At 59.7% G+C, this 57,671-nt stretch carries 48 protein-coding genes, 1 tRNA gene and 1 pseudogene (2 of these 50 only partly in view); 34 read left to right on the top strand and 16 right to left on the bottom strand.

The window, feature by feature from the left end; translation table 11 throughout:
- The 6 genes from FQ668_RS01300 to FQ668_RS01275 all read left to right on the top strand — a co-directional run.
- Positions 1-712 carry the 3' portion of a symmetrical bis(5'-nucleosyl)-tetraphosphatase gene (locus FQ668_RS01300; RefSeq protein ID WP_014589444.1) on the top strand. The gene continues 155 nt to the left of window position 1, outside the view, so 712 of the gene's 867 nt are visible here — the last part of the coding sequence; its start codon lies off the left edge, out of view; its stop codon occupies positions 710-712.
- A gap of 14 nt (positions 713-726) precedes the next feature.
- The gene (gene glpE / locus FQ668_RS01295) at positions 727-1,059 is read left to right on the top strand and encodes a thiosulfate sulfurtransferase GlpE (protein WP_010951742.1); all 333 of its coding nucleotides are present in this window, start codon (positions 727-729) and stop codon (positions 1,057-1,059) included.
- Between the two features lie 282 nt (positions 1,060-1,341).
- On the top strand, positions 1,342-3,264 hold the full coding sequence (locus tag FQ668_RS01290; RefSeq protein WP_003255563.1) for a PrkA family serine protein kinase: 1,923 nt from the start codon (positions 1,342-1,344) through the stop codon (positions 3,262-3,264).
- A gap of 155 nt (positions 3,265-3,419) precedes the next feature.
- The gene (locus tag FQ668_RS01285) at positions 3,420-4,691 is read left to right on the top strand and encodes a YeaH/YhbH family protein (RefSeq protein ID WP_003255564.1); all 1,272 of its coding nucleotides are present in this window, start codon (positions 3,420-3,422) and stop codon (positions 4,689-4,691) included.
- Positions 4,688-6,256 carry a SpoVR family protein gene (locus tag FQ668_RS01280; protein ID WP_010951740.1) on the top strand — a complete coding sequence of 523 codons (1,569 nt, stop codon included), beginning with the start codon at positions 4,688-4,690 and terminating at the stop codon, positions 6,254-6,256. Before FQ668_RS01285 ends, FQ668_RS01280 begins: the two co-directional genes overlap by 4 nt.
- A gap of 55 nt (positions 6,257-6,311) precedes the next feature.
- The gene (locus FQ668_RS01275; protein WP_053868169.1) at positions 6,312-7,418 is read left to right on the top strand and encodes a multifunctional CCA addition/repair protein; all 1,107 of its coding nucleotides are present in this window, start codon (positions 6,312-6,314) and stop codon (positions 7,416-7,418) included.
- 248 nt (positions 7,419-7,666) lie between these two features.
- Here FQ668_RS01275 and folK read toward each other — a convergent pair whose 3' ends face one another.
- A complete protein-coding gene (gene folK, locus FQ668_RS01270) occupies positions 7,667-8,176 on the bottom strand; it encodes a 2-amino-4-hydroxy-6-hydroxymethyldihydropteridine diphosphokinase (RefSeq protein WP_003255569.1) in 510 nt (169 codons plus the stop codon).
- Positions 8,167-8,523, bottom strand: coding sequence for a dihydroneopterin aldolase (folB, locus tag FQ668_RS01265; protein WP_004576188.1), 357 nt, complete (start codon positions 8,521-8,523; stop codon positions 8,167-8,169). Before folB ends, folK begins: the two co-directional genes overlap by 10 nt.
- Before the next feature lie 74 nt (positions 8,524-8,597).
- On the opposite strand from folB, the gene plsY reads away from it, so the two are divergent.
- Positions 8,598-9,167 carry a glycerol-3-phosphate 1-O-acyltransferase PlsY gene (gene plsY, locus FQ668_RS01260; RefSeq protein ID WP_014589441.1) on the top strand — a complete coding sequence of 190 codons (570 nt, stop codon included), beginning with the start codon at positions 8,598-8,600 and terminating at the stop codon, positions 9,165-9,167.
- Between the two features lie 17 nt (positions 9,168-9,184).
- Here the strand turns inward: plsY and tsaD are convergent, their stop codons facing one another.
- Positions 9,185-10,210 (bottom strand): tRNA (adenosine(37)-N6)-threonylcarbamoyltransferase complex transferase subunit TsaD, encoded by a 1,026-nt coding sequence (gene tsaD, locus FQ668_RS01255; protein ID WP_014589440.1) that lies wholly within the window; start codon positions 10,208-10,210, stop codon positions 9,185-9,187.
- 204 nt (positions 10,211-10,414) lie between these two features.
- Between tsaD and rpsU the strand changes: the two genes are divergently transcribed.
- The 10 genes from rpsU to FQ668_RS01210 all read left to right on the top strand — a co-directional run bounded on the left by rpsU (position 10,415) and on the right by FQ668_RS01210 (position 26,360).
- A complete protein-coding gene (gene rpsU, locus FQ668_RS01250) occupies positions 10,415-10,630 on the top strand; it encodes a 30S ribosomal protein S21 (RefSeq protein WP_003255575.1) in 216 nt (71 codons plus the stop codon).
- A 305-nt stretch (positions 10,631-10,935) separates the two neighbouring features.
- The gene (gene dnaG / locus FQ668_RS01245; protein WP_010951735.1) at positions 10,936-12,918 is read left to right on the top strand and encodes a DNA primase; all 1,983 of its coding nucleotides are present in this window, start codon (positions 10,936-10,938) and stop codon (positions 12,916-12,918) included.
- A gap of 67 nt (positions 12,919-12,985) precedes the next feature.
- On the top strand, positions 12,986-14,836 hold the full coding sequence (gene rpoD, locus FQ668_RS01240; RefSeq protein WP_003255578.1) for an RNA polymerase sigma factor RpoD: 1,851 nt from the start codon (positions 12,986-12,988) through the stop codon (positions 14,834-14,836).
- Positions 14,837-14,963: 127 nt separating this feature from the next.
- On the top strand, positions 14,964-18,707 hold the full coding sequence (locus FQ668_RS01235) for a bifunctional diguanylate cyclase/phosphodiesterase (RefSeq protein WP_014589437.1): 3,744 nt from the start codon (positions 14,964-14,966) through the stop codon (positions 18,705-18,707).
- Between the two features lie 16 nt (positions 18,708-18,723).
- A tRNA-Ile gene (locus tag FQ668_RS01230) sits at positions 18,724-18,800 on the top strand.
- A 126-nt stretch (positions 18,801-18,926) separates the two neighbouring features.
- A complete protein-coding gene (locus FQ668_RS01225) occupies positions 18,927-19,994 on the top strand; it encodes a site-specific integrase (protein WP_144179850.1) in 1,068 nt (355 codons plus the stop codon).
- Between the two features lie 227 nt (positions 19,995-20,221).
- Positions 20,222-20,440, top strand: a complete 219-nt coding sequence (locus FQ668_RS01220) for a hypothetical protein (RefSeq protein ID WP_028633554.1) — start codon at positions 20,222-20,224, stop codon at positions 20,438-20,440.
- A 916-nt stretch (positions 20,441-21,356) separates the two neighbouring features.
- Positions 21,357-21,599 (top strand): TraK family protein, encoded by a 243-nt coding sequence (locus tag FQ668_RS29175; RefSeq protein ID WP_369333824.1) that lies wholly within the window; start codon positions 21,357-21,359, stop codon positions 21,597-21,599.
- Between the two features lie 1,160 nt (positions 21,600-22,759).
- Entirely contained in the window at positions 22,760-24,946 is a 2,187-nt protein-coding gene (locus FQ668_RS01215) for a sensor histidine kinase (protein WP_144179849.1), read from the top strand.
- A gap of 1 nt (position 24,947) precedes the next feature.
- Entirely contained in the window at positions 24,948-26,360 is a 1,413-nt protein-coding gene (locus FQ668_RS01210) for a hypothetical protein (RefSeq protein ID WP_110745864.1), read from the top strand.
- A gap of 27 nt (positions 26,361-26,387) precedes the next feature.
- On the opposite strand, the gene FQ668_RS01205 is transcribed toward FQ668_RS01210, so the two are convergent.
- The gene (locus FQ668_RS01205) at positions 26,388-27,362 is read right to left on the bottom strand and encodes a DNA cytosine methyltransferase (protein ID WP_144179847.1); all 975 of its coding nucleotides are present in this window, start codon (positions 27,360-27,362) and stop codon (positions 26,388-26,390) included.
- 87 nt (positions 27,363-27,449) lie between these two features.
- On the opposite strand from FQ668_RS01205, the gene FQ668_RS01200 reads away from it, so the two are divergent.
- From FQ668_RS01200 to FQ668_RS28475, 3 genes and pseudogenes are all read left to right on the top strand, one after another.
- Positions 27,450-28,640, top strand: coding sequence for a restriction endonuclease (locus FQ668_RS01200; protein ID WP_019471269.1), 1,191 nt, complete (start codon positions 27,450-27,452; stop codon positions 28,638-28,640).
- A 1-nt stretch (position 28,641) separates the two neighbouring features.
- Positions 28,642-29,052 (top strand): very short patch repair endonuclease, encoded by a 411-nt coding sequence (locus FQ668_RS01195; RefSeq protein WP_019471268.1) that lies wholly within the window; start codon positions 28,642-28,644, stop codon positions 29,050-29,052.
- Positions 29,053-29,323: 271 nt separating this feature from the next.
- Positions 29,324-29,434: pseudogene (locus FQ668_RS28475) on the top strand (site-specific integrase); the annotation flags it as partial.
- Positions 29,435-29,836: 402 nt separating this feature from the next.
- On the opposite strand, the gene FQ668_RS01190 reads toward FQ668_RS28475, so the two are convergent.
- On the bottom strand, positions 29,837-30,391 hold the full coding sequence (locus tag FQ668_RS01190; RefSeq protein WP_144179845.1) for a serine acetyltransferase: 555 nt from the start codon (positions 30,389-30,391) through the stop codon (positions 29,837-29,839).
- A 187-nt stretch (positions 30,392-30,578) separates the two neighbouring features.
- On the opposite strand from FQ668_RS01190, the gene FQ668_RS01185 reads away from it, so the two are divergent.
- The 10 genes from FQ668_RS01185 (at position 30,579) to FQ668_RS01135 (ending at position 41,578) form a co-directional block, all read left to right on the top strand.
- Positions 30,579-31,040 carry an Lrp/AsnC family transcriptional regulator gene (locus tag FQ668_RS01185; protein ID WP_011953292.1) on the top strand — a complete coding sequence of 154 codons (462 nt, stop codon included), beginning with the start codon at positions 30,579-30,581 and terminating at the stop codon, positions 31,038-31,040.
- A 273-nt stretch (positions 31,041-31,313) separates the two neighbouring features.
- A complete protein-coding gene (locus FQ668_RS01180) occupies positions 31,314-32,996 on the top strand; it encodes an NAD(P)/FAD-dependent oxidoreductase (RefSeq protein WP_144179843.1) in 1,683 nt (560 codons plus the stop codon).
- Positions 32,997-33,010: 14 nt separating this feature from the next.
- Positions 33,011-33,805 (top strand): carbon-nitrogen hydrolase family protein, encoded by a 795-nt coding sequence (locus FQ668_RS01175; protein ID WP_014589434.1) that lies wholly within the window; start codon positions 33,011-33,013, stop codon positions 33,803-33,805.
- 140 nt (positions 33,806-33,945) lie between these two features.
- A complete protein-coding gene (gene pqqF, locus FQ668_RS01170) occupies positions 33,946-36,246 on the top strand; it encodes a pyrroloquinoline quinone biosynthesis protein PqqF (RefSeq protein WP_070383373.1) in 2,301 nt (766 codons plus the stop codon).
- Between the two features lie 159 nt (positions 36,247-36,405).
- Positions 36,406-36,477, top strand: a complete 72-nt coding sequence (gene pqqA, locus FQ668_RS01165) for a pyrroloquinoline quinone precursor peptide PqqA (protein ID WP_003243383.1) — start codon at positions 36,406-36,408, stop codon at positions 36,475-36,477.
- Between the two features lie 78 nt (positions 36,478-36,555).
- Positions 36,556-37,467: a pyrroloquinoline quinone biosynthesis protein PqqB gene (gene pqqB / locus FQ668_RS01160; RefSeq protein WP_014589432.1), complete on the top strand. Its 912-nt coding sequence runs from the start codon at positions 36,556-36,558 to the stop codon at positions 37,465-37,467.
- 162 nt (positions 37,468-37,629) lie between these two features.
- Positions 37,630-38,385 carry a pyrroloquinoline-quinone synthase PqqC gene (gene pqqC / locus FQ668_RS01150; protein WP_144179841.1) on the top strand — a complete coding sequence of 252 codons (756 nt, stop codon included), beginning with the start codon at positions 37,630-37,632 and terminating at the stop codon, positions 38,383-38,385.
- A complete protein-coding gene (pqqD, locus tag FQ668_RS01145) occupies positions 38,382-38,657 on the top strand; it encodes a pyrroloquinoline quinone biosynthesis peptide chaperone PqqD (protein WP_010951728.1) in 276 nt (91 codons plus the stop codon). Before pqqC ends, pqqD begins: the two co-directional genes overlap by 4 nt.
- Positions 38,629-39,789, top strand: a complete 1,161-nt coding sequence (gene pqqE / locus FQ668_RS01140; protein WP_144179839.1) for a pyrroloquinoline quinone biosynthesis protein PqqE — start codon at positions 38,629-38,631, stop codon at positions 39,787-39,789. The genes pqqD and pqqE overlap by 29 nt, the downstream gene beginning before the upstream one ends.
- Positions 39,755-41,578, top strand: coding sequence for a S9 family peptidase (locus FQ668_RS01135; RefSeq protein ID WP_070383372.1), 1,824 nt, complete (start codon positions 39,755-39,757; stop codon positions 41,576-41,578). Before pqqE ends, FQ668_RS01135 begins: the two co-directional genes overlap by 35 nt.
- Positions 41,579-41,640: 62 nt before the next feature.
- Here FQ668_RS01135 and FQ668_RS01130 read toward each other — a convergent pair whose 3' ends face one another.
- The gene (locus FQ668_RS01130) at positions 41,641-41,799 is read right to left on the bottom strand and encodes a YqaE/Pmp3 family membrane protein (RefSeq protein WP_003177654.1); all 159 of its coding nucleotides are present in this window, start codon (positions 41,797-41,799) and stop codon (positions 41,641-41,643) included.
- Between the two features lie 147 nt (positions 41,800-41,946).
- Positions 41,947-43,227 carry an aspartate aminotransferase family protein gene (locus FQ668_RS01125; RefSeq protein ID WP_076402466.1) on the bottom strand — a complete coding sequence of 427 codons (1,281 nt, stop codon included), beginning with the start codon at positions 43,225-43,227 and terminating at the stop codon, positions 41,947-41,949.
- Positions 43,228-43,438: 211 nt separating this feature from the next.
- Here FQ668_RS01125 and FQ668_RS01120 point away from each other — a divergent pair, with 211 nt between their 5' ends.
- On the top strand, positions 43,439-44,362 hold the full coding sequence (locus FQ668_RS01120; RefSeq protein WP_003255599.1) for a LysR family transcriptional regulator: 924 nt from the start codon (positions 43,439-43,441) through the stop codon (positions 44,360-44,362).
- Between the two features lie 338 nt (positions 44,363-44,700).
- Here FQ668_RS01120 and FQ668_RS01115 read toward each other — a convergent pair whose 3' ends face one another.
- From FQ668_RS01115 to bioB, 9 genes are all read right to left on the bottom strand, one after another.
- The gene (locus FQ668_RS01115) at positions 44,701-46,479 is read right to left on the bottom strand and encodes an acyl-CoA dehydrogenase C-terminal domain-containing protein (RefSeq protein WP_144179837.1); all 1,779 of its coding nucleotides are present in this window, start codon (positions 46,477-46,479) and stop codon (positions 44,701-44,703) included.
- Positions 46,480-46,603: 124 nt separating this feature from the next.
- Positions 46,604-47,887: a diguanylate cyclase gene (locus tag FQ668_RS01110; protein WP_014589427.1), complete on the bottom strand. Its 1,284-nt coding sequence runs from the start codon at positions 47,885-47,887 to the stop codon at positions 46,604-46,606.
- A 373-nt stretch (positions 47,888-48,260) separates the two neighbouring features.
- On the bottom strand, positions 48,261-50,066 hold the full coding sequence (locus FQ668_RS01105) for a phenylacyl-CoA dehydrogenase (RefSeq protein WP_010951720.1): 1,806 nt from the start codon (positions 50,064-50,066) through the stop codon (positions 48,261-48,263).
- A 288-nt stretch (positions 50,067-50,354) separates the two neighbouring features.
- Positions 50,355-50,651 (bottom strand): hypothetical protein, encoded by a 297-nt coding sequence (locus FQ668_RS01100; RefSeq protein ID WP_014589426.1) that lies wholly within the window; start codon positions 50,649-50,651, stop codon positions 50,355-50,357.
- Between the two features lie 212 nt (positions 50,652-50,863).
- Positions 50,864-51,544: a dethiobiotin synthase gene (bioD, locus tag FQ668_RS01095; RefSeq protein ID WP_003255605.1), complete on the bottom strand. Its 681-nt coding sequence runs from the start codon at positions 51,542-51,544 to the stop codon at positions 50,864-50,866.
- Positions 51,545-51,554: 10 nt separating this feature from the next.
- Complete coding sequence (gene bioC, locus FQ668_RS01090; protein ID WP_144179835.1) at positions 51,555-52,373, bottom strand: malonyl-ACP O-methyltransferase BioC; 819 nt, start codon at positions 52,371-52,373, stop codon at positions 51,555-51,557.
- Positions 52,366-53,097 carry an alpha/beta fold hydrolase gene (locus tag FQ668_RS01085; protein WP_014589424.1) on the bottom strand — a complete coding sequence of 244 codons (732 nt, stop codon included), beginning with the start codon at positions 53,095-53,097 and terminating at the stop codon, positions 52,366-52,368. The genes bioC and FQ668_RS01085 overlap by 8 nt, the downstream gene beginning before the upstream one ends.
- On the bottom strand, positions 53,090-54,262 hold the full coding sequence (gene bioF / locus FQ668_RS01080) for an 8-amino-7-oxononanoate synthase (protein WP_004577120.1): 1,173 nt from the start codon (positions 54,260-54,262) through the stop codon (positions 53,090-53,092). The genes FQ668_RS01085 and bioF overlap by 8 nt, the downstream gene beginning before the upstream one ends.
- A gap of 1 nt (position 54,263) precedes the next feature.
- Positions 54,264-55,322, bottom strand: a complete 1,059-nt coding sequence (gene bioB, locus FQ668_RS01075) for a biotin synthase BioB (RefSeq protein ID WP_119714210.1) — start codon at positions 55,320-55,322, stop codon at positions 54,264-54,266.
- Positions 55,323-55,411: 89 nt separating this feature from the next.
- Between bioB and FQ668_RS01070 the strand changes: the two genes are divergently transcribed.
- The 3 genes from FQ668_RS01070 to FQ668_RS01060 all read left to right on the top strand — a co-directional run.
- Positions 55,412-56,143: a ComF family protein gene (locus FQ668_RS01070; protein WP_014589422.1), complete on the top strand. Its 732-nt coding sequence runs from the start codon at positions 55,412-55,414 to the stop codon at positions 56,141-56,143.
- 49 nt (positions 56,144-56,192) lie between these two features.
- Complete coding sequence (locus FQ668_RS01065; RefSeq protein ID WP_019437063.1) at positions 56,193-56,957, top strand: TOBE domain-containing protein; 765 nt, start codon at positions 56,193-56,195, stop codon at positions 56,955-56,957.
- A 101-nt stretch (positions 56,958-57,058) separates the two neighbouring features.
- Positions 57,059-57,671 carry the 5' portion of a serine/threonine protein kinase gene (locus FQ668_RS01060; RefSeq protein WP_144179833.1) on the top strand. Its footprint extends 362 nt past the window's final position, so 613 of the gene's 975 nt are visible here — the first part of the coding sequence; it begins with the start codon at positions 57,059-57,061; its stop codon lies beyond the right edge, outside the window.

The raw sequence follows: 57,671 nt of genomic DNA, 5'->3' as shown, positions 1-57,671 counted from the left end.
GTACTCGATCCGTCATTCACTGGTCTGCGTGCTGGGCAACCATGACCTGCACCTGCTGGCCGCCTGGCACAACGTCGAGCGCCTCAAGAAAAGCGACACACTGCGCGAGATCATCGAAGCGCCGGACGCCGACCAGCTGTTCGACTGGCTGCGCCAGCAAAAGCTGCTGCATTACGACGAGCCCCGCGGCATCGCCTTGGTTCACGCCGGCATACCGCCACAATGGACCCTTGGCAAAGCCCTGGAGCTCGCTGCCGAGGTCGAGGAAGTGCTGCGTGACGACACCCGCCTGCAGCTGTACCTCGACGGCATGTATGGCAACGAGCCGAACAAGTGGAGCAAGAACCTCGCCGGCGTCGAACGCCTGCGGGTCATCACCAACTACTTCACCCGCATGCGCTTCTGCACGGCCGATGGCAAACTCGACCTCAAGAGCAAGGAAGGCCTGGGTAGCGCGCCCAAAGGCTACAAAGCCTGGTACGCGCACAAGGACCGCCGCTCACGCCACGTGAAGATCATCTTTGGCCATTGGGCCGCTCTGCAGGGTGAGGTCACCGAGCCCGACGTCATCGCCCTGGACACTGGCTGCGTATGGGGCGGCGCCATGACCCTGTACAACGTCGACAGCGGCCAATACCACCGCTGCGACTGCGCCGACGACGGCACCCTGCGCCAGCCGGCACAACCCACTACACTCAACGACCACACCTGAAGGAAGTAGTACCCATGAGCGAATTCAAGCGCATCCCTCCTGAGCAGGCCTTGGAGCTTCGCAAGAAAGAAGGTGCGGTCGTCGTCGACATTCGCGACCCGCAGGCCTTTGCCGCCGGCCACATCACCGGCGCCCGGCACCTGGATAACCACTCGGTCGCTGATTTCATCCGCAACGCCGACCTCGACGCGCCAACCCTGGTGGTCTGCTATCACGGCAATTCCAGCCAAAGTGCTGCCGCCTACCTGGTAGGCCAGGGTTTCTCCGACGTGTACAGCGTGGACGGCGGCTTCGAACTGTGGCGCGCGACCTACCCGGCCGAGACCGCCCAGGGCAACGCTGAATAATTTTTTATTTTCCCCTGCAGCCCGTGCCCCGCGCGGGCTTGCGGCTTATCTGACGAACGGTCGTTCGTAACTTCTGCCTTTCTCGCCCCTTTACCTTGCAGATAACCAACTACGCTTAAGCTCAGGCCATCCAAAAAGGGGAGAGCCGGTACACCGGCGTGCGGGTCATCGGTAGCGTTACAGGGTGTTCTGGGGGGTATACAGCAATCGGCCAACCCGGTTGCATGCCAGCATCAGCTGACTGATCCGGCGTCGTCTCCACGTATCGAGCGAGGTGACGTCATGAGTATTTTTAGCCACTTCCAACAACGTTTCGAGTCTACGCGCCAGGAAGAACTCTCGCTGCAGGAGTACCTCGAGCTGTGCAAAGAGGATCGCAGTGCCTACGCATCGGCGGCCGAACGGCTGTTGCTGGCCATCGGTGAGCCAGAGCTGATCGACACCTCTACCAACTCCAGGCTGTCGCGCATCTTTTCCAACAAGGTTATCCGCCGCTATCCGGCCTTTGCCGACTTCCATGGCATGGAAGAGTGCATCGACCAGATAGTGTCGTACTTCCGCCACGCCGCCCAAGGCCTGGAAGAGAAGAAACAGATCCTCTATCTGCTGGGCCCGGTAGGCGGCGGCAAGTCCTCGCTGGCGGAAAAACTCAAGCAGCTGATGGAAAAGGTGCCCTTCTACGCGATCAAGGGCTCGCCGGTATTCGAGTCACCTCTGGGCTTGTTTAATGCCACCGAAGATGGGGCCATTCTCGAGGAAGAGTTCGGCATCCCACGGCGCTACCTCAACACCATCATGTCGCCTTGGGCCACCAAGCGCCTGCAGGAGTTTGGCGGTGACATCTCCAAGTTCAAGGTGGTGAAGCTGTACCCGTCGATTCTTAACCAGATCGCCATTGCCAAGACCGAACCCGGCGATGAAAACAACCAGGACATCTCGGCCCTGGTCGGCAAGGTCGATATCCGCAAACTTGAGGAATACCCACAGAACGACGCCGATGCCTATAGCTACTCGGGCGCGCTGTGCCGGGCCAACCAGGGCCTGATGGAATTCGTCGAAATGTTCAAGGCGCCGATCAAGGTCCTGCACCCCTTGCTCACCGCCACCCAGGAAGGCAACTACAACAGTACCGAAGGCCTTGGAGCGATCCCCTATACCGGTATTCTGCTGGCGCACTCCAACGAATCGGAGTGGCACACCTTCCGTAACAACAAGAACAACGAAGCGTTCATCGACAGGATCTATATCGTCAAGGTGCCGTACTGCCTGCGGGTCAGCGATGAAATCAAGATCTACGACAAACTGCTGGTCAACAGCTCGCTGTCCAAGGCCCACTGTGCGCCAGATACGCTCAAGATGCTGGCTCAGTTCACTGTGCTTTCGCGCCTGAAAGAGCCCGAGAACTCCAATATCTATTCCAAGATGCGCGTTTACGACGGGGAAAACCTCAAGGACACCGATCCCAAGGCCAAGTCGATTCAGGAATACCGGGACTCTGCGGGTGTCGACGAAGGCATGAACGGCCTGTCGACTCGCTTCGCCTTCAAGATTCTGTCCAAGGTGTTCAACTTCGACCCACACGAAATTGCCGCCAACCCGGTGCACCTGCTGTATGTCCTCGAACAGCAGATCGAACAGGAGCAATTCCCAGCTGAAGTGCGCGAACGCTATCTGCGCTACCTGAAGGAATACCTGGCACCGCGCTACATCGAGTTTATCGGCAAGGAAATCCAGACCGCCTACCTGGAGTCCTACAGCGAATACGGCCAGAACATCTTCGACCGCTACGTGCTGTATGCAGACTTCTGGATTCAGGATCAGGAATACCGCGACCCGGAAACTGGCGAAATTCTCAACCGAATTGCGCTCAACGAGGAATTGGAAAAGATCGAGAAACCGGCTGGCATCAGCAACCCGAAAGACTTCCGCAACGAGATCGTCAACTTCGTACTGCGCGCACGCGCCAACAACAATGGCAAGAATCCAAGCTGGCTGAGTTATGAAAAGCTGCGGGTCGTGATCGAGAAGAAAATGTTCTCCAACACCGAAGACCTGCTGCCGGTCATCAGCTTCAACGCCAAGGCCAGCAAAGAGGACCAGAAGAAACACAACGACTTCGTCACCCGGATGGTGGAGCGTGGCTATACCGACAAACAGGTACGCCTGCTGTCGGAATGGTACCTGCGGGTCAGGAAATCGCAATAAAGCGGCAAGCTACGAGCCGCAAGCTGCAAGCTGCCTGGCGTTGGCATTGCTGCCCGCGTCACAGCTTGCAGCGGCGGTGGCTGCTCTTTCTTGCAGCTTGAAGCTTGTGGCTTGCAGCTTGTGGGTTGCAGCTGCATCCAGTCACCGGAGGGACCATGAGCTACGTTATAGACCGACGCCTGAACGGCAAGAACAAGAGCACGGTCAACCGCCAGCGCTTCCTGCGGCGGTACCGCGAACATATCAAGAAGGCCGTCGAAGAGGCGGTGAGCCGCCGTTCCATCATGGATATGGAACACGGCGAGCAGATCAGTATTCCCGGGCGCGACATCGACGAACCGGTCTTGCATCATGGTCGTGGGGGCAAACAGACCATCGTGCATCCTGGCAACAAAGAATTCACTGCCGGTGAACACATCCCACGGCCGCAAGGCGGTGGAGGTGGCGGCGGTCGCGGCAAGGCCGGCAATTCCGGCGAGGGCATGGACGAGTTCGTCTTCCAGATCACCCAGGAAGAATTTCTCGAATTCATGTTCGAAGACCTTGAGCTACCCAACCTGGTCAAACGTCACCTGACGGGCGCCGACACCTTCAAGACCGTTCGCGCCGGCATCGCCAACGAAGGCAACCCGTCACGCATCAACATCGTGCGCACCCTGCGCTCGGCCCATGCCCGGCGTATCGCCCTGACCGGCAGCAGCCGCGCCCTGCTGCGCGAAGCACAAAAGGAACTCGATCGCCTGCGGGTCGAAGAACCAGACAATTTCACCGATATTCAGGAAGTCGAACAGGAAATCGAGCGCCTGAAGGCACGTATCAACCGCTTGCCCTTCCTCGACACCTTCGACCTCAAGTACAACCTGCTGGTCAAGCAACCCAACCCCAGCTCGAAGGCAGTGATGTTCTGCCTGATGGACGTATCCGGCTCGATGACCCAGGCCACCAAGGACATCGCAAAGCGCTTCTTCATCCTGCTGTACCTGTTCCTCAAGCGTAACTACGAGCGCATCGAGGTCGTGTTCATTCGCCACCACACCAGTGCCCGGGAAGTCGATGAAGAAGAGTTCTTCTACTCGCGGGAAACCGGCGGCACCATCGTCTCCAGTGCCCTCAAGCTGATGCAGGAGATCATGGCCGAGCGCTACCCGGCCAGCGACTGGAACATCTATGCCGCGCAGGCTTCTGATGGCGACAACTGGAACGACGACTCGCCCATCTGCCGCGACATCCTCTCCAAACAGATCATGCCGCATGTGCAGTACTACACTTACGTTGAGATCACCCCCCGTGAACACCAGGCGCTGTGGTATGAATACGAGCGTATCGGAGATGCTTTCCCCGACACGTTCGCCCAGCAGCAGTTGGTATCGGCCGGCGATATCTACCCGGTCTTCCGTGAACTCTTCCAGCGCAGGTTAGCCACATGACCGCCAGAGCACAGAGACGCCAACCCATTTCCACTGGGTCCGAGTGGACGTTCGAGCTGATCCAGACCTACGACCGGGAAATCAGCCGCTTGGCCGAGCGTTACGCCCTGGACACCTACCCCAACCAGATTGAGGTCATCACTGCCGAGCAGATGATGGACGCCTACGCCTCTGTCGGCATGCCGCTGGGCTACCACCACTGGTCCTACGGCAAGCAGTTCCTCAGTACGGAAAAGTCCTACAGCCGCGGCCAGATGGGCCTGGCCTACGAGATCGTGATCAACTCCGACCCTTGTATCGCCTACCTGATGGAAGAAAACACCATGTGCATGCAGGCACTGGTGATTGCGCACGCCTGCTACGGCCATAACAGTTTTTTCAAAGGCAATTACCTGTTCCGTACCTGGACTGACGCCAGTTCGATCATCGACTATCTGGTGTTCGCCAAGCAGTACATCGCCCAGTGCGAGGAGCGCCACGGTATCGATGCTGTGGAGGACTTGATCGACTCCTGCCATGCCCTGATGAACTACGGTGTCGACCGCTACAAGCGGCCTTATCCTATTTCCGCCGAAGAAGAGCGGCGCCGGCAACAGGAGCGTGAAGAGCATCTTCAGCGTCAGATCAACGACCTTTGGCGGACAATTCCGAAAAATGCCGAAAAGGGTAACGACCGGGATGAGGGGCGCTTCCCCGCCGAACCGCAGGAAAACATCCTGTATTTCATCGAGAAGAACGCCCCGCTGCTCGAGCCCTGGCAGCGTGAAGTAGTGCGCATCGTGCGCAAGATCGCCCAGTACTTCTACCCGCAGCGCCAGACCCAGGTCATGAACGAAGGTTGGGCAACCTTCTGGCACTACACCCTGATGAACGACCTGTACGACGAGGGGCTGATTACCGAAGGCTTCATGATGGAGTTCTTGCAGTCGCACACCAGCGTGGTGTTCCAGCCCGGTTTCGACAGCCCGTACTACAGCGGCATCAACCCCTACGCACTGGGCTTTGCGATGTACACCGACATCCGCCGCATGTGTGAAAACCCCACCGAGGAAGATCGCCACTGGTTCCCCGAAATTGCCGGCAGCGACTGGCTTTCTACCATCAAGTTCGCCATGAGCAGCTTCAAGGACGAGAGCTTCATCCTGCAGTACCTGTCGCCCAAGGTGATGCGCGACCTCAAGCTCTTCAGCATCCTCGATGACGACCAGCGCGACGACCTGCTGGTGCCCGCCATCCATGATGAGGCCGGCTACCGGGTGATTCGGGAGCAGCTGGCAGCGCAGTACAACCTGGGCAACCGTGAACCGAACGTACAGATCTGGAGCGTCGACCGCCGCGGAGACCGCTCGCTGACCCTGCGACACCAGCAACACAACCGCAAACCGCTGGGCGACTCGACCGACGAAGTGCTCAAGCACCTGCATCGCCTGTGGGGCTTCGATATCCACCTGGAGACCGTGCAAGGCGAGCAAGTGATGAGTACTCACCACATGCCGCCGCGCGGCGAGCATAGCGAAAGCGCCGACTACGGCCGCATGGACCTGGCCGTTATCCACCACCTCTGATGCAACCCCATGACCGCCGACGGGTTATCCTGTCGGCAGTTATGGAGAGCTGCACATGCACATCTACAAAGTTGGCGGCGCCGTGCGCGACCGTTTGCTCGGCCGCCCTTTCAGCGATATCGACTGGCTGGTGGTGGGCGCCACCGTCGAAGAAATGCTCGCCAAGGGCTATCGGCCGGTGGGAGCCGATTTCCCGGTGTTCCTGCACCCGAAAACCGGTGAGGAATACGCCCTGGCGCGCACCGAGCGCAAGAGTGGGCGAGGCTACGGCGGGTTCACTTTTCACGCCAGCCCCGACGTAACCCTGGAAGAGGACCTGATCCGCCGCGACCTCACCATCAATGCGATGGCCGAGGATGAGGCGGGCACGGTCTACGACCCCTACCAAGGCAAGAACGATCTGGATCAACGCCTGCTACGCCATGTTTCCCCGGCATTCGCCGAAGATCCTTTGCGGGTGCTGCGCGTTGCACGCTTTGCTGCCCGTTACGCACCACTGGGGTTCCGGGTTGCCGATGAAACCTTGGCGCTGATGCGCCAGATCAGCGCCTCAGGCGAACTGCAGGCACTCACTGCCGAACGCAGCTGGAAGGAAATCGAGCGCGCGCTGATGGAAGTGCAACCGCAGGTATTCTTCAAGGTGCTGAGCGCGTGTGGGGCCCTACAGGAGCTGCTGCCTGAGCTCGATGACGGCTCCCGGACATTGGCGGCACTGGAGCAGGCGGCGGCGCACGAACAACCGCTGCACGTGCGCTGGGCCTGCCTGTTGCGAGGGTTGCCACCGACATCGATCAAAGCCGTCAACCAGCGCCTGAAGGCACCGCGAGAGTGCCAGGAACTGGCCATGCTGGCCGGGGAATGCCTGGCGCAGGGTAATCAGGCGCTAGAACTGCCTGCCACGGCACTGCTGGAGCTGTTGCAGAAGTTCGATGTTTACCGACGACCGCAGCGATTTGAGGATTTTCTGGCCGTTTGTGAGATGGCGGCGCGGGGCGATGGCAAGCAGGGTTACCCACAGGCCGATTACCTGCGAGGCGCAGCAGCGGCGGTGCGAGCGGTGGATGTGAAGCCGTTGGTGCAAGCCGGGCTGACGGGTCAGGCGCTGGGCGAGGCACTCAAAGGTGAACGGCTGAAAGCGCTCGAGGCTTACCAGCGCGGTTAGACCTACCGGCCTCTTCGCGGGTAAACCCGCTCCTACAGGGGCACACATCGAGGTTTGGGCACAGCCCGTTGTAGGAGCGGGTTTACCCGCGAAAGGGCCGGACCTGCTGGCCAATTTCCACCCGCGGTTCACCGTCGCAGCCGCCACCGTATTCGCGGGTAAACCCGCTCCTACAGGGGGCACACATCAGAGGTTGGGCTCAGCCCGTTGTAGGAGCGGGTTTACCCCGCGAAGAGGCCGATACAGGCTCAAGCGGGCGTCAACTGCAACCCGCGCCACTCAAAGGCCACCGGGGCCAGTACCTGATCGATCTGCGCTTCCTGCCACAGCTGCGCCATGCGCTTGCCCACCCCCGGATGCACCAGGTCGGGCGCCAGCAACGACAGCGGCCACAGCACAAAAGCGTTCTTCAGGATCTCGGCACGGGGCAATACCAGCCCATCGAAGGTACCGTGCAAATCGTCATACATCAGCACGTCGATATCCAGCGGCAACCCTTTGCGGTCAGGTGCATAGCGGCCATTGTCGGCCTCGATGAACTTCAGCCGGCGGTCCAGCTCGATCAACGGCAACGCGGTTTGCCCGGTCACCACGAAGTTGATGAACGGTCCGCTCTTGATGCCCACCGCCTGGCTTTCGAAGGCCGGTGAACAGCGCATGTCAGTCAGGATGCCAGCCAACGCATCGAGCCCGGCGCACAAATGCGCCTCACGGTCGATGTTGCTGCCCAGGCCCAGGTAAACCGTGCTCAGAGACATCCGCGCTCGATCTCCACGCCAACACCACCACGGGCCGCCGGCACCGCGCCCGGCTTGGTCAGCTTCAACCGCACCCAGGGGATGTGGAATTCGTCCATCAGGGTTGCCACCAGGCGCTCGGCAAATGTCTCAACCAGCTCGAAACGGGCCTGTTCGGCAAACGCCTGGATGCGCGCCGACACACTGGCGTAATCCAGCGCCAGGTTCAGGTCGTCTCCGGCGGCGGCCGGGCGGTTGTCCCAGGCAAAGCTCAGGTCCAGGCGCAAGCACTGGCGAATATCCCGCTCCCAGTCATAGGCACCGATGACGGTATCGACTTCCAGGCCTTCGATGAACACTCTGTCCAAGCACTTCTCTCCACAGCACGACAAGGGCGACTGGCGCCGTTAGAATCAGGGCGTCCTCGCCCGGAATAGTTAGCATGTTTTGGTTACTGGCGTTGCTCGCCTACCTGCTTGGCTCGCTGTCCTTCGCCATTGTTCTCAGCCGCCTCTCGGGCAGCCCGGACCCGCGTTCCAGCGGCTCAGGCAATGCCGGCGCCACCAACATGCTACGCCTGGCAGGCCGTAAACTGGCGATCCTGACCCTGCTTGGCGACCTGTGCAAGGGCCTTTTGCCGGTATTGCTCGCCCGCGCTGCCGGGCTGGACCTGCATGCGCAGGCCTGGGTGGGCATATGCGCGGTGCTGGGCCACCTGTTCCCCCTGTACTTCCGTTTCAAGGGTGGCAAGGGCGTGGCGACGGCTGCCGGCATGCTCATGGGCCTGTATTTCCCGGCCGCGCTGCTGGCCATCGGCGCCTGGCTGCTGACCTTCTACCTCACGCGCACCAGCTCACTGGCTGCACTGATTGCCACGCCACTCACCTTGCCATTGCTGGCCTGGCGCGAGCCCGAGGCCCTGCTGCCGATCAGCGTACTGACTGTGATGATCGTGTGGCGCCACCGCAACAACCTGCGCGACTTGTTTGCAGGGCGCGAACGGCACTTCTGAACCTTCGACGCGCTACCTTACAGCGGCGGCAACTGTTCCATCGGCCAGCGTGCCTGCACGCTGATCGCCAGGTCTTGCTGCTGCCCGGCCAGCAGGCGCTGGCAACCGGCGTAGGCGATCATCGCACCATTGTCGGTACAGAATTGCGGGCGCGCGTAGTACACGTTGCCCTTGATGCTACCGAGCATGTCCTCCAGGGACGCGCGCAGGGCCTTGTTGGCACTCACGCCACCCGCGATGACCAGCCGCTTGAGGCCGGTCTGCTTGAGCGCCCGCTTGCACTTGATGGTCAAAGTCTCCACCACCGCCTGCTGGAATGCCAGGGACAGGTCGCAACGGGTTTGCTCACTGTCGTCGCCAGCATTCCTGCATTGCTGCCAGGTGTTCAGGGCGAAGGTCTTGAGGCCACTGAAGCTGAATTCCAGGCCTGGCCGATCGGTCATTGGCCGCGGGAACACGAAGCGCCCAGGCACACCTTGCTCGGCCAGACGCGCGATTTCCGGACCACCAGGGTAATTGAGGCCGATCAGCTTGGCGGTCTTGTCGAACGCTTCACCGGCAGCATCGTCCAGGCTTTCGCCCAACAGTTCGTACTGACCGATGCCATCGACCCGAACCAGCTGGGTATGCCCACCGGAAACCAACAAAGCGACGAACGGAAACTCGGGCGGGTTTTCTTCCAGCATGGGCGCCAGCAGGTGCCCCTCCATGTGGTGCACACCGATCGCCGGGATGTCCCAGGCAAAGGCCAGCGCCTGGGCGCAGGAAGCGCCCACCAGCAAGGCGCCGACCAGGCCGGGGCCCGCGGTATAGGCGATGGCGTCGATTTCGGTGGCAACGCAGCCTGCCTCGTCTAGCACCTGGCGGATGAGCGGCAGCATGCGCTTGACGTGATCACGCGAGGCAAGCTCGGGCACCACGCCGCCGAAGACGCGGTGCAGGTCGATCTGGCTGAACAGTGCGTCGGCCAACAAACCGCGTTCACTGTCGTATAATGCGACGCCGGTTTCGTCGCAGGATGTTTCCAATCCCAGTACTAGCATGGGCTCGTCCCTTGTGGGGGCTGAATTCGAAGCCGCGCATGATAGTCCCCGTGTCGGGTGCCGACCAGCGGTTTTCGATCAGAGGCTTTGCATTCCGGCTTGCTAAGGGTTAACATCCGCAACCCTTGAAAACCGACGTTCTCCAGCACACCTTTGTTTTGCCAGGAGCACGTCTACCCCGGTAATGAATTAAGGTAGCCCTGGATGCCAGCCGTCAAAGTTAAAGAGAACGAACCCTTCGACGTAGCTCTGCGTCGTTTCAAGCGCTCCTGCGAAAAAGCCGGTGTACTGGCTGAAGTTCGTAGCCGCGAGTTTTACGAGAAGCCGACCGCAGAGCGTAAGCGCAAAGCAGCTGCTGCTGTTAAGCGTCACGCCAAGAAAGTTCAGCGCGAACAGCGCCGCGCCGTTCGTCTGTACTAATACAGACGTTCAACGCAAAGCTTCTGCCCTGCCCGGCTAACCCCCGGGCGATGGCAGTGGTCGTTTCAAACTTGAGCAGCTAGCTCAAGGCCCTGCACAAGCTTCATGCGAACTGCATCATGGGCAACCTGCCTGAAACGTCAGAGCTGGTCCTCCTTAGCTGTATGACCAGACGTGCACGTCCGACTGACGAGCCCTTAGGGGCTGGCGACGAGCACACATTCCCTCGCACTTCCCCAAGCAGCACTCGCCCCCTACGGCGCGTGAGCGATTAGACTTGCCAGTTGCCAGATAACGAGACTGCCATGGCCGGGCTGATTCCCCAGAGTTTCATTGACGACCTGATCAACCGCCTCGACATCGTCGACGTGGTGAGTTCGCGTGTCCAGCTGAAAAAAACCGGCAAGAATTACTCCGCCTGCTGCCCGTTCCACAAAGAAAAAACCCCGTCCTTCACGGTCAGCCCCGACAAGCAGTTCTACTACTGCTTCGGCTGTGGCGCCGGTGGCAACGCCTTGGGCTTTGTCATGGACCACGACAACCTGGACTTTCCCCAGGCCGTCGAGGAACTGGCCCGCGCCGCCGGCATGGAAGTGCCCCGCGAGCAAGGCCGCCGCGACCAGAAGCCGCGCCAGCCCACTGACTCGCCACTGTACCCGTTACTGGACGCCGCCTCGGAGTTCTACCGCCAGGCCCTGCGCAGTCACCCGTCCCGCAAGGCAGCGGTGGACTACCTCAAGGGGCGCGGCCTGTCCGGGGAAATTGCCCGCGACTTCGGCCTGGGCTTTGCCCCACCCGGCTGGGACAACCTGCTCAAGCACCTGGGTGCCGACACCCTGCAGCAGAAGGTGATGATCGATGCCGGCCTGCTGATCGAGAACGCCGAGAGCGGCAAGCGCTACGACCGCTTCCGCGACCGGGTGATGTTCCCGATACGTGACAGCCGCGGGCGCATCATCGCCTTCGGTGGCCGGGTGCTCGGCGACGACAAGCCCAAGTACCTGAACTCCCCGGAAACCCCGGTGTTCCACAAGGGGCAGGAGCTGTACGGGCTGTACGAGGCGCGCAAGCACAACCGCAACCTCGACGAGATCATCGTCGTCGAGGGCTACATGGACGTCATTGCCCTGGCCCAGCAAGGCCTGCGCAATGCCGTGGCCACCCTTGGCACCGCCACCAGCGAAGAGCACCTCAAGCGCCTGTTCCGCGTGGTGCCCAGCGTGCTGTTCTGTTTTGACGGCGACCAGGCTGGGCGCAAGGCGGCCTGGCGCGCACTGGAATCGACATTGTCGAACCTGCAGGACGGCCGTCGCGCGCGCTTCCTGTTCCTGCCCGAAGGCGAAGACCCGGACAGCCTGGTGCGTGCCGAAGGTACCGACGCCTTCATGGCCCGTATCAACCAGCATTCCCAACCGCTGGCCGACTACTTCTTCGAGCAACTTGGCGTCGAAGCCGACCCGCGCTCGCTGGAAGGCAAGGCGCATATGGCGACCTTGGCCGCACCGTTGATCGAAAAGATCCCCGGCGCCAACCTGCGCCAGCTGATGCGCAACCGCCTGAAGGAAATCACCGGCCTCGACCCGCAGCAGGTCGAGCAGCTGGCGCAACAAGCGCCGGCGACCAGCAGCATGCCGGACTACGACCCTGGCTACGACTACGACGCCATGGCCAGCTACACCCCCGACTACGGCGACATGCCGCAGCACGACTATGCCCCCGTTCATCAGGAGCAGGCATGGAAACCCAACAAGGGGGGCAGCAAGAAGCCGTGGAGCGACAAACCCTGGGACAAGAACCGCAAAGGCGGCAAGCCCTGGCAGCAACGCGACGAAGCACCTCCCCGCGTGCCAGCACCGGTCGAGCCGCCCACCCTGGCCGCGCTGCGCACCCTGCTGCACCACCCACTGCTGGCAGGCAAGGTGGAAGATGCCAGCCACTTCGCCGACGAAGAACACCTGTACAGCCAGCTGCTGGTGGCGTTGATCGAAGCCGCACAGAAAAATCCTGGGCTAAGCTCAATGCAGTTGATCGCACGTTGGCATGGCACCGAACAGGGCCGCCTGCTGCGGGCCCTGGCGGAAAAGGAATGGCTTATCGTGGCCGATAACCTTGAACAACAGTTTTTCGACACTATAACTAGCTTGTCCGCCCGCCAACGCGAGCGCAGCCTGGAACAATTGCTCAGGAAGTCACGTCAAAGCGAATTGACCAGCGAGGAAAAAACCCAGCTCCTCGCCCTGCTGAGCCGAAATGTTCCCGCACAAACGCCGACCTCATCTGGCGCGTGAGGCCCATGCTCGGGTATAATCCTCGGCTTGTTTTTTGCCCGCCAAGACCTTCAGTGGATAGGGTGTTATGTCCGGAAAAGCGCAACAGCAGTCTCGTATCAAAGAGTTGATCACCCGCGGTCGTGAGCAGGGCTACCTGACTTACGCGGAGGTCAACGACCACCTGCCTGAGGATATTTCAGATCCGGAACAGGTGGAAGACATCATCCGCATGATCAACGACATGGGGATCAACGTATTCGAGAGTGCTCCGGATGCGGATGCCCTTCTGTTGGCGGAAGCCGACACCGATGAAGCCGCGGCCGAAGAAGCCGCTGCTGCATTGGCGGCAGTTGAAACCGATATCGGCCGCACGACCGACCCGGTGCGCATGTACATGCGCGAAATGGGTACTGTCGAGCTGCTGACCCGCGAAGGCGAGATCGAAATCGCCAAGCGTATCGAGGAAGGCATTCGTGAAGTCATGGGCGCAATCGCCCACTTCCCGGGCACTGTCGACTACATTCTCGGCGAATATGATCGCGTCACCACCGAGGGTGGCCGCCTGTCGGACGTTCTCAGCGGTTACATCGACCCTGACGACAACATTGCCGCGCCAACCGAAGAAGTGCCGATCCCAGGTGCCAAGGCCGCTGCGGCGAAGGAAGAGTCCGACGACGACGAAGAAGAATCCGAAAGCGGTGACGACGAGGAAGAGGCCGAGAGCGGCCCGGATCCGGTCGTCGCAGCCCAACGCTTCGGTGCGGTATCCGATCAGCTTCAGGCAACCTCCAAGGTCCTGAAGAAAAATGGTCGTAACCACAAGGAAAGCATCGAGGCCTTGCAGGCCCTGGCTGACCTGTTCATGCCGATCAAGCTGGTACCGAAGCAGTTCGAGGTACTGGTCGAGCGTGTCCGTGACGCCCTGAACCGTCTGCGACAGCAGGAACGCGCCATCATGCAGCTGTGCGTACGTGACGCCCGCATGCCGCGAGCCGACTTCCTGCGCATGTTCCCAAGCAACGAAACCGACCAGACCTGGAGCGGTGACCTGGCCAAGCGCAACACCAAGTGGGCTGCCGCCCTGGGTGAAAAGAACGCTGCCATCGTCGCTTGCCAGCAGAAGCTGATCGACCTTGAGACCGAAACCGGCCTGACCGTTGCCGAGATCAAGGAAATCAACCGTCGCATGTCGATCGGTGAAGCCAAGGCCCGCCGCGCCAAGAAAGAAATGGTCGAGGCGAACCTGCGTCTGGTGATTTCCATCGCCAAGAAGTACACCAACCGTGGCCTGCAGTTCCTCGACCTGATCCAGGAAGGCAACATCGGTCTGATGAAAGCGGTGGACAAGTTCGAATACCGTCGCGGCTACAAGTTCTCGACCTATGCCACCTGGTGGATCCGTCAGGCGATCACCCGTTCGATCGCCGACCAGGCACGCACCATCCGCATTCCGGTGCACATGATCGAGACGATCAACAAGCTCAACCGTATTTCCCGCCAGATGCTGCAGGAAATGGGTCGCGAACCGACTCCGGAAGAGCTGGGCGAGCGCATGGAAATGCCTGAGGACAAAATCCGCAAGGTACTGAAGATCGCCAAAGAGCCGATCTCCATGGAAACCCCGATCGGTGACGACGAAGATTCGCACTTGGGCGACTTCATCGAGGACTCGACCATGCAGTCCCCGATCGACGTGGCCACGGTCGAAAGCCTCAAGGAAGCCACCCGTGACGTGCTCTCGGGCCTGACTGCACGCGAAGCCAAGGTGCTGCGCATGCGTTTCGGTATCGACATGAACACCGACCACACCCTCGAAGAGGTGGGCAAGCAGTTTGACGTAACGCGTGAGCGGATCCGTCAGATCGAAGCGAAGGCGTTGCGCAAGCTGCGCCACCCGACTCGCAGCGAGCACCTGCGCTCCTTCCTCGACGAGTGATGACAAAACCCCGGCCCAGGCCGGGGTTTTTCTTTAGTGGCCCGAGACATAAAGCCCGCCTTCCGTTGCACACCAGCAGCAATGCCCGTCTACACTCGACTTCAGACCACCTGAGTGCGAGGCTGCCATGTCCTTGAAGCCGGCCATTCTGTTGCTGATCCTGATTTTATGGAACACAACGGCCGGCGCCCTGACCCTGACAGATGAGGAGAACGCCTGGCTGGCTGCCCACCCGCAGCTGAAACTGGGTGTAGACGCCTCTTGGCCACCGTTCGAGTTTCGCGACCAGGAGGGCCGGTACCAGGGATTGGCCGCCGACTACATCGCCATGATCCAGCAGCGCCTGGGCGTGACGTTCAAACCGGTCGAACCCAGCAGCTGGACCGAGGTGCTGGTGCAGGCGCGGGAAAGCCGTATCGACCTGCTGCCCGGCATCATGTCCACCCCCGAACGCCAGGGCTTCCTGGCTTTCACTCGCCCGTACCTCGACTTCCCCATTGTCATCCTCGCGCACAAAGGCGGCGCGCAACCGCGCAAGCTGGCTGACCTGTACGGCCTGAAAATTGCCGTGGTCGAGAACTACGCCCCGCACGAGTTGCTGCGTACCCACCACCCGGACCTCAACCTGGTTGCCCTACCAAACGTCAGCTCCACGCTGCAAGCCCTGGCCACCGACCAAGTGGATGCCGTGGTCGGCGACCTCGCTTCCAGTATCTGGAGCCTGCGCCAACTCAAGCTCGACGGCCTCTACGTCAGCGGCGAAACGCCCTACCGCTACCAGTTGGCGATGGCCGTTCCCCGCGACAAGAGCGTACTGGTCGGCATTCTCGACAAAGTGATGGCCGACATGAGCAGCAGCGAAATCAGCCAGATCCAGCAGCACTGGGTGGGCAATGTGGTCGACCAGCGGATGTTCTGGTCCGACCTGCTGGTGTATGGCCTGCCAACGGTGCTGTTGCTGATGGCTGTGCTGGCAGTGGTCATTCGCATCAACCGCCGGCTCAGCTCGGAAATTTCCCGGCGCATCGCCCTGGAGCAAGAACTGCGCAGCAGCGAATACCACTACCGCGGCCTGGTCGAGAGCCTGTCAGCGATCGCCTGGGAAGCCGATGCCAACGACTTCACCTACAGCTATGTTTCACCCCATGCCGAAGACCTGCTTGGCTACCCATTGAGTGACTGGCTCAGGCCCGGTTTCTGGCGCAGCATCCTGCACCCGGAGGACGCGCTCTGGGCCCAGGCCTACTGCGACAGCGAGACCGCAGCGGGGCGCGACCACAGCCTGGACTACCGGGTGATCCGGGCTGACGGTCAGCCCCTCTGGGTACGCAACATCGTCAGCATGATCGAGCACGGCCACCAGCCAGTGATGCGCGGGCTGATGATCGACATCAGCGAAACCAAGCGCACTGAGGACGCCCTGCGCCTGTCCGAACAGAAGTTCGCCTCGGTATTCCAGCAGTGCCCCGATATCTTGCTGATCGCTCGCCACAGCGATGGCTGCCTGCTGGAGGTGAACGAGGCTTTCGAAGAGCAGATCGGCCTGCCCCCAGACCAGGTCATTGGCCGCACTGCCACCGACCTTGACCTGTGGGGCGTAGAGGGCAGTGGCCCGCTCCTGCTTGAAAGGTTGCACCAAGGGGGTATCCGTAACCTGGAAATGAGCTTCCGCCGCAGCAACGGCCAACTGTTCACTGGCCTGACTTCGGCTGAAACCTTCGAACTGGACGGCACGCCCGCGCTGGTAGTGGCAGTACGCGACATCAGCCAGCTCAAGGAGACCCAGCAGCAGCTGCAAACTTCAGAAGAAAAGTTCGCAAAGGCCTTCCACGCTTCGCCCGACGGCCTGCTGCTGTCGCGCCAGAGCGACGGTTTGCTGCTGGAGGTGAACGAAGGCTTCTGCCGCCTCACCGGCTACGACCTCAACCCAACCATCGACCAGACCTCGCTGGACCTGGGTATCTGGGTCGACCTCAACGAGCGCAAACGCCTGGTCGACCAGCTAAACCGCGACGGCTTCGTGCGCGACTTCACCTGCCATATCCGCCGCAGCGACGGGCAGATCCGACTGTGCGAGCTGTCTGCCCGCCCCCTGCCGATTACCGGCGTCGACTGCATGCTGACCATCGCCCGCGACATCACCGAGCGTCACCTGATGCAAGAAAAGCTGCAGCTAGCCGCCACAGTGTTCGAGAACACTGCCGAAGGCGTGCTGATAACCGACATTGACCAGCGCATCAGTGCCGTCAACCGCGCCTTCAGCGAAATCACCGGCTACAGCGAGATCGAGGCCCTTGGCCAGACCCCGCGCCTGCTCGCCTCTGGCCAGCACGACAGCGCTTTCTATCTGGCCATGTGGCACCAGCTTACCGCCGAGGGCCACTGGCAGGGCGAAATCTACAACAAGCGCAAGAACGGCGAACTTTACCCAAGCTGGCTGACCATCAGCGCCGTGCGCAACAGCGACCGCGAGATCACCCACTTCGTGGCGGTTTTTGCAGACATCTCCAGCATCAAGCACGCCCAGGCCAAACTCGACTATCAGGCCCACCACGACCCACTGACCGGCCTGCCCAATCGCACCTTGTTCGAAAACCGGCTGCAGGGCGTACTCACCTGCGCGCAGGTGTCCAACCGCCAGGGCGCAGTGCTGTTCCTGGACCTCGACCGCTTCAAGCACATCAACGACAGCCTTGGCCACCCGGTCGGCGACCTGCTGCTCAAGGGCATCGCCCAGCGCCTGAAAGAGCAGGTACGCGACGTTGACACCGTAGCCCGCCTGGGTGGCGACGAATTCATCATTCTGCTGCCCGGCTTGCACAAGCCCAGTGACGCCAGCACTATCGCCAACAAACTACTGGCCTGCTTCAACGCACCGTTCCAGGCCGGCGAGCATGAATTTTTCACCAGCGCCAGCATCGGCATCAGCCTCTACCCACAGGATGGCACCGACGTCTCCACACTCATCCGCAACGCCGACGCCGCCATGTACCGCTCCAAAGCCAAAGGCCGCAACCGCGTCGAAGCCTACACCCGCGACCTCACCGCCCAGGCCAGCGAGCGCATCGCCCTGGAGCATGAGCTGCGCCGGGCCGTCGAACGCAACGAAATGAGCCTGTGCTTCCAGCCCAAGCTCAGCCTGAAGACCCAGAGCCTGGTAGGTGCCGAAGCGCTGATCCGCTGGAGCCACCCGACCTTTGGTGAGGTACCGCCGGAACACTTCATCCACTTGGCGGAAGAGAACGGCACCATCCTGCAGCTCGGCGACTGGGTACTGGAGCAAGCCTGCCGGCAGATGCAGGCCTGGAAGCAGCACTACGAACCCTTCGGCCCGCTGTCGATCAACCTTGCCGGCGCCCAGCTGCGCCACCCGCACCTGGCACGGCGCATCGAACAACTGCTCAAGCACCATCAGCTGAAGGCCGGTGACCTGCAGTTGGAAATCACCGAAAACTTCATCATGAGCCAGGCAGAAGAGGCCCTGGCCGTGCTGTACCAACTGAAGAAACTCGGCGTACAGCTGGCCATCGATGACTTCGGCACCGGCTATTCCTCGCTCAGCTACCTCAAGCGCCTGCCGCTGGACATTCTCAAGATCGACAAGTCGTTCATCCGCGGCCTGCCCGACGATCCACACGACGCCGCCATCGCCCGGGCGATCATTGCCTTGGGCCGCAGCATGCAGTTGACCATCATTGCCGAAGGCGTGGAGAACCAGGCCCAGCAACGTTTTCTGGCGGCCGAGGGCTGCGAGCAGATCCAGGGTTACATCGTCAGCCTCCCGCTACCCCCAGAGGAATTCGCAGCCGCGTTTCTTCGCATAGCACTATCGGATCTTTCAGATGGCACAGGTGCGAAACCCTCGTTATAATCCGCCCACTTACTGAGGGCCTATAGCTCAGTCGGTTAGAGCAGAGGACTCATAATCCTTTGGTCCACGGTTCGAGTCCGTGTGGGCCCACCAACCTTGAAGCCGCGTATTACGCGGCTTTCGGCTTTTTGGGTTTGTGGCAGCCGGATCAGTCCTATGGTCCGAAGGTACAAATTAGGTACAGTGCGGCTTCGCTTGCACGCCTTTGGAGTCCTTCAGATGGCCACAATCGTCAAAACCCCCGCCGGCACCTGGAAGGCCGTCATCCGCAAGACCGGATGGCCGACCAACGCCAAAACCTTCCGCACCAAACGCGACGCTGAGGATTGGTCACGACGTACCGAAGACGAGATGGTGCGCGGTGTGTACATCCAGCGCAACGGCTCTGAGCGCATGACGCTGGAAATAGCGCTCAAGCGCTACCTGACCGACATTACACCCACAAAGAAGCCTACGACTCAACGCGGTGAGATCTCCAAGGCTAAAAAGCTAACGGAGCATCTGGGCAAGTATTCTCTCGCAGCCCTTTCCGCTGAAACCATTGCCAACTATCGCGACAAGCGCCTTAACGAGCCAGGCCGCGCGGGCACGACCAGCAACAACACCGTTCGCCTGGAGCTGGCTCTACTGAGCCACGTTTTCACGGTCGCTATCCAGGAGTGGGGGCTCGGCCTGACGTTTAACCCCGTGTTGAATATACGCAAGCCAAGCCCCGGAGAGGGTCGCAATCGTAGGCTCTCGCCGGATGAGGAACGGCGGCTGTTCGCAGAGGTGAATCGGCACAGCAATCCAATGCTTGGGTGGATCGTTGGCATCGCTCTGGAAACTGGTATGCGCTCAGGTGAAATCGCGTCGCTACGCAGAACTCAGGTGGATACAGAGCGACGCATCGTAAGACTGGTCGACACGAAAAATGATGGTCAACGAACTGTGCCACTGAGCAAGCGAGCCACAGAGCTTTTCAGAGCCGCGATGATGAATCCAGCTCGCCCTAGCGAGTGCAACTTGGTGTTTTTCGGTGAGCCCGGTAGAGATGGAAAGCGCCGCCCCTATGCGTTCACAAAAATCTGGGGGCTGTTGGTTAAGAAGCTTCAGCTATCCGACTTTAGATTTCACGACTTGAGGCATGAGGCTGTCAGCCGCTTGGTGGAAGGTGGTCTTTCCGACCAAGAGGTATCAAGCATCAGCGGCCACAAATCGATGCAAATGTTGAAAAGATACACACATCTACGTTCCGAAGATCTAGTAGCCCGGCTGGACAACATGTCAAATAACAAAAAAGTTTAGCTAAAAAATCAAAACAGCTTAGCTAAACTCAGCACTATAGCCGCACCACACGAGGTGAGGTTCAAATTTAGCGGCTAAAACAGCTACGACTTTAAACAAGTTGAGCTAAAACAAGAACGGAGAACTATAGCTAAACCATCCCGCTGTCAAGCCAATATTCAAAAAGTTCTTTATAAATTTGCGCTAGGTGTCATAGGATATCCGAAATTAAGCGGAGGACACCTAGCATGACCACTGAAGAATATATACGCGACTTATTCTCTGGGGCTCCACTCTTGTCCCTCGAACAGCTTGCGGAGGTGCTACACAGAAGCAAGGATGGCTTGAGGATCAGTCTGAGTGGCGACAATGAGGTATCGAGAAAATTCCTCCCCTGTAAGGTGAGAATTGGCAGGAGGATTTATTTCAGAACCGCAGATGTAGCCAAGGTGCTTGAGCAGGGCTGACGAAGATGTCTATATCCCTAGTTGTAAAAAGAAAGGTATCCAGCCATTTCACAATCATCCCTAACGATGTAATAAGCGACTCAAACCTGAGTTGGAAATCGTTGGGCCTACTTGTGAAATTACTATCACTACCTCCAGGCTACCCATACCTGACGGTGGAATCGCTATCTAAGAAAAACGGCACTGGTACAGCCGCAACCAGGAGCGGATTACAGGAGTTGGAGGACGCAGGCTACTTGAGTATCAAGCGCACCCATGACTCCCGAGGCCGATTCGAAAAAACGGTATGGCATATATCTGACGAGCCCAATAGCCAAGCCTCCGCTGCACCATATTGCGATAACCCGAACATGGATAAACCGCACACGGAGCAGCCGCACCTGGGGAAACAAGCACATATAAATACTAACAAAGCAATAAAACCAAGAAATAAGAAAACTACTACGTCCCTCGACGATGTACCGGTAGCCGATGGTCCGCCGCTGCGGTTGACGGCATTGGTATCAGCTGAAACGAGAAGCCAAATTTTCAAGGCGCTGGAGCAGGTTGCTCCCGTTGACCACCAACGCATGCTGGACGAACTGTCGGCTGCGATCAAAGCGGGATCTATCAAAACCACAGCAGTCCGGTGGTTTCACCGAATCATCAAGCGATATCGAGATGGCAGCTACAACTTCAAGGACCGAGCACCTGCGGGGAAACCTAGGCGTGACGATAACGCACCTCAATTTACCTCGACAGACAACCCGGAAATAGGCCCGTCAAGTGTCAAGAACGAGAACCGGTCGACCGTAGGAAAGGAGTACTTGAAGAAGTTAAGGACAAATAGGTCTAGCTCTGGCACATCACCAGTCCGAATTTTGACAAATGAGAAACCAAGCGCTAGCTCTGAGATTTAGTCATCCATGAGGTTGAGATGAAACCCCTTACCATACGGATCGCGGAACGAGTAATCGCGACCTACCCTCCTTCAGACCCGAGTACCAATTTGGCCAAGTTCATCTTGCTACGCGAGGAAATTCTGCAAGCGATTGAAGGTGGTTGGTCCTTACTAGGGATCTGGAAGACTTTGCATGATGAAGGATCTATCGACTTTGGCTATCAAGCTTTTCGTCGTTACGCCAGGAAATTACTACCTAAAAACTGCGGTGTTCAATAGCTATTGAACACCGTTGCTTAGCCGAACAATCGTTGCCCTAGAGTTCAAAACCCGATCATTTCCTTTATTTAAGCGATCAGCTAATAATTAAACGCTGTAGCATACATGTTGCACGCCTGAGTTCACTACTGACGCTCATTTCAGCTACACGAATATTCAGGGCAAGACAGGTGAAGTTAGCTAACCGATAAGTCGGTTAGCTAACTTCACGTTGGCGTATTCGCGCCTACGGCGCTCAATGCTGTTTTGCTCTGTGAAGCGGTAGCTGCAGCAACGCTGACAACGGAAGGTCAGTTGAAGCGCACCAATGAGCGAAAGAAATGCATTCGAAAAATTTGGAGAAACCTCTTCGGTCGCTCACATTTGCCAAGGAAGAGGCATTCTGAAAACCTGATCGCGTCCCTCCACAACGCTAAAACCTGCAAAAATATTGACTGGTCCACGATCAACACTTCACTAGCCATGCCCAGATGTTTAGAAGCATTTTCGGACACATGGCAAGCCGGCTTCACCCATCAGCGGTACGATGGCAGACGGCCGCCCCCATTAGGCTCCAACACATTCGAGAGTCGAGAGAGCACGGCTCATCTAGCGTTCACAGCAGAGGTTAGGTCGTCCATAAGCCATGGACAAAAGCCCTACCCCTCTTGAGTCAGCGCGATCAATTCGCCATCATCAGCGACGGAAAAGTATGGGGATCTCGACACACCTGGTCGGGCATACCCGATAACACCATCCAGACGATCTAGGCAAGGAAGGCAATGAACAACGGCCCCCGGCTGTACCCATTTCGCGACAGCCTAGTTTGGCTGAGTTCGAAGACGCGAGTGATCGACCGACTCAGGTCTCCACGGGTCAAACGCCAGATAAGTCAGCCACAGGTACGCCGGCCCACCTCCTGCTGTGTCGGACAAGCGAGCCTGTCGCCGCCTAGACAGAGTCACGTCCTACCTCAACGGACAGGCCAACAATCTGCTCCACTAACCTTGAGGACCTGGGTGCGCAAAAGGAATATGAGTGATTGGCTCTCAAGCAGCGAGCGCAGGTACAGTGGAGACAGGTACAAGATCCACTATATTACAGAGCGAACAAGCAGGCGAAATATATTCAAATTGAATTGAATATGCCAATCCATCAATTAAAGCTGAGCGCCATTAGAAATGCAAAAAAAGACCACATCGTTCCGGCCTAAAGCAAGAATAATGGAGCTGCTTGGCGAGCAGCTTATTAAGAATCATACCCTAGCACTTTTCGAACTAGTTAAAAACTCATATGACGCAGATGCCTCCGAAGTCAATCTAAACCTTGTGAACATAGATAAAGACAACGGCACAATAATAGTAAAAGATGATGGCTACGGAATGAGTTTTCAGACTGTAACAGAGGTCTGGATGGAGCCGGCGCACGGCCACAAATTAGAAAAAAGAATTAAAGGCATAAGAACTGAAAAAGGACGATTACAAGTAGGAGAAAAAGGAGTTGGACGGTTTGCTGTTCACAGGCTTGGCACGAAGATATTGATGGTAACACGAGCTCAAGGCCAACCTGAAGTAGTTGTCGATATAGACTGGGAGAGTTTCTCCAAATCCGAATATCTAGATCAAGCCAAGATAGATATTTATGAAAGACCACCAGAGGTCTTCATGGAACGCAGCACCGGCACATATATAAAAATCTCCAACCTTAAACAAACCTGGAAGCGCGGCGACATCAGAAGACTTTACAGATCAGTAAAGGCTATGACTCCTGCACCCCTAGAAGTAGAAGGTAACGAGAGAAAAAAAGAAGATGGATTCGAAGTAAACTTCAAGGTCATACCTGAGAAAGATTGGTTAACAGACTTGTTCGACCCTGTACTCGCAGAAAGCCAGAGCCTGTTTAGTTTTGACTTTGAACTATCAAACAGCGGCCTTAGCTATACTTACAAGTACACTCCTTATTCCGCTATAGTTGCCGACTATAAAGACATCGTGACTGGCAGGGAGACTCCAATTGACCTTGCCTCTTTCGAGTTCTTCCGCTTCCGACATCCTGAGGACGGCGAAAACTGGAAGGAACGAAAGAAGAGGCCATACAAACCAGATCTTTATAGAACGTCCCCACCAGATAATCCAGGTTTGGAAATAGGCACCCTCAAAGGCCGAATTATTGGGTTCGACTTCGACAAAGAAATCCTTCGCTACATTAAAGATGAAGCCGGAGGACTAGAAGATTACGTAAAACAACAAGGCGGAATAAAAGTTTATAGAGATGGACTCCGGGTATACAACTACGGCGAGCCGGGTGACGACTGGCTTGGACTCGACCATCGGAGGATTCAAGGTCCCACAAGAAAATTTGGTAGCAAACAGATAATTGGCGAGCTACATCTTGAGCTAGACGGAAGTCCGGGACTACAGGAAAAGACAAATCGTGAAGGCTTCGTTGAGAATAATGCCTACAACGAACTTGTATACGCGATGATCTGTATCGTTTCTCAATTTGAAGCAGAAAGAAATAAAGACAAACGAAAACTGAAGGATGCTCTCAACACATCTCCCGGAACGCCGCACGGGAAGAAAAAAGAGAGCATTGAAGAAATACTGAATGAGCTAGAGCAAACGGTATTAAAGAACAAAGAACTAGACCAACAGATAGGACAGTTGGTAAGGGGTGTTGGCAAAAGCTATAGAGAAACAAGAGACGTAATGCTTTCAGCCGCTGGAGCTGGACTTGGGTTGGTCACTGTATTCCACGAGCTGGAGCGTGGCGTAAAAGGGCTTAACTCGAGTATCGCAGACGGAGCACCATTAGATCAACTGAAGCAAATGTCTAACGAGCTAGTCTCTATTCTGCAGGGGGCCATGTACATGGTCAGCAATAAACGAATGGAGGAAATGAGCGCATCGAGCCTCGTACAATATGCCCTACTGACACAACAGAGAAGATTTAAACGACATAAGATTACTTTCTTAGATGGCTTCAAAAATTCTCCTCATCTAGACTTCAAAATTAAAGGCATGAGAAGAATGCTCACCTCGGCCCTGGTGAACATAATAGATAATGCCATATATTGGCTCGACGAAGTAGAGACCGAACGCTGCATATGGATTTCTCCATCTGCTGAGCTTGAGGCTCCATCGATAATCATTGCTGATAATGGACCCGGCTTCATTGATGAACCTATAGATTTAGTACAGCCATTTCATACCCGAAAACCGGCAGGAATGGGGATCGGCCTCTATTACGCAGACATGGTGATGAAGTCTCACGCAGGGCGGCTTTCGTTCCCAAACACAGATGCAGTCGACAGGCCAAAAGTAATAACTGGAGCCTGTGTCGGCCTAGTATTCAACAAGGAAGCTTAAAGTGCTCAATACCGGTCACGCGCTAGTCATCGACGACAAATACGATGACGGCATGCTTATATGCACTAGACTAATCGACAGCTTAGTTCCGTGTTATTTTTTTCAATATGATGAAAAGAAGCTGATCGAGCATCAACATCAAGATAAGCCTAAAATCAATGGAGTTAGGATTATTTTTCAAGACTTGGCTCTCACATCTCCAGGCGAGCCAAGCAAGACAGATTATGATGCCGCCGTAGCCACAATCGAAGCAGTAGTATCTGAGCACAACGGCCCATGGCTTCTTGTAACTTGGTCCACCTGGGCCGGAGCGGAAAACAATCTCGGCACAACTAAAGCCGAAGAGATTTTCAACCATCTGCGTGAAGAGCTTCCCGCCGGGCTAAAACCATTTTCATATGTAGTACTAGATACCAAACCACAGTATAGCAAAGCCGGTTTACATGGCGACGTACAGAAGGTTGCCGATATAAAACCTGAGCTCCTCCAGGAGCTTTCCCAGCATATCAGTCAAAAAACAAACATTTATCCAGCGACAACGGCCCTAATAAACTGGGAGTTTGAAGTCTTCCGAGCAGTTTCAGAAACAGTTTCAGAGATCACGAGCTTCATTAAACCCGGCGCCAACTTTGATTCAGACCTGGGAAGTATTTTACGCGAGATGGCCCTCGCTGAAATTGGGAAGAATGTCCACCCTGAAAATTTCTCGAAGGGCTTAAAAGATATTTTATCCTCAGTGCTGAGAGACAAAATAAAGGACACCAACAGCGGAATTGAAAATTTTGAAGAGCTTGATGCAGAAAAAATAGTAAGACTGGAAAACTGGAAAGCAAAAACAAATAGAATCATCCATTTAGAGCTCTCCACACCCTCTCCAGCATTGCCTCCTGGCAGTATCGTAGATATATCACAACACTTTAATCTACTGCCTAGTGACATAGGCACAACCGACGAGCTAAACAGCTTTATTAGAGCAAACTTCTTCATGTTTGGCCGAGAAGAAAAAAAGCCAAAGAAAAATGAAGTTAGCAGCAACTGCACTGTCGTTGCCCTAGATATCACCCCGCCCTGCGATCACGCACAAATCAAGTCAACATGGAACAAGTATTTGGTCGGGGTTTTAGTTCCTGAACAATACATAGATTACTGCAAACTCATAGACAAGGAAACCGGCCAGAGAACCAATAAACTACTCGGCGATTACCTTGTATGCCTACCCGAGATGATGAATTCCGACGGAGGCAAATACTTTTTCACCTTCAACGCCCGACTGACATTTTCGATAGATACAAAGAAAGCCAATGAAATATTTGCAGAGTGCTATAAAGGACGGCTTAGAGAACAGATACTGGGTGATATAACAAGCTGGTTAATTCGCCAAACAACGCGACCTGGAATTGTTGAACTCAGATAAAAGAAGCCCCTATCAAAGGGGCTTTTTTCATGCTGCATTTAGACAAATTTTTTGTTTAATCAAAGACTGTACTATCGCCTCCATAACCGGCGAGCAAACAGCATTCCCCATCAGTTTTACTTTCTCGCGTCTTGTTACGTCTGGGAATCTATAGTGCTCAGGAAAACCCATGGCCTTGCGCAGCTCATCCGGCTGCAGCATCCGCATCATATGGCCATTGGACGTTGGGACTACATAAGCGAAACGGTCGATAGTCGTAACCGTGCGCAATGGCTCATCCATACGCTGCCAACCACCACCACCGTCAGAGCCGTAGTAGACAATAAGGAACGCTTTGTTCTCTCCCAGCTCGGCTATAGCCCTATCAGCTCGTGCAAGCGTGTCTTTAGCGCGCCGCGGGGTTCTGAGCGGAGTCATCTTATATGTGCCTTCCGGCGCCAAAATGTCCCAGACGTTACGATAAAACGGATTCAGGGGTTCTATCGCCTCAGGTTGACCTCGCAGTTCAGCAATCATGAACAGCCGCCTTCTGCGTTGGGCAACGCCGTAGTGGGAGGCATCAATGATCTGCTCATGCACGTTGTACTTGAGCTTCTCCAGTGCTTTCTTCAGCTCACCATAGCGCGACCAAGGTTTCATATGCACAACGTTTTCCAGGGTGATCCAGCGAGGCTTCATTACCTTCGCATATCGGATGACCTGGAAAGCAGTATCACGACTCTCATCCGAACGTGGCTTGTTACCACGGGCGCAGGTGTGGTGGGTGCACTCAGGGGAGGAGATCAGCAGATCTATAGGCCCTGTCTTGGCCAGAACCTGCTTTGGAGTGAGCTTGCGAAGATCCTGCTCGAAGACGTGGGCTTCGGGGAAATTGAGACGAAACGATTCGACTGCCGGCCCCCAAAGATCAACCCCCCCGACGATTGTGGCGCCGCCTTCACGGGCACCTAGGCTGGCACCGCCAGCACCGCAGAACATATCAAATGCGCGTATCTGATCCATTGGAAAACGTTCCATTTTATCGTTGTAGCCAGGTTACCAGGTTACCGGCACCATTCAAGTCCTTACGGCTAAGGGGCAGTCTAAAAAATGAGCAGCAACCAGGTTTTTTCTTTGAGCGAGCTGGAGGGTGCCGACCTACTGATTGACGCCTGCTACGCCGGCAGTCGGAAAGGCAACGCAGGCGACGAACCACTGACGCATTTACTGAAGGTCAGCAATGAAGGCGGTTTCCGCATCAGAGGGAAGCGAGACGATCCGTTGCTCATCACATTGGTGTCCAGTCTGCAGGATCCTGACTGGCCTGATGAGTTAGATCTCTCAACGGGTACCTTCACCTATTACGGTGACAACAAAGAGCCTGGCCGCAAACTGGACCAGACCAAGCGCTACGGAAACAACCTACTCGAGCTGATCTTTGAAAGTCTGCATTCCGGCCAGCGAGAGCGTATACCTCCCATTTTGGTGTTCACCAAAGCCGGAAATTATCGAGACAAAATCTTCCGCGGCTTGGTCGTTCCAGGAACCATCGGGAGTACCCATAACGATGACCTGATCAGCGTCTGGCACACCAGTGAGGGGCAGCGCTTTCAGAACTATCGAGCGACCTTCACTATCCTGGACATCTCCAAAATTCCCCGTGCATGGCTCAGCGACATTATCAATCATTCAATCCGTGGGATCGACAGCAAACACGCCCCGAAGGAGTGGATAGACTGGATCAAGAGTGGACGTTTCAAGCCACTGATTAGTAAGCGCACCCAGCCAATACGGTCGAAAGCAGAGCAGTTACCCTCCTCAGCTTCAGAATTTCGGATGCTACAGACTCTGCATAGCTACTTCCAAGCAGACCCATATGCCTTCGAGGTCTGCGCAGCTCACTTGGTCAGGCAATGCCTGCCAGATACGGTCGAGCTCGATCTGACCAGACGCTATCGGGACGGAGGACGCGATGGTATTGGCAAATTACGCATTGGACGGCCAGAGTCATCGGTTCTGGTTGACTATGCGATTGAAGCAAAGTGCTACCAGCCTGAAATTTCGGTAGGTGTCAGCAAGGTTTCACGATTGATATCACGGCTCCGGCATCGGCAGTTCGGGGTTCTGATCACCACTTCGTGGGTGAACTCTCAAGCCTACAAGGAGATCGTAGAAGATGGACATCCCGTAATGATTCTTTCGGGAAGGGATATTGTTGAGTTACTCAAGGAGGCTGGATTGCAGAGTGCAACCGAGCTGACCAAGTGGCTCAAGACTAGCTTCCCCATCGAGCAGGCCTAAAATGTGCGCGGACATCGTCTCACCAGCTCAACGCTCCAGCATCATGAGGCGAATCCGTGGCAAAGATACGAAGCCGGAGATCATCGTGCGTTCGACTTGCCATGCGATGGGTTTACGTTTCAGATTACATCGCAGAGATCTCCCCGGTTCGCCTGACTTGGTATTTCCGAAGTTCCATCTGTGCCTTTTTGTACATGGCTGCTTTTGGCATCGTCACCCCAATTGCAGATATGCCTACACACCAAAATCTAGATCTGAATTTTGGCTGTCAAAGCTCTCCAGAAATGCGGAGCGGGATCTAGAGGTTCAAAAAGCCTTGCGGTCTCTAGGTTGGAGCACAGAGGTGGTCTGGGAATGCGAGACCAAAGACCTGGAGCGGCTACACAGAAGACTCGAATCAATCTTTTCCTGAAAGCATGGCCTTGCTCTTTTGGGGCGTCACAGCCCAGTACACCAGCGGTACAGTGCCCAGTTCGGACTTTCTCTGTTAAATTACGCTAAACACCAGCAACGATGGTGCTTTCAGCTTACGGTACATGCGCTATGCTATGGTCGATTTCACCGGGCTTGCAGTGTTTCTTGGCAACTCATAATCCTTTGGTCCACGGTTCGAGTCCGTGTGGGCCCACCAGATACGACAAAGCCGCGCGATTGCGCGGCTTTTTCATGCCCGCAAGAAATAAATGGTCAGGGGCGCGTACATCCAGCGCAGAGGCGCCGAGCGCATGACCTTGGAAGTAGCGCTGAAACGGTATCTCAGCGAAATCCGCCCCACCAAGAAGCCGATCACCCAGCACGCCGATAATCGCGGAAAGGTGCCCTATCGATACTTCAAGCCAAACACCCTAGCTTGAGGATCAGACAATGAGCCGAATAGCCGCCATTATCAGCTCACAAAATGAGCCGAATATGCTCGCTAATCGGCTCACAGATGAGCAAGCCTATGAATGAACCTGGGCCTGCCCCGTGACAACGGACGCCAGGAAGCTGGCTACAGAGCCAACTGCCTCAAGCCTTTGCGTATTCGTTCGATGCGCTCATCACTGGCGCGGCGCCTGGGGATAAACGAAGAAGGCCGCACCACTGCACGAACCAGTCCATCGGGCGAGGCCATCAACCATGGGCAACCCCATAAGAACCCTCCCAGCCTGCTCCACCACGCCCTCTGCCAACGTCCGCAAATGTACCGCTGTTGGTTAATCCCCTCCCGGACGCATCTCGACCTGTCGTGGGTTGTAGAAGGTCATGCCAGGCGGAATATCCCGCGTAACCAACGACATCGCGCCGATCACCACGTCATCGCCAATGTCGATGCGATCAGCAACGATGCAACTGTTGGCGCCCATGCTCACGTTGTCACCAATGCGCAGTGCGTACTCCTGCATCCCCAGGGTCTTGATGCCGATTGAGCAGTTCTGCCGGATGAAGAAGTTGCGCCCGATGCTCACATACCGGGTAATCACCACCCCCGGCAGGTGCGCGATGCGCAGGCCGGGGGCAATCTGGGCGCCGATGTCGATGTCCACCCCATACTTGAGGTTGAGCCGCTGTTGCATGCGCCGGGCGTGACGCCGGGCAAGGCCGCCGCGGGCGTCGAGGTACTGGGCCAGGCGATAGGCGAAGAGGAAACGCAGTTTGTTGTCCTTGCGTGCGCGGCGCAGCACGTTGAACAGCAGGCTGATAGGGCGTCCGGGCCTTTTCTTGTTGGAGACTTCCAGTCGCCAGCATTCGAGCAGGTGGTCGAGGTTCACGCTGAGGTTCCCGTTGAACTAGCACTTCATCATGCCGAATTAGTGTCGAAGACGCAGCCTTCGGACATGCGCGGCCGTTCTAACCCAAAGTGCCAAGCCGACGCCGTCAACGGTGATCGACTGTACCTGGCCTTGCCCTGATTGGCACAGGCTGGCTAGGCTAGCGGGCCAACCGTAGAGACTCGCCATGTCGGATGCCCGCTCCATCACGCTGGATGAAATCGATCGCCAGCTGATCGCCCTGCTGCAGATCAACGCCCGCGAAAGCGTCGCCACCCTCGCCCGCCAGCTGGGCATCGCCCGCACCACCGTCAATTCGCGCCTGGAGCGTCTGGAGAAGAACAAGGTTATCTCCGGCTATGGCGTACGCCTGGGCCAGAGTGTGATAGGCGGCGGGTTGCAGGCGTATGTCGGGATCAAGGTACAGCCGCGTTCCGGCAAGGACGTGGTGCGGCGCCTGAGTGCCATGGGCCAGGTGCAGCAGCTGTGTGCGGTAAGCGGCGAATTCGACTATGTGGCCTGGCTGCGTACGGACTCGCCCGAGCAGCTGGATCAGTTGCTCGACCAGATTGGCAGTGTCGACGGTGTGGAGAAAACCACCACGTCGATCATTCTCAGCAGCAAGGTGGACCGTGGACAGCCGCTTTGAACGGACTGGCGCTCGGGTGAGGTTAGCGGGCGTGGGTCAGTTCTAGATTTCACGGCAGGAGCCGCTCCTACAAAGGGCCAGGGCGTTTTTTGAATTACCTCGACCGCCTGCCTCGTCTTAATGAACATGAACCTAATCATTACGACGAAACTAACTACATTCAGACAACACTCTGCACCTTAATAACGAACACCCCACTCCCTAAAATGACAGCCGGGCATCTCCTATACTCAGGCTCCGCTCCTCGCGCAGCCTCTCTGGCAAGGTCATTTCATGAACAAGAAGAACCGCCACCCCGCCGACGGCAAGAAGCCAATCACCATTTTCGGCCCGGACTTCCCTTTTGCTTTCGACGACTGGCTGGAACACCCGGCAGGCCTGGGAAGCATTCCGGCTGAGCGCCATGGGGAAGAGGTGGCCATTGTCGGTGCCGGTATCGCCGGCCTGGTAGCGGCCTACGAGCTGATGAAGCTGGGCCTCAAGCCGGTGGTGTACGAGGCTTCCAAGCTGGGCGGCCGGCTGCGCTCGCAAGCCTTCAATGGCACTGACGGGATCGTTGCCGAGCTGGGTGGCATGCGCTTCCCGGTGTCGTCCACCGCCTTCTACCACTACGTCGACAAGCTGGGCCTGGAAACCAAGCCCTTCCCCAACCCGCTAACCCCGGCTTCGGGCAGCACGGTGATCGACCTGGAAGGCCAGACCTACTACGCCGAGAAGCCCACCGACCTGCCACAACTGTTTCATGAGGTAGCCGACGCCTGGGCCGATGCGCTGGAGAGCGGTGCGCAGTTCGCCGATATCCAGCAGGCCATCCGCGACCGTGATGTACTGCGCCTGAAGGAACTTTGGAACAAGCTGGTGCCGCTGTGGGACGATCGCACCTTCTACGACTTCGTCGCCACCTCGCGCTCTTTTGCCAAGCTGAGCTTCCAGCACCGCGAAGTGTTCGGCCAGGTCGGTTTCGGCACCGGCGGTTGGGACTCGGACTTCCCCAACTCGATGCTGGAAATCTTCCGCGTGGTGATGACCAACTGCGACGACCACCAGCACCTGGTGGTCGGCGGCGTGGAACAAGTGCCACAAGGCATCTGGCGCCACGTACCGGAACGCTGCGTGCATTGGCCGGAGGGCACCAGCCTCAGCACGCTGCATGGCGGCGCACCACGTACCGGGGTCAAGCGCATTGCCCGCGCCGCCGATGGCCGCCTGGCGGTCACCGACAACTGGGGCGATACCCGCCACTACAGCGCAGTACTCGCCACCTGCCAGACTTGGTTGCTGACCACCCAGATCGACTGCGAGGAATCGCTGTTCTCGCAAAAGATGTGGATGGCCCTGGACCGTACCCGCTACATGCAGTCGTCGAAAACCTTCGTCATGGTCGACCGCCCATTCTGGAAGGACAAGGACCCGGAAACCGGCCGTGACCTGCTGAGCATGACCCTCACCGACCGCCTCACCCGCGGCACTTACCTGTTCGACAACGGCAACGACAAGCCCGGGGTGATCTGCCTGTCGTACTCGTGGATGAGCGACGCGCTGAAGATGCTGCCGCACCCGGTGGAAAAGCGCGTACAACTGGCCCTGGATGCGCTGAAGAAGATCTACCCGAAGACCGATATCGCCGGGCACATCATCGGCGACCCGATCACGGTTTCCTGGGAGGCCGACCCGTACTTCCTCGGCGCCTTCAAAGGCGCGCTTCCGGGCCATTACCGCTACAACCAGCGCATGTACGCGCACTTCATGCAGCAGGACATGCCGGCGGAGCAGCGCGGTATCTTCATTGCCGGTGACGACGTGTCATGGACCCCCGCCTGGGTTGAAGGCGCGGTGCAGACGTCGCTGAATGCAGTGTGGGGTATCATGAACCACTTTGGTGGCCACACCCACCCCGACAACCCCGGCCCGGGCGATGTGTTCAACGAAATCGGGCCGATCGCCCTGGCGGATTGAGACAAGGAGGCACCATGCGCATCGCTCTGTACCAGGGCGCACCCAAGCCACTGGATGTGCCCGGCAACCTGCAACGGCTGCTCCACCAGGCGCAGCTGGCAGCCGAACGCGGCGCACAGTTGCTGGTGTGCCCGGAGATGTTCCTGACCGGCTACAACATCGGCCTGGCCCAGGTCGAGCGCCTGGCCGAGGCCGCCGATGGCCCGGCAGCCATGACCGTGGTGGAGATCGCCCAGGCGCACCGTATCGCCATTGTCTATGGCTACCCGGAGCGCGGCGATGATGGGGCGATCTACAATAGCGTGCAGCTGATCGATGCGCATGGCCGCAGCCTGAGCAATTACCGCAAGACCCACCTGTTCGGTGAACTGGACCGCTCGATGTTCAGCCCTGGTGCGGACCACTTCCCGGTGGTGGAACTGGAAGGCTGGAAGGTTGGCCTGCTGATCTGCTACGACATCGAGTTCCCGGAGAACGCCCGACGCCTGGCGCTGGACGGCGCCGAGCTGATCCTGGTGCCGACGGCGAACATGACGCCGTACGACTTTACCTGCCAGGTGACCGTGAGGGCACGGGCGCAGGAAAACCAGTGCTACCTGGTATATGCCAACTACTGCGGCGCGGAAGACGAGATCCAGTATTGCGGGCAGAGCAGCATCATCGGCCCGGATGGCAGCTTGCTGGCCATGGCCGGGCGGGATGAGTGCCAGTTGTTGGCAGAGCTCGAGCATGAGCGGGTGGTACAAGGGCGCAGGGCGTTTCCCTACCTGACCGATTTGCGCCAGGAGCTGCACCTGCGTAAGGGCTGACAGGGGCCGCTATGCGGCCCATTCGCGGGCACGCCCGCTCGCACGGGATCTGCGCTGCCTTTCAAACCAGCGCCATACCCGCGAAAAGGCCGGGCCTGCGAACAAATCGGTTAGCATGGAAAGCAGCCACCGGAGCCCCCATGCCTGACGCCATCCGCCAACTTACCCTCGCCAATGGCTTGCAACTGACCCTGCGCCACGCCCCTCGCCTCAAGCGCTCGGCCGCCGCACTGCGGGTGCACGCGGGCAGCCACGACGCGCCTGCCAAATGGCCCGGCCTGGCGCACTTCCTCGAACACCTGTTCTTCCTCGGTACCCTGCGCTTCCCGCTGGAAGACGGCCTGATGCGCTACGTGCAAGCCCTGGGTGGCCAGGTCAACGCCAGCACCCGCGAACGCGCCACCGACTTTTTCTTCGAGGTGCCACCCAACGCGCTCGGTGGCGGTCTCGAGCGCCTGTGCCAAATGCTGGCAGAACCGAATCTGGGCATCGAACGCCAACGCCGTGAACGCGAAGTGATCCATGCCGAATTCATCGCCTGGTCGCGCAATCCATCGGCCCAACAGCAGTTCGCCTTGCTGCAGTCAGTGTCAGCCAAGCATCCACTGGGCGCTTTTCATGCTGGCAATCGATACACCCTGGCCTTGCACGACGCGGCTTTCCAGCAAGCGCTTGCGGGCTTTCATCAACGCTTTTACCAAGGCGGCCAGATCTGCTTGAGCCTTTGCGGGCCGCAGCCGCTGGATGAACTTGAACGCCTTGCCCGGCAGCATGCCGAACTGTTCGCTGCAGGTGAGCGCGTGCCGCAAATGCTGCCGCCGCCACTGCCAGCAATCGCTAGCTCTCTGACCTTCACTCACCAAGGCCTCCCCAGCGGAGCCGAGCACGCCCTGGAACTGCTGTTCGCTTACCTGGAAGACAGCCGCCCAGGTACCTGGCTGGGCGCGCTGCGCGAGCGTGGCTGGCTACAACGTTTCACGGCCGAAAGGTTGTATGCGTTCGCCGGTCAGCTGCTGTGGCACCTTGACCTGAAACTCAGTGCCGACGCTTGCCCGGACGAAGCCAGCGCCCTGCTGCAAGGTTGGTTCAAGTTCATCCGTCAGGCCGACCGCGAACAGTTGAACCACCAATTCGGCTTGCTGCAGCGCAGCCGTGCGCACAGTGCCAGCGCGCTCGAGCTGGCCCGCCGGGACAGCACTGGCCAGCCGTTCGCCAAGCTGGATACACAAGGGTTGCAGGCGCTTGGCGCCCTGCTCGAAAGTCTGCCAGGTGGCGACCATGGCGATTGGCAGCTTTTGCCAGTCGACCCATTGCTGAAGGCTGACCTGCCCCATGCCAAGACGCAGCCGCTGCCGGCAGCGATGAAGATCAGTGACCAGCTCCCGCCAGCGCGCCAATTCGCAGCGCTGTACCTGCGCTGGCATGTACCTTCACCTTTGCGCCAGCCGTTAGAGCGTGTGCTGGAACAGGCCCTGGCGCCACTGCAGGAACGTTGTGACCGCGCCTCTGTGCAGTTGCAGTACAGCAGTGCCGGGGAATACTGGCAGTTGCGCTGCGCCGGCCTGCCAGCAGCAGTGCTGCGGGCAGTGGAACAAGCCTTGGCATTGATGCTCAAGCCACCTGCCAGTTGCTGGCTGCCCTGCACGGCGCAGCCCCCGGCCCTGATCCCCATCAGGGCCCTGCTCAAGCAACTGCCAGACGCAGTAAGGGGCAGCGTGCCCGCAGTGGTGCCTGCCTGCACACTGACCCAGCAGCAACTTGACAGCCTGTGGCTGCACACCGAGTGGCATGGCATGGCTGCAGGCTTCGAGGATACCGCGCTAAACGCTTTGGGTACCGCGCTGTTGCAGTGCCCTGGGCAAGGCTCGCGGCCGAGCCCCCTGCCATCATGGGCCAACCACCGCTGGCAGCATGCCCACGTGCCAGGCAGCGAACATGCCCTGCTGCTGTTCTGCCCGTTGCCTGCGGCCAAAGAAGCCGCAGGCCGCCTGTTAGCCCAATTGCTGCAAGGGCCGGTTTACCAGCGCCTGCGGGTAGACTTGCAACTCGGCTACGCGGTGTTCAGCGCCTTTCGTCAGATCGAGGGTGTCGGTGGGCTGCTGTTCGGCGTGCAATCCCCCCACACCGCACAGGCACAGGTGCTCGACCACCTGCTCAGCCTGCTGCGCCATGGCGTCACCCTTGACCCGGCCGCTCGCCAGGCATTGGCTGGGCAATTCGACGAGCCCGCCATGGCCGATGCCGATGTCGCCGAATGGGCGTGGCAGACACACTTGGCCACACAAGCCGATCGGCTGGATGTGCTGCGCAGGTCTATCCTGACTACGCGGCAGACGGATCTGGACCACCTGCTGAGCGACCTGCTCGACCCAGGTTCCGCTTGGCTATGTTTGGCCAACGCTGCCGCGCCAGACACTTCCTGGCAGGGCGAAAATCGATGATTATTACGCGAACTGCAACGGCGCTTCTCGAATAATTAACCTTCCGGTTCAAATTTTTCTTGTAAGATAGCGCAATCCCGTTTTCACGGAACTGCCAACGCATGGCGGTACCCAAGTAGTAGCTGAACAACCCAACCCTCATTCGGAAGGAGTAATTCCATGTGGACCAAACCTGCATACACTGACCTGCGTATCGGCTTCGAAGTCACCATGTACTTCGCTAACCGCTAAGCCAGGCTTAGGGTTTCACGCCTCGGCCTGCCGGGGCGTTTTCGTTTTTCCGATCCGGTTTCTGCATAGAGAGTGGCCATGTACATCCAGGTTCTCGGTTCCGCCGCCGGTGGCGGGTTCCCGCAGTGGAACTGCAACTGCGTCAACTGCAAGGGCTACCGTGATGGCACCCTGAAAGCAACGGCGCGCACCCAGTCATCCATCGCCCTTTCCGACGACGGTGTGCACTGGATATTGTGCAATGCCTCGCCCGATATCCGCGCCCAACTGCAGGCCTTTGCGCCGATGCAGCCAGCCCGGGCACTGCGCGACACCGGTATCAACGCCATCGTCCTGCTAGACAGCCAGATCGACCACACCACCGGCCTGCTCAGCCTGCGCGAAGGCTGCCCGCATCAGGTGTGGTGCACGGACATGGTCCACCAAGACCTGACCACCGGTTTCCCGCTGTTCAACATGCTCAGCCACTGGAACGGTGGTCTGCAGTGGAACCGTATCGAGCTGGAAGGCAGCTTCGTGATCGACGCCTGCCCCAACCTCAAGTTCACCCCCTTCCCCCTGCGCAGCGCCGCGCCGCCTTATTCGCCACACCGCTTCGACCCGCACCCGGGCGATAACCTGGGTTTGATGGTCGAAGACACCCGCACCGGCGGCAAGCTGTTCTACGCCCCGGGTCTGGGCCAGGTAGACGAAAAGCTGCTGGCGATGATGCACGGTGCCGACTGCCTGCTGGTCGACGGCACCCTGTGGGAAGACGACGAAATGCAGCGCCGTGGCGTGGGCACCCGCACCGGCCGCGAGATGGGTCACCTGGCCCAGAACGGCCCTGGCGGCATGCTGGAAGTGCTCGACGGCTTCCCGCGCCAGCGCAAGGTACTTATCCACATCAACAACACCAACCCGATTCTCGACGAAGACTCACCCGAGCGCGCCGAAGTCCTGCGCCGGGGCGTCGAAGTTGCCTTCGATGGCATGAGCATCGAGTTGTAAAACAGTCTGTGAGGCGACACCAGACCCTGTGGGAGCGGGCATGCCCGCGAAAAAGCCAACACGGTCTATGGCACCGGTTTCGCCGGTGTTCGCGGGCACGCCCGCTCCCACGAGGGAGGGAGATGTGCCAGGCCAGATAATCGTTCTACAGGAGCCAGCCGAATGAGCGACGCACTGCCAATGTCCCCTGCCGAATTCGAGCAGGCCCTGCGCGCCAAGGGCGCCTACTATCACATCCACCACCCGTACCACGTGGCGATGTATCAAGGCCGCGCCAACCGCGAGCAGATCCAGGGCTGGGTGGCCAACCGCTTCTATTACCAGGTCAACATCCCGATGAAAGATGCCGCGATCCTGGCCAACTGCCCGGACCGCGAAGTGCGCCGCGAGTGGATCCAGCGCCTGCTCGACCACGATGGTGCGCCCGGCGAGGATGGCGGCATCGAAGCCTGGCTGCGCCTGGGCCAGGCTGTCGGGCTGGACCCGGACCAATTGCGCTCGCAAGAACTGGTATTGCCTGGCGTGCGCTTTGCCGTGGACGCCTACGTCAACTTCGCCCGCCGCGCCAGCTGGCAGGAAGCCGCCAGCAGCTCGCTGACCGAGCTGTTCGCCCCGCAAATCCACCAGTCACGCCTGGACAGCTGGCCGCAGCACTACCCGTGGATCGACCCCGCCGGCTATGAGTATTTCCGTACCCGCCTGGGCCAGGCTCGACGCGATGTGGAGCACGGCCTGGCGATTACCCTGCAGCACTACACCACCCGTGCGGGCCAGGAGCGTATGCTGGAGATACTGCAGTTCAAGCTGGATATCCTCTGGAGTATGCTCGATGCCATGAGCATGGCCTACGAACTGAACCGCCCGCCCTATCACTCCGTCACCCAGGAACGGGTGTGGCACAAGGGAATCACCCTATGAGTTTCGACCGTAACCAGGTACCCAACTGGCGCCCCGGCTACCGCTTCCAGTACGAGCCGGCGCAAAAGGGCCATGTGTTGCTGTACCCCGAAGGCATGATCAAGCTCAACGACAGCGCGAGCCTGATCGGTGGCCTGATCGACGGCCAGCGTGACGTGGCAGCGATCATCAGCGAACTCGAACAGCAATTCCCCGGTGTCCCGGAAGTGGCGGACGACATCGAGCAGTTCATGGAGGTGGCCCGTGCCGAACACTGGATCGTCCTCGCCTGAGTTGCCGCCCACGCCCGAGGTCGGCCTGCCGCTGTGGCTGCTGGCCGAACTGACCTACCGCTGCCCGCTGCAGTGCCCTTACTGCTCCAATCCACTGGACTTCGCCGCCCAGGGCCAGGAGCTGAGCACCGAACAGTGGTTCAAGGTCATGGCTGAAGCGCGGGAAATGGGCGCCGCGCAAATCGGCTTTTCCGGCGGTGAACCGTTGGTGCGCCAGGACCTTGCCGAGCTGATCGGCGAAGCCCGCAGGCTGGGGTACTACACCAACCTGATCACCTCGGGCATTGGCCTGACCGAGGCGCGCATCGCCGACTTCAAGAAGGCCGGCCTGGACCATATCCAGATCAGCTTCCAGGCCAGCGACGAGCAGGTGAACAACCTGCTGGCCGGCTCGAAAAAGGCTTTTGCACAGAAGCTGGAAATGGCCCGCGCGGTAAAAGCCCATGGCTACCCGATGGTGCTCAACTTCGTCACCCATCGGCACAACATCGACAAGATCGACCGCATCATCGAGCTGTGCATTGCCTTGGAGGCCGACTTTGTCGAGCTCGCCACGTGCCAGTTCTATGGCTGGGCGCACCTCAACCGCCTTGGGCTGCTGCCAACCCGCGCGCAACTCGAGCGGGCCGAACGTATCACCAACGAATACCGGGACAAGCTCAAGGCCGAGGGCAACCCGTGCAAGCTGATTTTCGTTACCCCTGACTACTACGAAGAGCGCCCCAAGGCCTGCATGAACGGCTGGGGCAACCTGTTCCTCACCATCACCCCGGACGGTACCGCCTTGCCCTGCCACGGCGCCCGCCAGCTGCCCGTGCAGTTTCCGAATGTACGCGACCACGACTTGCACCATATCTGGTATGAGTCGTTCGGTTTCAACCGCTTCCGTGGCTATGAGTGGATGCGCGAACCTTGCCGCTCCTGCGAAGAGAAAGAAAAAGACTTCGGCGGCTGTCGCTGCCAGGCCTTCATGCTGACCGGCGATGCCAGCAACGCCGACCCGGTGTGCGCCAAGTCGACCGAGCACGGCATCATCCTCAAGGCCCGCGAGGAGGCAGAAACCGCCCAGCTCGCGATCGAACAGATGACCTTCCGCAATGATCGAAACTCCCGTGTCATCGCCCGCGGCTGAATTCAGCGCGGCCCAGGCGGTTGCCGCCGGCACCGACTTCGCCGAACTCAAGGTCAGTGCCGACGGGCTGTTCTGGAACGAATTCCGCCCGGCCGATGGAGCGTGCCGTATCTGGCACTGGCTGCACTACCAGGCCCGCTGCCTGACCCCGGACGGTTTCAGCGTACGCAGCCGGGTTTATGAGTACGGCGGCGGCAGCTTCTGCCTGGGTGGCGATGGGCTGGTGTTCGTCAACGAAAAGGACCAGCAGGTCTACACCCAGCCGCTGGACGATCTGTTACCACGTGCACTGACCCAGGATGCCAGCTGCCGCTATGGCGATGTGCAGTGGCACGACGGCCACGTGCTGGCCGTCGAAGAGCGCCATGCCGAGCACGTAGAGCACCGCCTGGTCGCTTTGGGTGACAGCAGCCGCGAGGTGCTCGCCGAGGGCGCCGACTTCTACGCCTCGCCTACCGTCAGTGCCGATGGCCAGCGCCTGGCGTGGATCGAATGGGACCGCCCGGCGCAGCCCTGGACCGTCACCCGGTTGATGTGCAGCGTGCGCGATGCCAGCGGCCACTGGGGACCGGCGCAATGTGTAGCCGCTGCCGAGGAATCGCTGCAACAACCACGCTTCGATGCCGAAGGTCGGCTCTACTGCCTGTCCGACCGCAATGGCTTCTGGCAACCCTGGGGTGAGGTCGATGGCCAATGGCAGGCGTTGCCTGCTGCACCGGCGGACCATGCTGCTGCGCCTTGGCAATTGGGCACCTGTACCTGGTGGGCACTTGGCCCGCAAAGCTACCTGGCCAGCTGGTTCGAAGACGGCTTCGGGCAATTGGGGCTGCGTGGTGAAGATGGCCGTATGGAGCGTTTCGCCAGTGCCTACACACGCTTTCGCAGCCTGGCCATGGACAGCGAACACCTGTATGCCATTGCCGCGTCGCCCATCAGCCCACCGGCGGTCATTGCCATTGACCGCAGCAACCATGAAGTACGCGTGCTGGCCGGTGGTGCCGAAATACTGCCAGCAGGGCAAATCAGCCTGCCGCAGTCAATCCATTACGGCAGTGACGGCGAGCAGGCCCATGGTTTCTTCTACCCGCCAGCGCAGTCAAAAAGCGCGGCACCGCTGGTGGTGTTCATCCACGGCGGGCCAACCTCAGCCTGCTATCCCGTGCTCGACCCGCGCATCCAGTACTGGACCCAGCGTGGCTTTGCCGTGGCCGACCTCAACTACCGGGGCAGCACCGGCTATGGTCGGGAATACCGCCAGGCACTGAACCAGCGCTGGGGCGAAAGTGATGTGGCCGATGCCTGCGCGGTGGTCGAATACCTGGCTGCTCAAGGCCTGGTCGACAAGCAAAAGGCGTTCATCCGCGGCGGTAGCGCCGGTGGCTACACCACCTTGTGCGCCTTGGCGTTCCATGACGTGTTCCGCGCCGGCGCCAGCCTGTACGGGGTCAGCGACCCGATAGCCCTGGGCCGGGCCACCCACAAGTTCGAGGGCGATTACCTGGACTGGCTGATCGGCGACCCGCAGCGCGACACTGAACGCTATCGCCAGCGCACGCCGCTGCTGCATGCGCAGCGCATCAAGGTGCCGGTGATTTTCTTCCAGGGTGAGCTGGATGCGGTAGTGGTGCCGGAGCAGACACGCGCCATGTTGGCGGCGCTACAGGCCAACGGGATCGACGCTGAAGGGTATTTTTATGCGCAGGAGCGGCACGGGTTCCGCAAGGCGGAGAACCTGGCGCATGCCTTGGAAGAAGAGTGGAAATTCTATTGCCGGGTATTGGCGCAATAGTTCCAGACGCCCCTGCAGGAGCGACCTTGCGTTGCTCCTGCAGGGACCAATCTCTGCCTGTATCAACGCTTGGCGATGATATACACCGCATGCACGATCCCCGGAATGTACCCCAGCAAGGTCAGCAGAATATTCAGCCAGAACGCCCCGCCAAACCCCACCTGCAGAAACACGCCCAGAGGTGGCAGAAGAATGGCGATGATGATGCGAATAAAGTCCATGCGAGTATCTCCTGAAGGGTTACATCAAAGACTAGCTCCCAGCCGTAGAGGTTCCACAGGCAAAAAAAAACGCCCCGGGCCGAATGAAACAGGCCAGGGGCGATGCGCAGGAACGCCAGACGGTTCGTTGAATTCTTGGGCAGGCCGCTACGCCGGCACTTCGCGACGGGCCTGCTGTTGGGCATGCAGGCGGGCGAAAGCGCGCGCCAGGCGCAGCAGCATTTCGTCGATGTTTCCTTTGCTCACAGTCAGCGCCGGTGAAAAGCGCACTACATCCACTTGCGGCGCGTTGAGCAGCAGGCCTTCGTGCAGGGCCGCAGCCACCAGTTCGCGGGCCAGGTTTTCTTTCAGTTGCAGGGCCCATAGCAGCCCGTGACCGCGCACTTCACCCTGACCATAGCGCCCGGTCAGGCGGCTCAGGCCTTCACGCAGGTGGCGACCGTTGTCCTGGACCTGGGCCAGAAAGCCAGGTTCCAGCACGCTGTCCAGCACCGCCAGGCCGGCGGCGCACATCAGCGCGTTGCCGTGATGGCTGCCTTCCAGCTCGCCAGGCTCGGCGCAGCATGCCTTGCCCCTCGCCAACAAGGCGGCCAGCGGCACGCCGCCCCCCAGGCCCTTGCCCAAGGTGATGATGTCGGCGCGCACGCCATAGAGCTCCTCGGCCAGCAGCGCACCACAGCGACCAATACCGGTCTGCACTTCATCGAGGATCAGCAGGATGCCCAGTTCGCGGCAGAGCGTTTCCACGCCCTTGAGGTATTCCTGAGTAGCGGGAATAACGCCCGCCTCACCCTGAATCGGCTCGAGCATGATTGCCACGGTGCGTGAATCCACCTCGGCGTGCAGCGCCGCCAGGTCATTGAACGGCACCTTGCTGAAACCCGGCAGGCCAGGTTCGCAGCGATTGCACGGCAACGGGTCGGACGCGGACAGCGCACCGAGGCTACGGCCATGGCAGGCTTGGCTGGCGGTAATGATGTGATAGGCGCCATTGCGGTGCAGTTGGCCCCACTTACGCGCCAGCTTGATAGCCCCTTCACAGGCCTCGGCACCGCTGTTGAGCAGGTAGGCCTGGTCACTGCCGGTACTCTGACACAGCCGGTTGACCAGCCCCAGCAGGCCACGGTTGTGGAAACCCGAGCCTGGGTTGATCAACGCCTGAGCCTGGTTGCCCAACGCTTTGACCAGCACGCTGGGGCTGTGGCCCAAGCTGTTGACCGCACCGCCCTGAGTGAAGTCCAGGTAGGCATGCCCTTCGTTGTCCCACAACCACGAGCCCTGGCCACGCACGAATACCTGCGCTGCACGTTCGGCGCCGGGCATCAGGCGCTCAGGCGACAGCTCATACGCGTGCGGCACGATCACCGGCGCACACTTGGGCTCGGCGACGGCGGCAGGAGCCGAGCGGCGCAGGTTGAACAGGTTCATCAAGGGCTCCAACCAATCACGGTAAAGGGCAGCCACGGTGCGGTCTTGGTGCCGACACTCGATATTTTGCCTTGCCTATCAAAAGTGTTTTTCATCCGGGGTAACAATCGACCGAATCATCGCTGTAACCCTTTGGAATACGGCGATAGACTAGGCCTCAGCAGGGTTTTCGACCATTTCGTTTTTCCAGCATTTTCGATAAGTGTTGCTTATGGATTTCCGCCAACTGCGTTATTTCGTCGCGGTGTACGAAGAAGGTCACGTAGGCCGTGCCGCCGAACGCCTGTCGCTGTCACAGCCGGCGCTTTCCCAGCAGATTCGCCAGTTGGAGCACAGCCTCGACCTGAGCCTGTTCGAGCGCAGCAACAAACGCTTGCTGCCGACCCTGGCCGCCCACACCTTGTACAACCATGCCCTGCCGTTGCTCGACGGCCTGCAGCGTGCCCACGAGGCCATGCGCAACTTCAAGGGCCAGTCGCTGCGCACCTTGGCTATCGGTGTATTGCAGACCGTGCGGCCAAGCCTGATACCGCAGTTGCTTGAACGGCTGCGCAAGGCTCAACCTCACCTGGTCGTGCAGATTTACGAGTTGTCGGGGTTGGAGATCGAACGGCGCCTGCTCAACGGTAACCTGGACATCGGCATCAGCTATTTGCCGCCGCGCCAGCCAGGGCTGCATGGCCTGCTGTTGTACGAAGACGAGTTGCAGTTGGTCATACCCGATACCCACCCGCTGAAGGACTTCAAGAAGGTGTCCATCCGCCAGGCCGCCGAGTTGCCCATGCTGATGCTGGGCGAGGAGTTCCAGATCCGTCAGATCTGGCAGGCGCAGCTGGCCAGCCAGGGCCGACGGCCGCAGGTGCAGGCAGAGATGAACAATATGGCAGGGATTCTCGATAGCCTCGCGCACACAGCGCTGGCGACCATTCTGCCGGGGCGCGCCAAGGAGGCCGCCGAAGATGATCAGGGGCTGCTGTGGAAGCCGTTGAGCGAGCCGCGCGTGCCATTGAAGGTTGGCCTCGTATTTCGCGATGCCCAGCGCCAGCAGGCCTCTGTAGAGTTGCTGCGCACATTGCTTGAGGAAGAGACGGACGCCCGCCTGTTGGGTGCATCACCGCTGGATGTGCTGGCTTAAAACACGCACATAAAGAAAACCCCGCCGAAGCGGGGTTTTCCAGACTGTTTCCCTGTGACATCCGTATCGCCCCGCCATCCTGGCAGGTGGTCCTTCGTCGTCATCCTTGATCTGTCCTTTGCGCTTCCTGCGCAACGTCCATGTGGTAAAGATTAACCGTGGATCCAATCTTAGAACAGTGGTGAAAAGTCACCACGTCGTGTAGGAAAAAGCTTACACAGAGGGTTCATTCACAGATATGCGATGGCTGGGGCCGCTTCCACCTATCCAAACTTAGGCGATGCCTGTGGGAGCGGCCTTGCGTCGCGATTGGGCTGCGCAGCAGCCCCAACAATCGATCAGAACTGCTCGGCATCCAGCAGGTACAGCGACTCACTTCCCGCCTTCACCGAAGCCACCAGCGAATCCACCCGTGGCAGCAACCGCGCGAAGTAGAACCGCGCCGTACCCAGCTTGCCCGAATAGAACGGCGCATCCCCCTCGCCCGCCTGGGCCGCCCGCGCCATCAGTGCCCACATGTAGCCATAGGCAACATAGCCAAAGGCATGCAGGTACTCGACCGAAGCCGCGCCAATTTCATTCGGGTTGCCCTTGGCCTGCTGCAATACCCACTCGGTCAACCCGTCGAGCTGGTCGAGCGAAGCGCCCAGTGGCTTGGTGAATTCGTCCAATTCGCTGCCCGCACGGTTAATGAACTGGCGAATCTCGTCAGAGAACAGCTTGTAGTATGCCCCGCCGCTGGCCACCACCTTACGCCCCATCAGGTCGAGGGCCTGGATGCCATTGGTACCCTCGTAAATCTGGGTAATGCGCACATCGCGCACCAACTGCTCCTGCCCCCACTCACGAATGTAACCATGCCCGCCGAATACCTGCTGGCCGTGCACTGCGCACTCCAGGCCCAGGTCGGTGAGGAATGCCTTCGCCACCGGCGTCAGCAGTGCCACCAGCTCTTCGCTGCGTTTGCGCACGCTGGCGTCTTCGCTGTACTTGGCACTGTCCAGTTGCATGGCCACGTAGGTGGAAAAAGCGCGGCCACCCTCGATCAGCGCCTTCATGGTCAACAGCATGCGACGCACATCCGGGTGGACGATGATCGGGTCAGCAGCCTTGTCCTTGGCTTGTGGGCCGGTCGGGGCACGGCTTTGCAGGCGATCGCGGGCGTACTCCACGGCATTCTGGTAGGAGCGCTCGGCCGACGCCAGGCCTTGAATGCCGACGCCCAGGCGCTCGTAGTTCATCATGGTGAACATGGCCGCCAGGCCTTTGTTCGGCTCACCGACGATGTAGCCGACAGCTTCGTCGAAGTTCATCACACAGGTAGCCGAAGCCTGGATGCCCATTTTGTGCTCGATCGAGCCGCAAGTGGCCGGGTTCCGCGCGCCGAGGCTACCGTTTTCGTTGACCAGGAATTTCGGCACCAGGAACAGCGAAATACCTTTCGGCCCCGCCGGTGCATCCGGCAACTTGGCCAGCACAAGATGGATGATGTTCTCGGTCAGGTCGTGTTCGCCACCCGTGATGAAGATCTTGGTGCCGCTGACCTTGTAGCTGCCGTCAGCCTGGGGCTCGGCCTTGGTGCGGATAATGCCCAGGTCAGTACCGGCATGCGGCTCGGTCAGGCACATGGAGCCGGCCCAAACGCCGGCATACATGTTCGGAAGGTATTTTTCCTTCAAGGCCTCGCTGGCGTGGGCGTTGATCGACAGGCAGGCGCCGGCGGTCAGCATCGGGTACAGGCCGAAGGCCAGGCTGGACGCGTTGACCATTTCCTCCACCTGGGCCGAGATGGCCTTGGGCATACCCATACCGCCGAACAGCGGATCGCCGCCCACGCCCACCCAGCCGCCTTCAGCGTAAGTGTTGTAGGCCTCGATGAACCCGGCTGGGGTGCGTACCGCGCCGTTGTCCCAGTGGCAGCCCTCTTCGTCGGCGGCGCGGCTGAGCGGCGCAATGGTCCTGGCGGTTACCTTGCCGGCTTCTTCCAGCACGGCGATGGCTGTGTCGGCATCGACAACCTCGGCCAGCCCGGGCAACTGCGTCCACTGCTCGGCCACGTTGAAGACTTCATTCAGTACGAAGCGCATGTCGCGCAGGGGCGCTTTATAGTCAGCCATGACAACCTCTCGCTAGTCGGGTCGGGGCGGTCTCGGGGAACCGCGACACTGGGGTTACTGGCAGTGTAACCGAACAACTTTTGCGAGACATAGGGTCATCAATAGACTGCATAGTCTCGCCTGGTCACGCCGTGCGCACTGCCCCACGCAGTGATTGTCGCCCATGCACCATGACACAATTGCGCCCCGCGCCTTTGGCACTGTAGAGCGCCTGGTCGGCGGATTTCAGCACCGCCTCGGGGTTGCGATGATCGGCCTGGCGCTCGGCCACGCCGATACTGATGGTGACCGAGACGGTGCCGCCGGTGCTGCCAGCCCGGCGCTGGCGCCCGGCGGTATCATCCTGCGGGCGGTTGTGCTGATCGCGCAGGTGCATCACGTAATTGGCGATCACTTCACGCACGGCTTCCACATGCGGCACGCATTCCGCGGCAGTCTTGCCGGCGAACACCAGAGCGAACTCTTCCCCGCCATAACGGTAGGCGCGGCCACCGCCGGTGACTTTGGACAAACGGCTGGCGACCAACCGCAGCACTTGGTCACCGACATCGTGGCCGTGGGTGTCGTTGAATTTCTTGAAGTGGTCGACATCGGTCATGGCGATCACATAGTTACGCCCCAGGCGCTGCATGCGCTCGTTCAGGGCACGGCGCCCCGGCAGGCCAGTCAGCTCGTCACGGAAGGCCATCTGATAAGCCTCGTGCGCCACTGCTGCGGCGATCATCAGCATTACCTGGCTGCACATGATGTTCAAGGTAAACGGCAGGATGAAGGTTTGCGGCAGCATCCAGAAAATGCCCAGCAGGCCGATCAACTGGGCGGCATGCAGCGGCCGGGGTGCACGCAGGTACTGCACCACCAGCAGAATGAACACACCCAGGAACAGCGGGTAGACCATCTGGATCAGGCTCATCCAGTGGCCATGCAAAGCCGGCCAGCGGATCTCCGCCAACCAGGTCAGCAACGCCTCGGGGTAGCTTTGCTGGAGGGCCACCGCCACACTGCCCACGGCAAACAGCACGGCACCGCGAGCGACCAGGTCCTGCAGCAGGTGCGTACGCTCCTGCCAGGCGCCATACAGCCCGAACAGCGCCGGCAGCAACAGGCAGACAAGGTGGAAGATCACCGCGGCGTCCTCACGCACGCGGCCATGGTCACGGTAGAAGTCGGTCTGGGTATCGAGCAGGAAGTAGGCGATGTACACCGTCAGCATCAGGAACAGCTCACGCTGGCGGCGGTAAACCGCACAGTAGGCGCCGCCCAGCAGTAGAACCAAGGTAGGCAGGACATTGAACAGCGATGTGAAAAAGACGCTGAGGTCTCTCACATAGGCTGCGGCGAGCCCTGCCAGCAACAAGAACAGCGACGGCAGGAAGTGGCTTGCGCGAACAGCGTTAAGACGAAACAAGGGTAATCTCCAACCCGGCAGATCAATAATGGCATTGTGCCCTCACTTCATCGGCAGTGCACTGGAACAGTTGAATTTGCGGTTGGATTAACGAACTTCCCATGCACCGTGTCGCATCCTTCGCGGGTAAACCCGTTCCTACGACGGCCTGTGTTCAACCCCTGATGTGTGGCCACCACCGATCAGTGTGGTAGGAGCGGGTTTACCCGCGAATACGGTGGTGGCGGCAACGGTGAACGGCGGGTGAAAATTGGCCAGCAAGGCCGGCCCTTTCGCGGGTAAACCCGCTCCTACGAGGGACCACGCTGAACCTGAAGACGTAAAAAACCCGCCTGCCGGTCAGGGCAGGCGGGTTTTGGGTAAAGCGCCAGTATCAGTACGACAGACCGAAGTGCTCTTCGTCCATCGCCATCAGGTTGTTGGCGCCCGACAGCATGGTCGCCACATGGGTACGGGTACGTGGCAGGATGCGCTGGAAGTAGAAGCGGGCTGTCTGCAGCTTGGCGGTGTAGAACGCCTCCTCGCTGGTGCCGGCTGCCAGTTTCTCGGCGGCCAGGCGGGCGATGTCGGCCCAGAAGTAGGCCAGGCAGGCATAGCCGGAGTACATCAGGTAATCGACCGAAGCCGCACCCACTTCTTCACGGTCCTTCATGGCAGCCATGCCCACTTTCATGGTCAGCTCGCCCCACTCCTTGTTGATGGCCGCCAGCGGTTCGACGAACTCCTTGACCGCTTCGTTACCTTCCTGCGCCTGGCAGAACTTGTGCACGATCTTGGTGAAGCCCTTCAGTGCTTCGCCCTGAGTCATCAGCACTTTGCGACCGAGCAGGTCGAGGGCCTGAATACCGGTAGTGCCTTCGTACAGCATGGAGATACGGCTGTCGCGCACGTTCTGCTCCATGCCCCATTCGGCGATGAAGCCATGGCCACCGTAGATCTGTACGCCGTGGTTGGCGGCTTCGAAACCGACTTCGGTCATGAATGCCTTGGCGATCGGGGTCAGGAACGCCAGCAGGGCGTCAGCCTTCTTGCGCTCTTCTTCGTCCTGGCTGTACTTGACGATGTCCACCTGCTTGGCGGTGAAGTAAACCATCGCGCGGTTGCCTTCGGCGAAGGCCTTCATGGTCAGCAGCATGCGGCGCACGTCGGGATGGACGATAATCGGGTCAGCGGCCTTGTCCGGTGCTTTCGGGCCGGTCAGGGAACGCATCTGCAGGCGCTCACGGGCGTACTTCAAGCCACCCTGGAACGCGACCTCGGCGTGAGCCAGGCCTTGCAGCGCGGTCCCCAGACGAGCAGTGTTCATGAAGGTGAACATGCAGTTCAGGCCTTTGTTGGCTGGGCCGATCAGGTAGCCGGTGGCAGCATCGAAGTTCATGACGCAGGTGGCGTTACCGTGGATGCCCATCTTGTGTTCGATCGAGCCGCAGCTCACGCCGTTGCGCTCGCCCACACCGCCTTCGGCGTTGGGCAGGAACTTCGGCACGATGAACAGTGAAATACCCTTGGTGCCGGCCGGTGCGTCCGGCAGGCGGGCCAGAACGATATGGACGATGTTGTCGGCCATGTCGTGCTCACCGGCCGAAATGAAGATCTTGGTGCCCGACACTTTGTAGCTACCATCGGCCTGTGGCTCGGCCTTGGTGCGCAGCATGCCCAGGTCGGTCCCGCAGTGCGGTTCAGTCAGGCACATGGTGCCGGTCCACTCGCCGGACACCAGCTTGGTCAGGTAGGTGTGCTGCTGCTCGGCAGTGCCATGCGCAGAAATAGTGTTCATCGCGCCATGCGACAGGCCTGGGTACATACCCCACGACCAGTTCGAGCCACCGACCATTTCGCTCAGGGCCAGGCCCAGCGATTCTGGCAGGCCTTGGCCGCCATGTTCGACGTCATGTGCCAGGCTCGGCCAGCCGCCTTCGACGAACTGCTGGTAGGCTTCCTTGAAGCCGGTTGGGGTTTTCACCCCCGATTCGCTCCAGGTGCAGCCTTCCTGGTCACCCACGCGGTTCAGCGGCGACAACACCTGCTCACAGAACTTCGCGCCTTCTTCAAGGATCGCGTCGACCATGTCGGGCGTGGCGTCCTGGCAGCCCGGCAGGCTCTGATAGTGCGCCTCATAGCCAAGCAGCTCGTCGCGAACGAAGCGGATATCACGCAAGGGGGCTTTGTAGTCAGGCATTGCGATGAACCTCTAGGTGAGTTCTGTGGGGTGACCCGCGCTTGGCGGAAGCCGATCAAACAGTTGTTTGAAACTTACGTTTAGCTCAGCTTTCTGTCAAGGATGGACTATGGTGCCATTTACGCCACGAAAAATGGCAAATCAGTCATGCGATGGCACAAACCCTTGTAGGAGCGGGCTTGCCCGCGAAGAGGCCCGACCAGACAAAATTGTTGTCTGATCGGACGCATTCGCGGGCAAGCCCGCTCCTACAAGGGCAGGCGCTGAAATAAGGGATGAAGCAAATGTTCAGGCGTAGGTGTCGATGATCCGGCCAAGCATTTCGTCGGATGCCTTGACGACCTTTGCGCCGAGCTCGACTTCGGTCTTGCCCACCGCCTGTTGCACGACACTGGTGGCCAAGTCCATCTGCTGGCTGCGGTCGACCGCGCGCAGGCGTTCGGCCTGAAAATCGCTGGACTGGCTAGTGGCGGTACGTTCGGCAGTGGTGTTGGCGATCTGGCTGGCGGCCTGATCGACGCGGTTCTGGCCGGTCTGGATTGCGCTCAGGCCCGCGTAGTAGGCGGAGCTACCGGTGATTTCCATGTCAGGACTCCATTGACGCTGGATGACGAACAGCCCCAATTAAAACAGGCTAGGGGCGAAAAGGCCCGTTTAAATCCCTAATAGCTCAATGCCAGTTGATAGGCCTTGGGTATTCCTGCACTGGCCGCTTCGCGGGTAAACCCGCGCCCACAACGGTATGCGTTCCCTCGTAGGAGCGGGTTTACCCGCGAAGAGGCCGGGCCTGCAACACACTAATCCAACAGATCCAGCTGCAGATGCTCAGCCACCATGTCGGCACTGGCCTGCTTGAGCTTGGGCACCCGCCCCAGGCAAGGCGCCGGCAGGCGCTCTGCAAGGCTGGCCAGGTTCTCTTCCAGGCGTGAGGTGCGCGGCTCGATGATGTTTGCCACCCAACCCGCCAACTGCAGCCCATCACGCTCGATCGCTTCGGCGCTGAGCAAGGCATGGCTGATGCAACCCAACCGCACGCCTACCACCAGAATCACCGGCAACCGCAGGGCAACGGCAAGGTCGGACAGGTTTTCCAGGCCCGACAGCGGTACACGCCAGCCACCGGCCCCCTCTATCAAGGTGAAGTCGGCATTTTGTTGCAGCACATTGCGCATCGCCGCGAGCAGTTCAGGTACAGCCAGCGTCACCCCTGCCTCGCGCGCCGCCACATGCGGGGCTATAGCAGGCTCGAAGGCAAACGGATTGACCTGCTCATAGGGCAGCTTGACCGTGCTTTCGTCGATCAGCGCCAGGGCATCGCTATTGCGCAAGCCTTTCGGCGTCATGGTGCAGCCCGAGGCCACCGGCTTGGCACCCAGCGTGCTCATGCCCTGCAAACGCGCCGCATGCAACAGGCCGGCGGCGATGGTGGTCTTACCGACATCGGTATCGGTACCCGCAATGAAAAAGGCCTGGCTCATCGTGCTCCCCTTACACCTGTGGCTTGCGCAACACACCATAGACCACTTGATAGGTGGCTGGCAGCCCCGCGGGCTGGCGAAATGCCTCATAGGCCTGCAACAGGCCCTGCATTCGCGCCCGGCCGGTGAGGCCGGAAGGTCGCCCAGGGTTCAGATTGTGCGCCCCCAACGCCTTCAGTTCGTGGGTCAGGCTGCGCACATCCGGGTAGTGCAGCACATGCGGGCACCGCTCTAGCTCAAGCTGTTCAAAACCGCTGGCTGCGCACAGGCGCTGATAGTCTTCGAAACGGCGGAAGCGGTTTACATGCACCAGGCCATCCACCGCCTGCCAGCTGGCGCGCAGTTCGTCGAGGGTGCCCACGCACAGGCTGCTGAAGGCCAGTACACCGCCTGGGCACAGCACCCGCTGCGCCTCGGCCAGCACACTGGCGAACTGATCGCACCACTGCACCGCCAGGCTGGAAAACACCAGGTCGATGCTGCCATCGGGCAGCGGCAAACGCTCGGCGTCGCCAACCACGTGATACTGCGCCCCACCCTTAACATGACGGGCATGAAGCAACATGCCCTCGGCAATATCCACCGCCACGCCGCTGGCCTGGGCGAAACGCTCAGCCAGCATGCGGCTGAAATGGCCGGTGCCACTGCCCAGGTCCAGCCAGTGTGACGGCTGCAGGCCTGCCGGCAACTGCTCCAGCAGGCTCAGGCCTACAGCGCGCTGAAGGGCCGCCACGCTGTCGTAGCTGGCCGCGGCGCGGGAGAACGAGGCCGCCACCTGGCGCTTGTCGGGTAATGCGCCGGGCAGGGTCGGACGGGAAAGGTCAGTCATCGCCACTCTCATGCAGAAAACTCTTGATGCCCGCCGCCAGCTCCTGCGGGTACTCCAGCAAAAACGCGTGGGAACTGTCTTCGACCAGGCCCACTTCTACATCGGGCAACAGCTCGCTCAACGCCTTTGCCGCCTCTGCCGGCACTAGTGCATCGCTGCCGGCGAACAGGTGCAGTTGCGGGCCATCATAGGCCTGCAAGGCTTCACGGGTGTCCAGCTTGGCCAGCACTTCAAGGCCAGTGGCCAGGTACAACGGGTCGGTATCCGGCACGCCGACACCCAGTTGGCGCAACAGGGTGCGCGGCTGCAGGGCGCCGTCGCTGCACAGGGTACGGAAGCGCTTGAGGGTAACCTGAGTATGGTTGCGGCAACCGTCGAGGAAGGTGCCGAAGGTGTCTTCGGCCATGCCATGGGGCCAATCTGGCCGGGCCAGGAAGCTGGGGTTGCTGGCCAAGGTCAGCAGCCCGCAGCAGTGGTCGCCACGCTTGTGCGCCAGCGCGCTGGCCAACATGCCACCCAGTGACCAGCCACCCAGCCAGACATTGTTGGGCAGCTTGCGGTCCAGATGGTCGATCCAGGCCTGCACATCGCTGTGGGCCAGTTCTGGCAGGGGCATCAGCTCTACCTGCAGGCGGGCGTCCTGGGCTCGCAGGCTAGCGGCCAGCGGCTCCAGCGCAGCAGTTCCCAAGCCCCAGCCGGGCAATAGAACAAGTCGATTACGCATCGGCGTTCTCCAACTGTGGATAACACTCGGCCAATGCATTCAACAATAGCTGCACCTGCGCCTCGCTGTGTGCGGCGCTCAGGGTTACCCGCAGGCGTGCGCTGCCAGCCGGCACGGTGGGTGGACGGATGGCCGTCACCAGCAAGCCGCGCTCACGCAGCAGGCGTGACAGGCGCAACGCCTGCGCACTGTCGCCGATCACGATGGGCTGGATCGGCGTCGGGCTGTCCATCAACTGCAGCCCCAGCTGCTGCGCGCCTTCTCGGAACTGGCGAATCAAGGCTGCCAGGTGCTCACGACGCCAGGTTTCGCGGCGCAGCAGCTCCAGGCTCTTGAGTGTGGCGCAGGCCAGCGCCGGTGGCTGGCTGGTGGTGTAGATATAGGGGCGGGCGAACTGTACCAGCGCCTCGATCAGCGCTTCGCTGCCAGCAACAAAGGCGCCCGCAGTGCCGCAAGCCTTGCCCAGCGTGCCGATCAGCACCGGTACGTCATCCACGCCCAGGCCAAAGTGCTCGACGATGCCGCCGCCCTGTGCGCCCAAGGTACCCAGGCCATGGGCATCGTCAACCATCAGCCAGGCTCCGCGGGCACGGGCGACATCAGCCAGCGCCGGCAGGTCGGCCAGGTCACCGTCCATGCTGAATACGCCATCGGTCACCACCAGGGTATTGCCGACTGCCTTGTCCAGGCGGCTGGCCAGGCTGGCCGGGTCGTTATGCAGGTAGCGGTTGAAGCGGGCACCACTGAGCAGCCCGCCATCCAGCAGCGAGGCATGGTTGAGGCGGTCTTGCAGTACCGTGTCGCCCTGCCCCACCAGCGCGGTGATGGCGCCCAGATTGGCCATATAGCCGGTGGAGAACAACAGGGCGCGCGGGCGGCCGGTGAGTTCAGCCAGTGCCTCTTCAACCTGATGGTGCGGGGTGCTGTGGCCAACCACCAGGTGCGAGGCACCACCTCCCACACCCCAGCGCTCGGCGCCGGCCTGCCAGGCGGCGATCACCTCGGGGTGGTTGGCCAGGCCCAGGTAGTCATTGCTGCAGAAGGCCAGCAACCGCTGGCCGTCGACCACCACTTCCGGCCCTTGCGGGCTTTCCAGCAATGGCCGCTGCCGATACAGGTCTGCGGCGCGCCGTTCGGCCAGGCGCGCTGCCAGGTCGAAAGCCATGTCAGGCTGTCGCGGCTTCGTAGAACATCTCGCTGCTGCGCTGCTCGACCAGCGCTTGCTCGATGGCTGCCTGGTGCACTTCGTCGGCGTGCTCTTCACGCGCTTCGGGCTTGATGCCCAGGCGTGCGAACAGCTGCATGTCCTTGTCGGCCTGGGGGTTGGCGGTGGTCAACAGCTTTTCGCCGTAGAAGATCGAGTTGGCGCCCGCCATGAAGGCCAGGGCCTGCATCTGCTCGTTCATCTGCTCGCGGCCGGCGGACAGGCGCACGTGAGACTTGGGCATGAGGATCCGGGCCACGGCCAGCATACGGATAAAGTCGAACGGGTCGACGTCCTCTTCCTCAGCCAGCGGCGTGCCGGCCACCTTGACCAGCATGTTGATCGGCACCGACTCCGGATGCTCCGGTAGGTTGGCCAGCTGGATCAGCAGGCCGGCACGGTCATCCAGCGACTCACCCATGCCCAGAATGCCACCAGAGCAGATTTTCATCCCGGCATCGCGCACGTAGGCCAGGGTCTGCAGGCGCTCGCTGTAGGTACGCGTGGTGATGATGCTGCCGTAGAACTCCGGCGAGGTGTCGAGGTTGTGGTTGTAGTAGTCCAGACCAGCCTGGGCCAGGGCCTTGGTCTGCTCCTGGTCGAGTTTGCCGAGGGTCATGCAGGTTTCCAGGCCCATGGCCTTGACGCCTTTGACCATCTCCAGCACGTAGGGCATGTCTTTGGCCGACGGGTGTTTCCACGCCGCCCCCATGCAGAAACGGGTAGAACCGATGGCTTTGGCGCGGGCAGCTTCCTCCAGCACCTTCTGCACTTCCATCAGCTTCTGTTTCTCCAGCCCGGTGTTGTAGTGACCGGACTGCGGACAATATTTGCAATCTTCCGGGCAGGCGCCGGTCTTGATCGACAGCAAGGTCGAAACCTGCACGCGGTTGGGGTCGAAATGCGCGCGGTGCACGGTCTGCGCCTGGAACAGCAAGTCATTGAACGGTTGCTGGAACAGCGCCTTGACCTCGGCCAGGGACCAGTCGTGACGTGTTGTTGCAGTTGTGCTGGCGCTCATCGGCGTTTCCTTGTTTAGGCTGTAGCTGGCGCCGGGACAGGAAAGCCCGCCAGCGCATCACGGATAGCTCGCATAGTCATGGAAGGCCTATGAACTGTCAACTGCACTGGAAGCGACTGGTTTACAAGTGCTCACTTATTAATCAGAAGTGCTTGTTATGCGATGAGCCTGCCGAACAGCATTACCCGCTGTGCATCACCTGCGAACAGGCGCTGCCCTGGCTGGGTGATCAGTGCCGGCATTGCGCCCTGCCCCTGCCTATGGCCGGCTTGACCTGCGCCCCATGTGGCCGCTGCTTGCCGGCCTTCGATCAGGTCATTGCCCTGTGGCATTTCGGCTTTCCGGTGGACACGTTGATCAGCCGTTTCAAGCACAATCGCCAATGGCCTTTGGGGCGCCTGATGGCTGAACTGCTGGGGCAGGGGCTGCTGTATCGCTATGCCGAAGGGTTGCCTCGCCCTGACCTGCTGTTGCCTGTGCCTTTGGCCAGGCGTCGACTGCGCGAGCGGGGGTTCAACCAGGCAGGGATGCTTGGGCGGTGGTTGTCATCGCACGTCGGCGTAACCTGCAACGAGCGTTTGCTGGTCCGCACACGCGAGACACCGGCACAGCAACATCTGGGCGCCAAGGCACGGCAGCGCAATTTACGCCAGGCGTTCGCGGTAAAGGGCGAACTGGAAGGCAAGCATGTCGCCATCGTCGATGATGTGTTGACCACCGGTGCCACTGCGCAGGCTATCGCCCAGGCACTGCGCAAGGCAGGTGCGCGGCGGGTGGATGTGTATTGCCTGGCACGTACGCCCAAACCGGGGTATGTATGACCAGGCGCGACCTGCCCATTTGTAAAGCACCCTTGTATACGGAATACCCATGTCCCTACCCCCCGTTCTCACCCAGCACATCGCCCGCCGCCCACAGCGCATCGCGCTGCTGCAGCACATTGCCGAACAAGGCTCGATCACCCGCGCCGCCAAGGCCGCGGGTATCAGCTACAAGGCGGCCTGGGATGCCATCGACGAGCTCAACAATCTGGCCAGCCAGCCCTTGGTCAAGCGCAGCACCGGTGGCCGTGGCGGTGGCGGTGCGCATCTGTCGCCGGAAGGCGAGCGGGTGTTGCGCCTGTACCAAAGGCTGCAGGCCCTGCAGGCACAAATCCTTGAGGCCGCCGAAGAATCCGGCGACCTCGACCTGCTCGGGCGCCTGATGCTGCGCACCAGTGCGCGCAACCAGTTGCAGGGCCAGGTCAGCGGCCTGCGCCCTGAAGGCCGGTATGACCGCGTCAGCCTGGCATTGGGTGGCGGGTTGGAGATCGATGCGCTGATCACCCACGACAGCACGGCGCGCCTGGAGCTGACCCTGGGAACGATGGTGGTGGCGCTGCTAAAGGCCGGGTGGGTGCGGTTGCTGGCGCAAGAGGAAGAAGCCGAGGGAGGCAGCAACTGTTTGAGCGCAACGGTGGAAGAAGTGCTGGCCGAGGAGGATGGCCCCAGCGAGGTCAGGCTGGCGCTGGGGAATGGCCAGACGTTGTGTGCCATTGCAGAGGCGCAGTGGTTGGCTGGGCAACAATTGGCGGCCGGCAGCTCGGTGCGGGTGCAGTTCCATCCGTCCTATGTGCTGATCGGGATACCGGCATAGCCTGGCCACACGGCAAGCGGATTGCGGGCCTGCCTGTGAAGAAGCCGGCACAGGCATAACGCGCTACCATGGCCCCACGCCGCTTACCCTCCGGAGCCACCATGTCCCACCCCTTTGACACCCTCACCCCCGACCTGGTCCTGGACGCAGTGGAAAGCCTGGGCTTTCTCAGCGACGCTCGGGTGCTGGCGCTGAACAGCTACGAGAACCGCGTGTACCAGGTGGGCATCGAAGACGCGCAGCCGTTGATTGCCAAGTTCTACCGCCCAGGCCGCTGGAGCGATGCAGCCATCCTCGAAGAACACGCCTTCACGGCCGAACTCGCCGACTGCGAAGTCCCGGTGGTTGCGCCCATGCAGCACAATGACCGCACTTTGTTCGAACACAAGGGCTTCCGCTTCACGCTGTTCCCCCGTCGCGGCGGCCACGCCCCCGAACCTGGCAACCTCGACCAGTTGTATCGCCTGGGCCAGTTACTTGGCCGCCTGCATGGCGTGGGCGCCAGCAAGCCGTTCAAGCACCGTGAGGCACTGGCTGTGGACAACTTTGGCCACGCCTCGCTGAACACCTTGCTGGAGGGTAATTTTGTCCCGCGTGAACTGCAGCCGGCGTTCGAGTCCGTGGCCCGCGATCTGCTCAAGCGGGTGGAGGACATCTACGCTCGCACACCACACCAGCTCATCCGCCTGCACGGCGACCTGCACCCCGGCAACC

This window comes from Pseudomonas sp. Kh14, from assembly GCF_900291005.1.
GTDB classification, from domain to species: Bacteria; Pseudomonadota; Gammaproteobacteria; order Pseudomonadales; family Pseudomonadaceae; genus Aquipseudomonas; species Aquipseudomonas alloputida.
Note: the sequence above shows the minus strand (reverse complement) of the source record. Positions and strands in the feature narration are given on the sequence as shown.

Coding starts and splice junctions, on each gene's coding strand:
- FQ668_RS01180 (WP_144179843.1), top strand. CDS start 31,314: ATGAACAAGAAGAACCGCCACCCCGCCGACGGCAAGAAGCCAATCACC.
- FQ668_RS01205 (WP_144179847.1), bottom strand. CDS start 27,362: ATGGATCAGATACGCGCATTTGATATGTTCTGCGGTGCTGGCGGTGCC.
- bioF (WP_004577120.1), bottom strand. CDS start 54,262: ATGGCTTTCGACCTGGCAGCGCGCCTGGCCGAACGGCGCGCCGCAGAC.
- bioC (WP_144179835.1), bottom strand. CDS start 52,373: ATGACTGACCTTTCCCGTCCGACCCTGCCCGGCGCATTACCCGACAAG.
- FQ668_RS01130 (WP_003177654.1), bottom strand. CDS start 41,799: ATGGACTTTATTCGCATCATCATCGCCATTCTTCTGCCACCTCTGGGC.
- FQ668_RS01200 (WP_019471269.1), top strand. CDS start 27,450: ATGAGCAGCAACCAGGTTTTTTCTTTGAGCGAGCTGGAGGGTGCCGAC.
- rpoD (WP_003255578.1), top strand. CDS start 12,986: ATGTCCGGAAAAGCGCAACAGCAGTCTCGTATCAAAGAGTTGATCACC.
- FQ668_RS01195 (WP_019471268.1), top strand. CDS start 28,642: ATGTGCGCGGACATCGTCTCACCAGCTCAACGCTCCAGCATCATGAGG.
- FQ668_RS01285 (WP_003255564.1), top strand. CDS start 3,420: ATGAGCTACGTTATAGACCGACGCCTGAACGGCAAGAACAAGAGCACG.
- plsY (WP_014589441.1), top strand. CDS start 8,598: ATGTTTTGGTTACTGGCGTTGCTCGCCTACCTGCTTGGCTCGCTGTCC.
- FQ668_RS01280 (WP_010951740.1), top strand. CDS start 4,688: ATGACCGCCAGAGCACAGAGACGCCAACCCATTTCCACTGGGTCCGAG.
- tsaD (WP_014589440.1), bottom strand. CDS start 10,210: ATGCTAGTACTGGGATTGGAAACATCCTGCGACGAAACCGGCGTCGCA.
- glpE (WP_010951742.1), top strand. CDS start 727: ATGAGCGAATTCAAGCGCATCCCTCCTGAGCAGGCCTTGGAGCTTCGC.
- folK (WP_003255569.1), bottom strand. CDS start 8,176: ATGTCTCTGAGCACGGTTTACCTGGGCCTGGGCAGCAACATCGACCGT.
- FQ668_RS01120 (WP_003255599.1), top strand. CDS start 43,439: ATGGATTTCCGCCAACTGCGTTATTTCGTCGCGGTGTACGAAGAAGGT.
- FQ668_RS01175 (WP_014589434.1), top strand. CDS start 33,011: ATGCGCATCGCTCTGTACCAGGGCGCACCCAAGCCACTGGATGTGCCC.
- bioD (WP_003255605.1), bottom strand. CDS start 51,544: ATGAGCCAGGCCTTTTTCATTGCGGGTACCGATACCGATGTCGGTAAG.
- pqqB (WP_014589432.1), top strand. CDS start 36,556: ATGTACATCCAGGTTCTCGGTTCCGCCGCCGGTGGCGGGTTCCCGCAG.
- FQ668_RS01125 (WP_076402466.1), bottom strand. CDS start 43,227: ATGAACCTGTTCAACCTGCGCCGCTCGGCTCCTGCCGCCGTCGCCGAG.
- FQ668_RS01275 (WP_053868169.1), top strand. CDS start 6,312: ATGCACATCTACAAAGTTGGCGGCGCCGTGCGCGACCGTTTGCTCGGC.
- FQ668_RS01225 (WP_144179850.1), top strand. CDS start 18,927: ATGGCCACAATCGTCAAAACCCCCGCCGGCACCTGGAAGGCCGTCATC.
- FQ668_RS01105 (WP_010951720.1), bottom strand. CDS start 50,066: ATGCCTGACTACAAAGCCCCCTTGCGTGATATCCGCTTCGTTCGCGAC.
- FQ668_RS01065 (WP_019437063.1), top strand. CDS start 56,193: ATGTCCCTACCCCCCGTTCTCACCCAGCACATCGCCCGCCGCCCACAG.
- FQ668_RS01135 (WP_070383372.1), top strand. CDS start 39,755: ATGATCGAAACTCCCGTGTCATCGCCCGCGGCTGAATTCAGCGCGGCC.
- pqqF (WP_070383373.1), top strand. CDS start 33,946: ATGCCTGACGCCATCCGCCAACTTACCCTCGCCAATGGCTTGCAACTG.
- FQ668_RS01115 (WP_144179837.1), bottom strand. CDS start 46,479: ATGGCTGACTATAAAGCGCCCCTGCGCGACATGCGCTTCGTACTGAAT.
- FQ668_RS01290 (WP_003255563.1), top strand. CDS start 1,342: ATGAGTATTTTTAGCCACTTCCAACAACGTTTCGAGTCTACGCGCCAG.
- dnaG (WP_010951735.1), top strand. CDS start 10,936: ATGGCCGGGCTGATTCCCCAGAGTTTCATTGACGACCTGATCAACCGC.
- FQ668_RS01100 (WP_014589426.1), bottom strand. CDS start 50,651: ATGGAAATCACCGGTAGCTCCGCCTACTACGCGGGCCTGAGCGCAATC.
- FQ668_RS01085 (WP_014589424.1), bottom strand. CDS start 53,097: ATGCGTAATCGACTTGTTCTATTGCCCGGCTGGGGCTTGGGAACTGCT.
- FQ668_RS01070 (WP_014589422.1), top strand. CDS start 55,412: ATGAACTGTCAACTGCACTGGAAGCGACTGGTTTACAAGTGCTCACTT.
- FQ668_RS01235 (WP_014589437.1), top strand. CDS start 14,964: ATGTCCTTGAAGCCGGCCATTCTGTTGCTGATCCTGATTTTATGGAAC.
- FQ668_RS01185 (WP_011953292.1), top strand. CDS start 30,579: ATGTCGGATGCCCGCTCCATCACGCTGGATGAAATCGATCGCCAGCTG.
- FQ668_RS01220 (WP_028633554.1), top strand. CDS start 20,222: ATGACCACTGAAGAATATATACGCGACTTATTCTCTGGGGCTCCACTC.
- pqqD (WP_010951728.1), top strand. CDS start 38,382: ATGAGTTTCGACCGTAACCAGGTACCCAACTGGCGCCCCGGCTACCGC.
- pqqC (WP_144179841.1), top strand. CDS start 37,630: ATGAGCGACGCACTGCCAATGTCCCCTGCCGAATTCGAGCAGGCCCTG.
- bioB (WP_119714210.1), bottom strand. CDS start 55,322: ATGAGCGCCAGCACAACTGCAACAACACGTCACGACTGGTCCCTGGCC.
- FQ668_RS29175 (WP_369333824.1), top strand. CDS start 21,357: ATGAAACCCCTTACCATACGGATCGCGGAACGAGTAATCGCGACCTAC.
- FQ668_RS01215 (WP_144179849.1), top strand. CDS start 22,760: ATGCAAAAAAAGACCACATCGTTCCGGCCTAAAGCAAGAATAATGGAG.
- rpsU (WP_003255575.1), top strand. CDS start 10,415: ATGCCAGCCGTCAAAGTTAAAGAGAACGAACCCTTCGACGTAGCTCTG.